This window comes from Paenibacillus tritici (assembly GCF_013204885.1).
Classification (GTDB): Bacteria; Bacillota; Bacilli; order Paenibacillales; family Paenibacillaceae; genus Paenibacillus_AQ; species Paenibacillus_AQ tritici.
The window spans coordinates 57672-115342 of sequence record NZ_JABMKX010000015.1 but is presented as its reverse complement, the minus strand read 5'-3'; the positions used below and the strand labels follow the sequence as shown (position 1 = coordinate 115342).

Genomic DNA, 57671 nt, shown 5'->3' with positions numbered 1-57671 from the left:
CGCCTGCTGCGCCGACACATCGCCCTCGATAATAATGTCGCTTTCCTTCCATTTGTCGCCCCAAGCCCCGGCCTGTTCAGTCAAAAGCGCCACAAATCCGGCTTCACGCGCACTCTGCAAGGCGGTCTTGGCGGCGTCCACCAGCTGTCCCAGCCCGTAATTCCGGGAGGTGACGTTCGCGGCATACTTATAAATAACCACCTGATCGCCGGATTTTACCGGAACCGTTACTTTGCTGCCCACATATTTCTCCTGCTCGACAGCCTCCGCTTCTGCGGCAACCGGCTCACCGTTCAGCAGAATATCGTATTCATAGGCCGAGGTTACGTGAAAATCAAGTTTTTTGGTCTTCAGGGTCAGATGCCCGCCCGCCGGTTCGGCTTTCTTCTCGACTTCGTTCCAGAATTTCTCGTCGTAGTTGGCATCCTTGTTCTTGATGTCGCCATCCAGATAAGGAGTCATGGTAATCTCACCGGAGAAATTAAGCGGCTGGATCGAGTAGCGGACCGCCCCGATCTCATGACGGACCATGCTGACGATGCGGATGCTCTCCACCTTGACTTCCTTGCCTTCAGCGGTGGTGGCTGTGAAGCTGCGGGAGAGTGTGCCTTCCTTCATATTAAGCACCCGGCGGAATTCACTGACCGTGCAGTTCGCCAGATCGAGCGGAGTACCGTCCAGCTCAATATTAATGCCGATCCAATTGGTGCTGTTCAGGACTTTGGCAAAATACTCCGGGTACCCGTTCTTCCACCAGCCGACCCGTGTCTTGTCAGGATAATAGACCCCGGCCATGTAGCTGCCTTGCAGGCTGTGCCCGCTGTATTGCTCCTCGAAGTTGGCCCGGCCGCCCATATAACCGTTCCCGATGCTAAATACGCTCTCGGAAATTTCCTGGGTCTGCGGATCAAAGGATTCTTCGATGATGGACCATTCATCAATTTTGAGGTATTGTTTCATTGTTTTGGCTCCTTTTAAGTGGGGGATGAGGATATAAAATGAACTATCAGTTCGGGCGTTATGCTACGTGCAGGCCGCTGCGAATGCGAAAGGATGTTACGATCGCTGTTGTCCCCGGATGCCCGAATTGAAGCTGCAAGGTAAGCATCCGGGGACAAAGGCGACCGCTGACGCTTCTTCACATTCCTTTCGCTTTCTCCGCTGATCACGTATCTTTCGCTTTTCACATATAGTTCTTTTATAAAGAGTAGGGCAGAAGAGAAGGACTCCTATTACACAGCAGATGTTAATATTCGTTAAACAACGGAAAAAGATTCCCGGAGCGCCGCAACGCTAATCTGCTGCAAAGAAGGGATGACGAGGGTTGCGGCACTCAGCGTCTCGGGCGAACCAATGCCGACGCTGCGCATACCGGCACGGGTAGCAGCAAGAATGCCGGCTGCGGCATCTTCGAAGACTACACACTGCTCAGGAGCGGTGCCCACTGCCTGTGCACCCAGCAGGAAGACCTCGGGATCTGGCTTGGCTGCGCTGGTGTGTGTGCCGTCGATGATGGCATCGAAATACGGGGTCAGGCCGGTATTGTTCAGAATGGTCATCGCATTCTTGCTGGCGGAGCCGAGGGCGACCTTGATGCCCTGTTCCCGGCATTCCTTCAGGAAGCCGAGCGCACCCGGCAGAATCTCTGAGCTGTCCATTTTGGCGATGTATTCGACATAGCGGTTATTCTTCTGCTCGGCGAGCCGGGCTTTCTCGGCTTCTCCAAGCTCAATGCCGCCGATCTCCAGCAGGATATTCAGGGACGCGGCCCGGCTGACGCCTTTGAGCCGTTCATTATCCTGCTCGGTGAAGACGAATCCGAGCTCTTCCGCGAGTTCTCTCCAGGCAATATAGTGATATCTCGCGGTATCGACGAGTACGCCGTCCAGATCGAACAGGCAGGCTTTGATTTCTGACATGTTGAACCTCCTTGAATGTATTGGCGGGCAAAATCCTCACCCAGAATAACAATCCGGCATTTAGCGCAAACGTTTGTACAAAGCTCCAAAAAAGAAATGAAGCGGTAAGCTTCATTCATTTCTTGTAACAAGTTACAGGCTTTATTTTCCCGGAGCATACATAGATGACTCCCGTACGATTAGACGGTGGGGAATGACAAAGCGGTTCGTATATCCGTCCTGATTACCCGGCTTCTGGATGCTCTGGATCAGTACCTGCGAGGCCGTATAGCCAAGATGATAAATTCCGATATCAATACTGCTGATCGGCGGACTGGACAGCTCGGAGAGCGGAATATTGTTGAAGCTGACAATCGCCAGATCCTCAGGGACCTTGTACTTCAGCTCATTCAATCCGCGGAGCACGCCGAAGGAGACCATATCATCCACCGCGACAAGCGCTGTCGGGCGGTTCGGAAGATTCATGAAGAAGGACATCGCCCGGTAGCCGCTATCCTGCAGGAACTCGCCTTCCACAATCCATTCATTCTTCATTTCCAGACCCTTGCTCTGCATAGCTGTGCGGTAACCCTCCAGCCGGTCGCGCGACACGATAAGATTCGGCGGGCCGCTGACGAAGCCGATGCGTTCGTGCCCCATAGAGATAAGATGGTTCGTCGCATCATAAGCAGCCATGATATTATCATTGTCCACTGACAAGATATCCTCGTAACGGTCGCTTCGTCCAACCAGGACAAACGGATAACCGCCAGACTGCAGAAAGTCAATCACCGCATCGTCTTTACGGGAATAGAGCAAAATAACACCGTCAACGCGGCGTCCTTTGAGCAGGCGGGAGACAGCTTCCAGCTCTTCCTTCTCGTTTGCCCCGGAGCTGATCAGCACATCATAGCCGGAACGGCTGGACTGAGTGACAATCCCGCGGATCAATTCCATAAAAAACAAATTGGAGAACAGCTCTTCTGCCGGTTTCGGAAGAATGATGCAGATACTGTTGGTGGTCTTGGAAACAAGACTTTTGGCCATCATATTCGGGGTGTAGCCCATTTCTTCCATAATCACTTTGACTTTACGGGAAGTTTCTAAGCTGATTCTGGGATGGCCTGACAACACCCGGGACACCGTGGAGGGAGAGACCCCCGCTTTCTTGGCTACGTCCTTAATGGTAACTGTCATAGAAACCTCCTTATGGAACCGTTTGCTTTACACAGTAATATTAATCGAAGTGTTGAGGATTGTAAATAGAGAAACCCTGTATCTGGCGTTGTCCGGGCAGGTTTGGGTGAGAAGAGCAGCCTTTTTCCCGGTAAAACAGCAGCACAACCCGGCTGAATATAGGGCCATCGTCCTACAATACAGAATTCGATCATCGCGAATGTGTGCAAACGATAATCATGAAGAGGGTTGATTCCAAATGACGCACTAAACGGAGTGCTCAGCATTCCTCTACGTTGCTCTGCATTTCTCTGCATTCCCTCCGGCTATCCTAAGCATTGAGCCATACTGGCAAGCTCCAGAATAAATACAGAATAAAAATAGGGTATTCCGTCAGCTTAAAGGCTGCTGTTGTGGAATACCCTGTGTGCAGCGTACGATCTGAAGCCGCTAACAGTGTGTAGCGCGGAATTTCAGCGGCTGCGCGTCCAGCTTGTTAAACAGCTCCCAGAGCGGACACCAGATTAGGACAAGCTGGCCTGAAGCACCGCGAAGCCATAGGCGGGCAGCTTGAACGACAGCTTGCCGCGTTCTGCACGGAGGGCTTCGCCGTTCCACAGGTTCACCCAGTTGCGTTCTTCAACATCAAGCCGGAAGGTCTGCGCCGTCTCCTCCGTATTGATCAGCACGATGATAAGATCATCGCCCAGGCTGCGTTCGTAAGCCAGCTTGCTGCCCCCGGGTCCGGCTTCCAGGAAGGTGAAGCGTCCTGTACGCAGAGCCGGATGGCTGCTGCGGATCTCAATCAGCTTGCGGTAAAAGCCCAGCAGGTCATGGTCCTGCCGCTGCGGGTCCCATTCCATACATTTGCGGCAGTCCGGGTCGCCTTCGCCGTCCATTCCGATCTCATCCCCGTAATAAATGCAGGGTGTGCCCATGAAGGTGAACTGGAACAGCGCGGCCAGCTTCATCCGGTTCTTGTCTCCTCCGGCCACGGTCAAGAGCCGCGCCGTGTCGTGGCTGTCAAGCAGGTTGAAGGCAACCTCGCTGGCCTGCAGCGGATATCGGGATAGCTGTCTGCCGATCGAATTGGCGAAGCCTTCGGCATCAAGCGTCCCTTTGACGAAGAAGTCCAGCACGGCATCCGTGAACGGATAGTTCATGACAGCATCGAATTTGTCGCCTTCCAGCCAGGGGGCCGATTCATGCCAGATCTCTCCGAGGATATAGGCCTCGGGATTCGTGCGCTTAACGACTTTGCGGAATTCACGCCAGAATTCGTGGTCCACCTCGTTGGCCACATCCAGACGCCAGCCGTCAATGCCCACCTCTTTGATCCAGTACTCGGCCACCTTCAGCAGATAGTCTTTGACCTCTTGATGCTCTGTATTCAGCTTGGGCATCAGCGGCTCGAAGGCGAAGGCATCGTAGGTAGGGATATTGTTCACCACCTGCAGCGGATATTCACGGATATGGAACCAGTGCTTGTACTCAGAGTCCTCGCCTTTCTCCAGCACATCTACGAACGGGGCGAAGGTGCGGCCCGCATGATTGAATACAGCGTCCAGCAGCACACGGATTCCGCGCTCATGGCAGGCCTTCACCAGCTTCTTCAGCGTGTCAACGTCACCGAAATGCGGATCAACCTGCATATAGTCCTCTGTGTCATATTTGTGATTGGTGGTGGCTGTGAAGATAGGCGTGAAATAGATGCCTGTAATGCCGAGCTCTGTAAGATGATCCAGATGGTCGATGACACCCTGCAGGTCTCCGCCGAAGAAATTATCAGGCTGGGGTGTTCCGCCCCAAGGCTGCACGTTCTCAGGGTTCAGAGTTGGATCACCATTCGCGAAGCGTTCGGGGAAAATCTGATAAAAGACAGCATCCTTCACCCAGGCAGGAGGCGTGAAGACATCCCCCCGGCTTATGTAGGGGAATTCGAACAGCCGGTTAGGGTTCGCGGGACGCTCCTTCTGGAAATCACTTTCTGTCATCCAGATACGTTCGTGGCCCTGCTGAAGCAGGAAGCCGTATTTCAGCCTGCGGTAGAGCGGAACCGACTCGCATTCCCAGTAATCGAACATCGCGTCGGAAGTGAACAGCGTCATCGGGATCAATTCTTTGGTAGTATCCCAGGCATATTTATCACCCGCCCAGGCGAAGACCTCCGTCAGATCGCCTTTTTTGGCCCGCAGACGCAGGTGGATCGTATTGTGGTCATAGGCATACGACCAGTTAAGACGGGGACGATGGTACACAGCTTCTAATAACATAATAATTCCTCCCAGATTAGATAGAGTAAGCATCCAATTCTGCACACAACAAAGAGGCACAACCAGCCGCAGGGTATACTACGCCGAGGTTGTACCTAGAAGGAACAGTGCCTTTAAATTATGTGAAGAATAGGGGCTTCATAATGGTTTGGATTATAGCATGGAATAAAAACAGGTTCAAGAGGTTTGTACAAACAGTTGCACAGATTTTTTATCTCGGGAAACCGATTTCCAAAGTCTGTAAAATGATAATATTTAGCAATTTTTCAACATGATTCGCCTTTATATTACAAAAAATTCAAAATCGGATTTTTGAATTGAAGTAATATCAAGTTATTTAAAGAAATCATGCGATAAAAAGAGTAAATACAGCATATATATATGTTAAAGGCGCAATATTGATGAATTTGGTATGTGCAAACGTTTTTACAAGTGTAAGTCTGCTGATGTATTATGAATTCATGAATGAAGCGCTTTCCAAACCGGGTGTAACGTATTAGGAAGAGGTAATCGGAGAAACGGGAATATTTTTTTGAATCTTCTGAAATCGTTTGCGCAAAAGTTGAAAGCACTGTTAGAAGCACTATGGTCAAATCAAGTGATAGACAAAAACGGGAGGGGTTAAACGGAATGAAGCTCAAAAAATGGATGGTTCTCACCGCAGCATGCTCTATGGCAATCTCAATTACGGCGTGCGGCTCAAACAACAATGGGGGAAATGCAGCAGCGACGAATGCTCCTGCGGATAATGCAGCGGCTACAGACAACGCTGGTGCCGGCGGCGCAAATACACCGGCAACCGATGAGATCGTTCCTGAAGAGGGCGCTTCACTGGTCATTTGGGAGAGTAAAGAAGAGAGACAGTTCGCCGAAGAGATCGCCAAGCAGTTCACTGCCAAGTATAACGTCCCTATCAAAATCGAAGAGGTGGCCCCGCCCGATCAAGTCGGCAAGCTTACCCAGGACGGTCCTTCGGGTCTGGCCGCTGACGTTGTCGTCATTCCTCATGATAATCTCGGCAAGGCGGCAAGCGCGAGTCTGGTGCTCCCTAATGATCTTTTCGCAGAGCAGACCAAGGCTGAGAACACGGAGGCTTCCATCGTAGGCTCCTCTTATGATGGTGAATTGTACGGGTATCCGAGAGCGGCAGAGACCTATGCACTGTTCTACAATAAATCTCTGCTGAAGGAAGCTCCTAAATCCTTCGACGACGTCATTGCCTTCAGCAAAACGTTCACGGATAAAGCCAAGAACAGATACGGCATTATGTGGGAAGTCGGCAACATGTACTTCAACTATCCGTTCATCGCCACCACCGGCGGCTACCTGTTCGGTAAAGACGGTACTGACAAGGACGATATTGGTCTGAACAATGAAGGCGCGATCAAAGGCCTGACGGAATTTGCCAAGCTGAAGGAAGTGCTGCCGATCAAGAGCGGTGATATTAATCCGGACATCAAGCGCAGCTTGTTCAACTCAGGCGATGTAGCTATGGACATTACAGGACCATGGGAGCTTGCCGGGTACAAAGAAGCGCTGGGCGACAACCTCGGTATTGCGCCGGTTCCTACCATTGACGGTAAAACAGCGATTACTTTCTCCGGAATCAAAATCTTTACAGTCAACGCGTATACGCAATATCCGAATGCCGCTAAACTGTACGCCCGCTTTGCTTCCGGTAAAGATTCACAGCTTACGCTCAATAAGCTGATCGGTTCTGTGCCGACGAACAATGAAGCTCTGCAGGATGCGCAAATTACTGGTGATCCTTTCGTATCCGCTTTTGCTGAGCAAGCCAAGAATTCACAGCCGATGCCTTCGATTCCTGAAATGGGGAACGTCTGGAGCCCGGTGAACGCAGCCCTTCCGGCAATCTGGGATAACAACACTGATCCTAAGACTGCGATGGACAAAGCTGTAGAACAAATCAAGGATCTGAACAACGGGGCCACTGCCCAGTAATTACACAACCATGAGCTTACAGTGGAATTCAAGCCGCCCGCCGCATAGCCTTGCAGCGGGCAGTTTCCTTGAATTCGGCACGGAGAGGAGAACGGAAGGGAAATGCAGCGACACAAAGCGAAAGCTGGGATACTGTCGGCCATTTTTATGGGACTGGGACAAATATATAACCGCCAATTCATTAAAGGGCTAATGTTCATAGCTGTAGAAGCTGTAGCACTTATCTATTTCATTAGCAATTTGGGAAGAGCCTTCTGGGGAATGACCACACTTGGTGAATCTCCAAGCCGTCTGGAGAAGGTAAAAGGGATTGCCAAAATGGTTCCCGGAGACCATTCCATTGTCATTCTGATTGAAAGCCTGATTACCCTGCTGTTCTTTGTGTTATTCCTGATCGTCTGGTACATGAATATTAGGGATGCCTATAAAATCGGAGCAGAACGCGAAAACGGCCGTCCATCGCATACATTTAAGCAATCCGTACGTTATATACTGGATTACAAATTCGCCCAGAGCTTCTTGCTGCTCCCGGGTATGGGCATTCTGTTCTTCACCATTATGCCGATCATATTTATGATCATGCTGGCTTTTACCAACTATGCCGCACCGAATCACATCCCTCCGGCCAAGCTGGTCGATTGGGTGGGCTTTGAGACCTTCCGCAACCTGCTGGTGCTAAAAACCTGGAGCCATACCTTTTACGGTGTACTTACCTGGACCATCATCTGGGCGGTTCTGTCAACCATAACTACTTATTTCGGCGGGATGCTGGTCGCCCTGCTGATCAACCAAAAAGGTATCCGCTTCAAGGGCATGTGGAGAATGCTCCTGATCATTCCTTATGCCATTCCGCAGATGATCTCCCTCCTCTTGATGCGCAACCTGTTCAACGGGCAGTTCGGCCCGATCAACCAGTATCTCGGATTTTTCGGACTGGATGGATTGCCTTGGCTGACCGATCCGTTCTGGGCCAAGGTTACAGTAATCGTGGTGAACATGTGGGTAGGTATTCCGGTGTCCATGCTGCTGATTATGGGGGTGCTGACCACGATTCCCCGCGATATGTATGAGGCTGCTGAAGTCGACGGGGCGACGAATTATCAGAAATTCCGGATTGTCACTCTGCCGATGATCCTGTTCTCTACCGCCCCTACTCTGATTATGCAATTCGCCGGCAATATCAATAACTTCAATGCCATCTTCCTGCTGACGGGAGGGAACCCGGTGAACGGGAACTATCAATACGCCGGTTCGACGGACCTGCTCGTCACCTGGCTTTATAAGCTGACGCTGGATCAGAACAAGAATAATATGGCGTCCGCGATAGGGATCATCCTATTCATAATTGTTGCCGGGTTCTCCCTGTACAACTACCGCCGGACCAAATCATTCCAAGAGGAGGACATGATTCAATGATCATCGGACGCAAAGCTGTCAACTTTATTCGTCTGGGCTTAAGCTACATTGTTCTGGTTGCACTGGCGATTGCTGCCATCTATCCGGCACTCTGGATTCTGCTTGCCTCCTTCCGGCCGGGTAAATCCTTGTACAGTAAGACGCTGATTCCTGAGCAGTTCACACTTGCGCACTACAAGGAGCTATTCACCTCACCGGTGTATATGTTTGGAACCTGGTATGCCAATACGCTCAAAATAGCGGTATTCTCGATGCTGATCGGCGTGGTGCTGACGCTTTTGACCAGCTATGCCTTATCCCGGTTCCGGTTCAAAAGCCGCAAGACAACGATGTCCACGCTGCTGATTCTCGGGATGTTCCCGGGCTTCATGAGCATGATTGCCATCTATCTGCTGCTGAAGGAGTTCAATCTGCTGGATACCCATCTGGCCCTGATTATCGTGTATGCGGCCGGAGCGCCGCTCGGAGGGACGCTGATCGCCAAAGGCTTCCTGGATACGATTCCGCGTTCACTGGATGAAGCGGCACGGATTGACGGGGCGAGCAACTTCGGGATTTTCACCCGGATTATCCTGCCGTTGTCCCGTCCGATGATCACGTATATAGCGCTGACCCTGTTTGTCGGCCCGTGGGTGGACTTTATCTTCGCCAAGCTGATCCTGCGGACCAAGGAGAACTGGACGGTCGCGGTGGGCATGTGGGATATGGTCAATACGATGCAGAATTCCAATTTCACACTGTTTGCGGCGGGTGCAGTGCTGATCTCTGTACCGATTATGATTCTGTTCGGGTTCCTGCAGCGCCTGCTGGTTGACGGTCTGACGGCAGGAGCCAGCAAGGGATAGGAAGTGTTTAAGTTTTGAGAATAGCAGGTGCGGCCTTTAAGCAGTTATGAAGGGCTGCGCCTGCTATTTATTTTGGACGGTTTGTTAAACCTACATAAATAAGGGGAGAGTGTCATGAAACGGCGGCGGAAATTAAATGTCAGGTCGGTTGGCTTCAAGCTATTTGTGATTTTATTCTGTACCATTGTGCTATTGTCCTCAGTTCTGGGCTTAACCTCCTATTATGCGGCAAAAAGGATCATCACAGACGAGGTCGCTGCGGCCTCCTCGCAGTCCATTGTGCAGGCGGCGGACAAGCTGGATTTCCTCTTCGCTGAGTACGAAGCGCTCTCCAGGCAATTTGCTGTAGACTCTGTGTTAAAAGCGGATATGGAAGCTGTCAACAATCCAGCCGCCGGTACAGTTGTTAAGGCAGCAGCGGAGGATAGAATCCGCCGTAAGCTGGATTCGGTCAGGGGGTCGGATGAGCGGCTGCTCGGGGTCCGGCTGGTCTCCAGAAGCATGGTGGATGCCGAATCCTATAAATCTACGGGAATTAGCGGTGTGCGGAGTGATGAAGGTATCCTTGCCCGGATGCAAGAGATTGATAACGGCAAAGGTGAGCCTGTCTGGTTCCCTGTACGTGCCAAGGGTTTTTTTGACGCGTACAGCGAGTCCTCTCTGACAATGGGCCGTCTGCTGCGGAATATTCAGAATCCGGCCGCCGAGTATTATATGCTGATTGAGGTGAAGGGAAGCGCGCTGACGGGTGTGTTGTCTAATCTGCATATCGGGCTTGCCGGGGAGATCCGCATCCTTGATCCTTCGGGCCGGGTGGCATACGGTGCTGACAACGCGCTGCTCGGGCAGCCTTCTTATATACATACCGCAGAGAGGAAGACCGGGGGACAGGAGCAATCGGGAAGGTTAAAGGATGAAAAGCGGCAGTCCGGTACGTCAAAGGCCGGGGGGCCGGTGCATTCTTTCACTACCGGGGATGAGCAGGGCAATCCTCAACTGGTGGTCTATCAGCCGCTGGCTACAGCGGACTGGACGCTGCTGGGATATGCGCCGGTGAGCGACTTCACCAAATCTGCCGACAGGCTGCTCTATATTACCTTCCTGGTAGTATTGGCAGCAGCGCTTATTGCTCTGGTCATCGGCTATGTTCTGGTCCGGCTCATCGGGCGTCCGCTCGGCAAGCTGGCCCGGCTGATGGAGGAGGGCGAGCAAGGCAACCTGCAGGTGCGGACGGACTTCAAGGGCCGGGATGAGATCGGACGGCTGGGCCACAGCTTCAACCGGATGATGGAGCAGATCTCCCTGCTGGCGGGCCGGAGCAGCAGCTCGGCTGCTGAAGTGCTGGCCACCTCGGAGCAGCTTGTCGCAGCTTCGGGAGCGATCAGCGGCCAGGCCAGCGAGGTAGCCGCTGCGACCGGCGAAATCGCAGGCGGAGCTGCCAGTCTGGCGGCTGAAGCGGAGAGCAGCAACGCCAAGGTGGAGCGAATGCGGGACAAGGCGAACGAAGTGGCCGGGACGAATGCGGTCATGGCCGCTTCGGCAGGGAAGGTTATGGAGGCCAGCGACCAGGGAGCGGAGCGGATGAAGAAGCTGGTTGCGCAAAGTGAGAGCGTCCTGAAGATGATGGACTTGATTCAGGAGAATTCAGCCATGCTGCGGGATAGCACAGTGCTGATCCGCAGCATCCTCTCCCCGATGATTGCCATGAACAAGCAGACGAATATCCTGGCACTGAATGCATCCATTGAAGCTGCACGGGCAGGAGCCGCCGGCAGAGGGTTCATTGTCATTGCCGATGAGATCCGGAGGCTGGCCAATCAATCCAGCCAGTCGATCGCATCCGTCTCCAGAATTACGGAGGAGATCAGCAGCCATATTGAGAACACAGTTCAAATTGTGGGTGAAGCTGCACCGCAATTCGGCAGCCAGATTGTCTCGGTCCGCGAAGCCTCGCTGATCTTCCAAAGCGTGCGAACAGAGATGGAGGTGTTCAGCGGTTATCTGAGCCAGTCTTCAACGGCTGTCGCCGAGCTGACCGAATATCAGCAGCAGCTGGGACAATCCATGGCAAGTGTGATCTCGGTCGTGCAGCAGACCAGCGCCTCCACGGAGGAGGTGGCCTCCATGTCCTCACAGCAGTTCCTGGTAAGCAGGGAGCTGGTGGCTCTCTCGGGCAAGCTGGAGACGCTGGCAGAGAATCTGAAGCAGTCGATGCGTTCTTTTGGGGGAGGAGAAGGTATGGGCAGCTAAGGGAGTTCGTATTGCCAGAGCTTGCGCTTATCTATAAGATGGATAAAGAATTAGAAGTTTATCTTGAACACTGAAGGTGATGTCATGGACAAGCATTTATTTCTGAACGGCGGAGGTCCGCCGTTTACTCATGGTATGGCACGGAGATTCGCTGGCTTGATGGCAGCAGGGCCCGTCGCTGTCTTGTTTGAAGAACGGGAGGACTGGCCGGATTATATGCCTGCTTATATGCAGCCGCTCGTTGACGCAGGGTTGTCTGAATTCTGTTATTTGCCGCTGAAGTCCACTGAGGTGAGTACTGCTATGCAGAGCCTCGGGGCCAGCGGCGGGATCATCATCGGAGGCGGAGACACGGATCTGTATGCTGACCTGATTGTGGACACCCCTATCGGTGAAGTAATCCGGCAGCGTTATGAGTCAGGAGTGCCGGTTGCCGGTTTCTCAGCAGGAGCCTTGATTAGCCCGGAGCGGTGCGTAATTTCCGCCAAGGATAATGAGAGCAGGCAATTCAAACACCGCAAGGGCCTCCATCTGATTCCTGAGCTGCTGCTTTCCGTTCATTTCACACAATGGGATGAGTAGGAGCATTTACGGACAGCGGTTCGTACCCTCGGTGAGCTTCCGAATTACGGAATAGACGAAGACACTGGCATCTACCTGCTGAATGGACAGCTCGAAGCGATAGAGGGCGGCGGGGTGTACAGTCTGGTGAATGGAATATTAACAAAGGTCCATTGAGGATGATGAACAAGAGCAGGGGGCGTGGGCCTTCGGCTCTTGTTTTCTGTGATCTCCGATAAGAATGCGAGCATCCGGGATCAACCTAGCAGTTGGATTTTCTCCACTTGCTGATGAATGAATAGACGCAGCGAGAACAGGAGGTGGATAAACAGCACTTAAATTATCGCATTCACCCAAAGTAGCTGAATCCTTCATTAGTAGATGCTGTTTATCCACTTGCTTACCCACAATCCGCCGAAATCGAGAAATTAAGCTACCTTTTTCCACTAGCTTGGTGCAGGAGGCGTCCCCTCTCAGGTCCCCTCAGGTCCCCTTCGGTAGATCATTCCCTCTCGACATCCCCTTTTGTTGCTGCCTGTGCCTTATAGTTAGGATTTGGTACCTTAACATCTGCTCACTTTTACATATAAGCTCCTTTTTCCTGGAAGTGAATGTACAGCAGTATTTTAATTGCACATCGTGCAATCAGCCGCCTGTTTCTTGTCCTGCTCAGCTTCAGCGGGTACACTTGTGCTATTGATACTTGGGTGAGAGGAGTGATGCGGAGTGCCGGAGTTGAACGGGAGTCTTTTTGAGCAGGCTTTGCTGGACGGGGATTATAGCCCGCATTTCCTGGCCTATTACTACAAGCAGTGGAGCAATTATACGATGGCCTATCATCACCATAACTCCACGGAAATTATGTATCTGATCTCAGGCACCTGTGTGGTGGATGTGCGGAACGAATCGGGCGGAGATACGCCCTTCCGGCTGAAGCGGGGCGAAATGATTCTGCTGGATGCAGGGGTCCCGCACCGGTTGATCGTCGAAGAGGGCTCCTCCTGCCGGATGCTGAATGTGGAATTTGCTTTTACAGAATACAGGGGTGTGGTTCCTTCCGTCGGCAGACTGGCCCGGGAAGAGGAGGCGCTTGCCGAGTTGCTGCGGCATCCGTTCGACAGTCTGGTACTCTCAGACCAGGAGGAGGTCTTCCATGTCCTGAAGGCACTGGTGCTGGAGCTGGATCAGCGGGGGAGGACGGGAAGCAGCATGGTGCATCTGCTTTTCTCGGAGCTGCTGCTGCGTCTGGCGAGACTGCGGAAGGAGTCGCTTCCGGCCAGCCAGCAGCCGTCACAGCTCTATGTCCGGCGGGCGATAGAATTCCTGCATCAGAATTATGACCGGAGCATACAGGTCAAGGAGATTGCACTCTCCGTGAATGTTCACCCCGGCTATCTGCACCGTATCTTCAGAACCCATACAGGGCAGACCTTGACCGATTATCTGAACAGGCTGCGCATGGAGAAGGCCCGGATGCTGCTGGGGCAAGGGGAGATTCCGGTAGCGGAGATCGCCGATTATGTGGGCATCAGCAGCAGGCAGTATTTTCATCTCCTGTTCAAAAAGTATGCCGGCTGCACACCAATCGAATACCGTAACTCTATTGAACGTCATTTCTGGAGTGAGGAATAGACGGAATCCGCGCGATTGGTATTCTGCACATTAAGTTAGGATTGTTGACACTATACCGGCAAAATGGTCATGATATTGGTTACGCTTCCGGCAGCCTCCTTGTTACAATGGACAGGAATCAACAATTCATTGCCGGAGGATGATAACGATGTCTTTTAAAGTAACCTTTATCGGGGCGGGCAGTATCGGATTCACGCGCGGATTGCTGCGCGATCTGCTGACTGTACCGGAATTCCGTAATATTGAAGTTTCCTTCATGGATATAAACAGTCATAATCTGGACATGGTCACCGAGCTGTGCCAGAGAGATATTAAGGAGAACGGTCTGGATATCGTAATCTCCCCCACTACGGACCGCAGAGAAGCGCTGAAGGATGCCAAGTACGTATTTTGTACTATTCGGATGGGGGGGCTGGAGGCCTTCGCTACCGATGTGGACATTCCGCTGAAGTATGGCGTGGACCAGTGCGTAGGCGATACGCTGTGTGCGGGGGGTATCATGTACGGACAGCGCGGGATTGCGGAGATGCTGGAGATCTGCCGCGATATCCGCGAGGTGGCCGCACAAGATGTGCTGCTGCTGAATTACTCGAATCCGATGGCTATGCTGACCTGGGCCTGCAATAAATACGGCGGTGTGCGGACGATCGGGCTCTGTCATGGCGTACAGCATGGACATCAGCAGATCGCCCAGGTCTTCGGGCTGGAGAAGTCGCAGGTGGATATTATCTGCGCCGGGATCAATCACCAGACCTGGTATATCTCCGCCAAGCATGAAGGCAGGGATCTGACGGCAGGTCTGCTGGAGGCCTTCGAGCAGCACCCGGAGTACAGCCGTACAGAGAAGGTGCGGATTGATATGCTCCGCCGCTTCGGCTATTACAGCACGGAATCGAACGGTCACCTGAGCGAATATGTACCTTGGTACCGCAAGCGCCCGAGCGAGATCATGGACTGGATTGATCTGGGCGTGTGGATCAACGGGGAGACGGGCGGATACCTGCGGGTCTGCACGGAAGGACGCAACTGGTTCGAGACCGACTTCCCGAACTGGATGAAGGACCCGGCCCTGGAGTATATCCCGGACAAGCGCGGCGAGGAGCATGGCTCGTATATCATCGAAGGCCTGGAGACAGGACGAGTGTACAGAGGCCACTTCAATATGGTGAATAACGGAGTCATCTCCAATCTGCCGGATGATGCGATTATCGAAGCACCGGGTTACGTGGACCGTAACGGCATCTCGATGCCGCTGGTCGGCGACCTGCCGCTCGGCCCGGCGGCTGTCTGCAACGTGAGTATTTCCGTGCAGCGTCTGGCTGTGGAAGCGGCTGTGCATGGCGACGATAAGCTGCTGCGTCAGGCCTTCATGATGGACCCGCTGGTCGGCGCGGTCTGCAATCCGAAGGAGATCTGGCAGATGGTCGATGAGATGCTGGTTGCCGGGGAACAATGGCTGCCGCAATACAGTGCAGCCATCGCTGAAGCGAAGGAGCGCCTGGCTTCCGGGAATCTGATTCCGACGAATGCCGGCAACGAGGGAGCGGCCCGGCTCAAGGTGAAGACGGTGGACGAAATGATGCAGGACCGCGAAGCCGCGAACAAGAATGCCGGAGAGTCTGATAAGGGTAAGGATCGTGAGAAGGTGCAGTAGGTTATACCACCAATGGTATTGTAACCATAAAGAGGGCGGGTTTTGAATCTCTGATTAAATAAAAGTGTTCTTTACGCTGGGTGAAACATCCGCGTAAGAGACACTTTTTTGTGTTTTTACAGGTGGGAAATTGTTATTTATACCAAGTAAAGGCTTGTTTATTACATGAGCAATACGAATGGGAATACAGATGTTAATTTAATTACATCTTTAGCGATCATGAGAAGGTGGTGTGAGACAGTGTACAACACCAGACAAGCTGTCATTATTGATACCGGAATTGATATGACCAATTGTAGCTTAGCTAAACATGTAATTAACGGGAATGGGTTTAAATATGTTGGCAATCGGATTATTGAAGAAGATCACTTCCAGGATGAGAACGGACACGGGACAACTTGTGCAGACACCATCTTACAGGTATTTAGTGAAGCACAGTTTTATGTTATTAAAATAGCCAATTCAGAAGGAAAGACAAGTACAGAGCTTTTGCAGAGGGCTTTAAAACAGTGTCTAACGCTAAATATTAAGTTTATTTGCGTAAGCTTAGCTCTGACTAAGGAATTGTATCAGCAGGATCTGTCAGAGATCATTCAATTATTGGAAAATCAGAATAAGCTTGTTTTTGTATCCGTTAGAAATGGCAGCAAAAGAAGCTATCCAGCCTGTCTGTCTGGCGTTATTGGTGTAGGAGGACTGCCGTATTGTTCAAAGAAAGCTTTCTCTTACTCGGCGCACCAGGAGATTCAAGGGGTCTTCGATGACTCGCCTATTTTTGTATATACGCTTGCAGGCAGATTTACTTTCTTCAAAGGTACCTCTAAGGCCAATGCCCTTTGTGTGGGAATGAGCATGAAGATACTCACAGAGAGCCTGAAGTGCAATGAAGAGCTGACTTTTTCGGAATTCAATGATTTGCTTGAACAATATGCCCGGCAACATGAAGTTGCAGAACTTACAGAAGTTATCCGCCCGGTAACAGAAAGCGATAAGAACGAATGTTCAGAACAGCTGCGTGTGCAAATTGAAAGGGTGATGTACAGAATTACCGGTAAAGAGCTGGAGCCTGACCTTCTGCTGAATGGCCCCTTTATATCTCAGACAACGGGGATAAACTTTAATAACTTCTATGATTTCTGGAAAGCTCTAGAAGAAGAGATTGGTTTTACTATACAGGATTATCATCAGATTCGGATATTGGATGCTTGTTCCTATTCAGCATTATTGTCATTTTTAGAGGGGGTGATGAACTGCCGTACGGCAATCATGAAGAACGTTTGAGGTAAAGAAGATATCATGGAAAATATCTATTTTCCCGGGAGGCTTGAGAAATGAATGTTTCTAAACAGATTACTAGAATAGTAATCTTGATTGCGGCATTGTTAGTATTTTCAGTGAATAACAGTCCGGTTATGAAAGCAGAAGATTTATCCAATTATACTTTGGACTTACCCGGAGTGGTAGAGGAAATTGCTTCTGGAGCTGACATTTTAATTACCGAAGATCCATCTGCTGCAAATATTACAGAAAAAGACAGTGATAATATGCATCTTAATTTCGTTAGCGGTGGTTCAAATCATACCCATCAATATATTATTGCCTCCGCTATCTCCATCTTAAATCATGATAAGGGAAATTCTGTGCTTAATACTTATGGAACATCCTTGTTATATTACACAGATTGGCCTGATGATCACGAGACGGATACGGGGACATTTGCCAGACATTTCTACGATCCGGATACGGGAAAGAACTGGCTGGGCCAATCTTCTCCTACTGCGAAGACAAGAGCTGTACAATATTATAATAATGCAGTAGAAGAATATCGAATGGGCAACATAGAAGAGGCCTTTATACACTTGGGAAAAGGGACACATTTTGTCTCTGATATTAACGTTCCTCATCACGCCTCGAATCTTACTGCTCTAAATAGTAATCATGTAGAATTTGAGAAGTATATTGATAAAAACAGGCTGAACTATAAGGTAGCCGGAAATACTCTTGCCGAAAAAACGTATCTGGAAGCCGTGAATACAGAAGTTGCTGATTTGATTCAAAACACAGCAGTATATGCTAAATCCTTAGCAAATTCTGCACAACAATCAAGTTACTATAATGAAGTCGGGAATAAAATAGTACCCAGGGCAATAACCAACAATGTTCAATATATTTATAAGTTTTGTAAAGAAGTCAGGATATTTTAGATAAGAATTACTGCTAATACTAAAGAGCATTCTTATCCGGTTGATACCGGCTGTAAGAATGGCTCTTTTTTGTGCTTTAATTACAATTTTCATCCTTTTATGACATATGTTATATGATATTATTCAGAATATGTTTAAAATTGGAAGTGAAAGCATCTAATTTTTCTTTAAGAAAGAAGGTCGTATTCGTTGTTAAATATCGCTCTATGCGACGATACTAAGCTGGAACTGAGTGTGGTCGAAAACTATGCACTACAATACCCTTACACCAAAGTTGAAATCGACACTTTTGGAAACGGTCCTAAGCTGCTTCAATATTTATCGAACAATAACATTGAATATAATATTTATCTGCTTGATATTGAAATGCCGGATATGGATGGAATTAGTTTGGCCAAAAAGATAAGGGAATTTGATAAAAAAGCCGCAATTATTTTTATCACGAGTTATAGCGAATACATGCAGGATGTGTTCAAAGTACAGACCTTTGATTACCTGATGAAGCCCGTAGATAAGGAAACTTTTTTTGAAGTTTTGCTAAGGGCTGATCTTTACTTACATAGCACCCATAGTTATTTTGAATTTAATTATGAACGGAACAAATATATTCTTAATGCAGATGAAATTATGTATTTTGAAAAGAGCGGAAGAACAGCCCATATTTATACGGAAACCAAAGCCTTTAAGTGCAATCAGACGATTGCCCAGATTCTGAAGCAGCTAGATTCGATGACTTTTGCCCAAATACATGCTTCTTATATTGTTAATTTGAAATATATAGCTGGTATGAAATGTGAAAACGTTGTACTGAAGAAATATATGAATAATGAACTTATGGATACATATCAGGAATTGCCAATCAGCAGGAAATATAAAAAAGATTTTAAAACAAAAATTATGAATTACGTAAGGAAGAGATTTTAAGAAGGTTTGATCTGATGAAGAAAAAATATATGCCAGGTTATTTAAAAAAGCTTCTGATATCAATATCTGTAACTACTATATTTATTTTTTGTATCCATATTGATTTGCTTCTGGAAATTGACGGCTGCCTCCAGCTATCCCGGTGTCTGTTATCTGTGGGTGGTATAGTACTTATTAATATCGCTGTTCTGCATACTTATGATCAAATATGCAATGTCTATAGGAGATTAATCCATCAGGAGATAGTGAATCTGAAGATAAAAACCGGGAATCACTATTATGATCATTTAGAAAATTCTCACAACGAAATCCGTAAACTGAATCATAATATGAAAAATGAATTATTGACTGTATTAGGACTGCTAAAAGCTCACAAGAACGGCGAGGCGGAGCGAATGCTTGAGAATTCTCTTTCCGCGATAAAAAGTACAGAAATACAAAAATATACTCCTAATCATGTGCTGAATTATTTGCTTACAGAGAAAATTAAAGAAGCAACTGAAAGCAATGTTTCTGTATGCGTTCATTGTCTGATTCCAGAACATTTTTCTCTAAACAATGATGTGATTGCAATTATTTTTGGGAATTTGCTGGACAATGCGATAGAAGCATGTGAAAAGATAACCGATGCAGAAAAGAAGATTGACATTAATATAAAGTATCATCAACATCAATTGTATATCCAAATTTCAAATAATATGAATCCGGATATTTTTGACTACCGTTTGCAGAGCACGAAGAAGGATGGGAAAAGTCACGGTTTTGGACTGGAAAGTGTAAAGCAAATCGTGAATGAATATTCAGGCATATTTAAGATACGGACCGAAGGAAACAGGTTTTATGTAAACATTATTTTGTGGGATATGGATTGCTAATGGTGTCATGACACCTGGTCTATTTATGGCACTAAAATTGCTTTTTCTAACATATAAAAGCACTAGGTGCATGTATGGTATAAAATAGAATTATAAGAGGAGGTGAGGAAATAATGGAAAAACTTGAAACTTTGGCACAAGCGGAGTTTGATATGGAAGTGCAACAAGTTTGTGACGGTTCTTGTAAAGGGGATTGTATCGAAAGCACTAATGTTTGCAGTTCACACTTTCTTACCCAGTGGTAGCTAGACCGTGCCTTGCTTAAATGAGCCCAGCCAGAACCTCTGGCTGGGCCATTCCCATGCAATGGCAGCGTGATGAGATCTCTATTCTGCTGAACGAAGCTGTTCCACAATACTTTTTCCACCGCTAAGGGAGTAAATAACGAGTGGAAGAACCACTCCGAGTACTGTAAGTATTGGAAGCACCGCGAACAGCGGCCAGATAATAAAATTATAGCTCATGAACCACATGAGATGACTCAAAGGTCTTGCAATGATAAGGGAGAACAGACTTCCTAACAGGATAGAACATACAATGGTCCCCGCTACAAAGTACAGCCCTTCATAAATAAGCATGGTCTTCAATTGTTTATTGGTCATACCGATGCTTTGCAGTGTAGCGAATTCCTGACGGCGGGTTAATATACTGGTGAGCATCGCATTGGCAAAATTAAGAATTCCTATTAAACCGAGAATCAGGCTGAGGGTTCCACCAATGACTACAACGGTAGTTTGCAGTCCTTTGAATTCATTCCTGACGATGAGTTTGGATTTGTAATGCATCATTGGTTCTGCTATTTCAGTGTATTGCTTCAAAAAGTTCTCCATGGAAGCTTCGTGATCGGCGGATACATTAAAGGCATAACTCATTACGACAGGCTGTTGTACAAGTGATTTATAGAGATCCGCCGGGAGATAGAAGGTGGCGTAGGCTGCAGCGGCAGTGCCGGAATTAGTAGCTTTTATACTAACATGACCAAGAACAGTGAATTCATTGCTGGCATATTTCTGGTCGAGCGGATCATGAATAGTCCCCATATAATTATGCAGGGTTATCTTCTCGCCAACATGAAATCTTGAGTATTCCATTTCCGGGTTGTTATTATCATCCACCGGTACTCCTTCAAGAATATACCTTTTTGAAGCAAGCTTGTTAAAATCAAGCTCACCATCAATTAACTGCAGCCGGTGAAGAGGCAAGTCCTCCAGTCCGAATGCTACTGCAGGCAGATTGCCGCGGGCATCTGCTTCATACCCCTCATTTGTGTTATTGGACTCAATAGTGAGTACATTACTACCACTGTATAACCGCCCGCCTTCTTCGAACCCGGGTTGCTCTTCTACGGCTTGAATGTAGCTTTCGGTTGTAGCGTTATCGGAGCCGGTGAAATCTTCCTGGAAATAGTCAGCATGAGCAATAAGAAAGTCAGTATCGTTAAAATGTGATAAGTACCTGTTCATATCCATACTCTGAGATAACGTAAATGCAGTATTCAGGAGTACCAGACTAAGAGAGAGACTAAACACTACGAGAGCCGTACGTTTCTTATTGCGGCTAAGATTGGCACGGGCCATGAGTGGCATTTTGCCCCCGTTAGCCGATTTTTTCATATGCCTGCCTAGACTTTTAACTCCTCCATCTGAGTACCTTACAGCTTCGATTGGAGAGACGTTGGAGGCAATTTTTCCAGGTCTATAAGTACTAATAATAACGGTAATTACAGCGAATAGACCAGAACAGATAAAAATCCATGGACTCGGTGATACATGTAGCTCAGCTTTTGCGTAGACCGAATTATTCATAAGGAAAGGCACCAGGGATTTACCGATAAAAAAACCTGTGAGGAGACCTAGAGGGACGCCCAACAAAGAGAGGAGCAGGGCCTGTCTGCGGATGATCCGACGGATTTGCCCGCTGCTTGTGCCAATGGTCTTTAGAAGGCCATAGAAACGAATGTCGCGCATTACTGATATTTGAAAGATATTGTATATGATTAAGTAGCCGGTAAACGTAACTAACAGGAGCGCAGCAACCAATGCAAGGACCGTTCCCGTATCCAGGATGAAATTGGTGGAAAGATAGGACCAGTTAACATTGCCGTCCAGATAGTCCGGTGAGGTTTTATCCAAGGAGTAACCACTTTCTGTTATTACTTTGTTCAGTTTTCCCTGCAGATCCAGGCTGTTGCCGAATAGGAGAATAGCACTAACTGTTCCAGTGGGGTCATAGTCCTGCTTATAGGTGCTGTTCAACTCATCGGCATAGGTATCTATATATGTTTTGGAAGCAAAAATTAGCCCTACATTAAATACGGGGTCGCTTTTCCACCAGCCGGAGAGGATAAAGTCACGTTGTACCTCCTTACCATCAATATCAAGCTTTAGGCTTAACTGTGCACCAACTTTTAAGGGGACGCCCAGTAGCTGCAAGGTTGTGGAATCAACAATAACCTCATTGTAAGCAGCGGGCTTATGACCGTCTTCAAGCTCAATAAATCCAAGGTTCATCCCTATATCGTCATAGTACCAAAACTCCGCGTGACGTTTTGAAAATTCCGGGTTGGTTACTTTTTTACATAGTATACGCTCATAAGCAATCTCCTTAATAAGCGGATGGCTCTTAATGTGCTCAAATTCTTCATCGGTTAAATACTTTAGGGTTGCATGCCCATCTCCCCCTGCCTGACGCATCGTTGCCCTCTGTAGGCTCTCCATGGTGCCCAAGCCCATTGTAAACAGGGTAGTGAATAGCAAGGCTGTTAGTGAGATAGCAATAATTGCTATAATATTGCGGGTCTTATTCATTTTCAAACTATTGATAGAAAGATTCTTAATCGCTTTGCTGCTTTTGATATGGATCATCGGTTTTCACCACTTACCATCTTACCATCCTCAATACGGATGATTCGGTCCGCCATTTGTGCGATTTCCTCGTTGTGGGTAATAATAACTATCGTTTGGCGGAACTGCTGACTGGACACCTTAATAAGTCCCATTACGTCCAGGCTTGTTTTGCTGTCGAGATTGCCGGTCGGTTCGTCAGCGAGAATAATGGCTGGTTTTGAGGCCAATGCTCTGGCAATTGCGACGCGTTGTTGCTGTCCTCCAGATAGATTGCTTGGCAGATCGTATAACTTATGATCAAGCCCCAGCGTGTTCACAATTCGGGACAGATAGGATTTATCGGGTTGCTTTCCGTCAAGTTCAATAGGCAGAACAATGTTCTCACATACATTTAAGACCGGTACGAGATTATAATTTTGAAATACAAAGCCCATTTTACGTCTGCGGAAAATAGTGAGTTCTTCATCTTTTAGCGAGGAAATATTTTTTCCATCGACGATAACCTCTCCGCTGCTTGGGCGGTCAAGCCCCCCTAGCATATGCAAAAGAGTGGACTTGCCGCTGCCTGAGGTGCCAATAATAGCGACGAATTCCCCATTCTCCACCTTCAGGTTGATTCCGTCTAACGCGTGAACAGCTGTTTCTCCACTGCCATAAATTTTTTTCAGATTCGTGGTTTCTAATATTTGCACCTTGCATCCCCCTATACAAAAAAATGTTTGTACCGCAGTAACTCTACAGTACAAACATTATCACAATAATCTTTCTACAATCTTTCTCAAATCTAACAGTGTTGAAAGAATTCATTGAATTCATTATTTAGCCGATACTGCAAAACCGTCCAGAATATAGTCGAGATTTTTTACCGTTGAATAGTGAATTTTTTGAGCCGTACAAAATATAGGGGAGGACATATAATAATTACCTGTCTGAATTTTATTAATAATTTTACACGTTTTACTCCGGCAGTTGCTATACATGGCACATGTAGAACAGGCGCCCTCATCTTTTTGGTTGATGGTGTCTAATTCCGCTAACTTTGCTTCATTTAGCCCGGTATGAACATTGCCCATTACAAAATCCCCATGGCCCACTGCCAGAATACAAGGGTATATAGATCCGTCGCTAGCAATATTATAACTGGTATGACAGCCGTCACAGGTACTTCTTCGTCTGAAATATTCATTTTTGAAATTGTGCAGACAGTACTGTGCATTGGTAAGGTCCCTGCTGATCATATAGGTGAAGATATTATAGAGATTCCTCTGGTAGATGTCCATAAGCTCTTTGTTCCAATCCGGATCACTCTCGTCCAGGGCAAAGGCGACAATCTTACAACCCTTCTCATATAGGTATATATAGTTATCAGCGAAATCGGATACGTTATTGGGTGTAATCGTCATTCTAACCCTGTAAAAATAGGATTTACTGTTTAAGTACTCTATCGTTTTCATGACACGCCGGAAACTGCCCTGCCCATTACCGTATACTCTGTTCCTGTCATGGCTCTCCTGGTTACCATCAACACTTACTGTTAATTCCACATGGCTGGCCAGGTAATCGAGGATCTCATTATTAGGAGTAGTGCCATTAGGAGTAGTGCCGTTTGTTGTCATGGTGAAGGCAGTGTTCCCGGGATATTTAGACTGGAATGCCTCAATAATATAACGGATCACCGGATAATTCAGCAGCGGTTCTCCACCATGCAGGCTTATACATAGCTTATCTTTCTGCCGGGCAGGGTTTGCCGCGAGTATTTTCTCAGTGAATTCTATGGCCCTGGCAGCAGTCTCCTGATCCATTGTTTTTGGGACTTTGTTAACATAGCAGTAGCTGCATTTTAAATTGCAATCCTCGGTCACCCAATAAGTAAAATTCATTTGTAATCGCTCCTTGTCCTTCTTATTCTTTCCATACCAGCTGTTGAAGCTGCTTTTTTTGTGTTTGACAAACTGATTCAAACAACGGCTGGTTAAGTTGAAGATAATGAATGTTGCTAATACAATGATGACAAAATAAATTGACATTGCACTCGCTGCAAGGTTCAACATTCCAAGGTCTTACCTGATCAATACGAGAATAATCGGCTCTTGTATTGGCGCTGGCTACCAGATCAATTAAATTATCATCAAATACAGTTCCTAATATAAAATCTCCTGAGTCCATTAATCCTCCGCACGGGTAGATATTTCCGTCCCCCCCGATAAACAACTCTCTTTTACCAGGTGAACATAACCGGCAGCTAAGCTCTTGGATGGCGCTGTCATCCTCAATAGGCTTTTCAGGAAAAATTTCTTTGCTGTTTTCTCCTGCTCTGCCCGCCGATGTCAAAACACGAACAATAGGCTCTACCTGTAATCGGGCACAAAGGTTATGGAAGCGTTCCCTTCCTTCGTCAATAGTGTAGCTAGTAATGGTCATAGACAAAGAGATTTTCTGAAATCCTTTACTCTGCAGTTGCTTAATACTTTTGATTACTCTGTTAAATACGCCTTTGCCCCTAATACTTGCACAAGATTCTTCATCGTACCCGTCTACACTGAAGGAGATGTTGTCCACATATTGTGGTAACTGTCCAGAGTTTTTATCGGTGATAAAAAGACCATTTGTTGAAAGCAGGATGGTCCCGTCAAACTTACTTCTCAAGTGAGCCAGTATATCCATAATGTCAGCATGCATCATGGGCTCCCCGCCAGTAACATTAATGGCTTGGGGCTTAAGCAAGACAAGCTGGTCAATAATTTCTTTTATTTTTTCTGTGGTCAAGACATCGGTGAAGTTTATATCTGCGGATGCACTGCAATGTTTACAGCGCAGATTGCATTTATTGGTTAACGCCAGATACACGACATCTAACGGTTCCTTATAAATATGGGCTAAATGATTTTCCGGCAAAATACATCCGATATTTAATAATTGGTGAAACAGTTTCGATAAATTTTGAATGATTTCGGCATGTGCCGTGCTTTCAGTCGGAATAAGGAATACCTCGGTTTCTTCGGCAATTACCATATCCTTAAGTACATGATAATAAGCTTTGGAGGTTTTTAGGAAATCGCCTGTTTTGGTATTTGCGACAATGACCTGATGATTGTGGAACAATTCCTGCAGGTAAGGATTAAAAACATATTTCATAGTCAGTTCTCCTCTCATGCATTTAACTGCAATAATACCAAGTACAACATTTATTCTTTTAGAAAAGGGTTTATATGTCATAATCTGAACGGTTGCTGACATAATTGGACAAAAATATCTGTCCTCTCTAATCAGTAAAGTGTTTTTTATGACAGGAAAAGGGTGTATGATGTCACGTTCAGGTGGAAAGCAGCGTTAAGTTGTAAAATTACTGGAGAACAATTTTCAATTGATGTATTGGGAGTGGCGTATGCGTATGATCAGAAAGTATAAATGGATCGTTACAGGGGTTAGGAGTTTTAACCTTTTTATAATTTTGATTCTGGCTTTTCAAGCCCTGGATACTGTGGTCAGCCTATTACTTCCGCAGTACATAAGCAGGATTATTGACGGGGGGTTGGACTCGGAGGATTCCTCTTTAATTGTACGGTTTATGATTATCTCTATCGGGCTGTACGTTTTATCCCATTTGTTTAGTTTATTTTCTGAGTTTATCTTTACGGAGCTGGGTAAGAGAATTTCTTACAATCTGAAACAAAAGCTGTTAAAGAAAATATTTACTTTGTCCGGCGAAAATATTAGCATGCACAATGATAAATTATTATCCTTATTTATGAGTGATATAGGGAGTATTGAACGTCTGGTATCGAATGGCATACCTATGTTTATCTCAAACCTGCTGTTTCTTGCAGTTATTTGTTCCGTGCTTCTGTGGTACAACTATCAATTATTTGTTGTGATTTTCTTGATTATAATAATTACATTAATGAGCCAAATGTATTTTAACAGGAAAATCACCCAAAAAAGCAAATTGGTTATGGAAGCTTATGACAGCTCTGTTTTTTACATCAGAGGCACTCTTCATTCTATTATTTATTCAATCGGAATGGGGTTGAGGGACTACGTGCTCGGCAAATATATGCCTCTGGAGGAGTGGGCGCTGGAGACAAACAGAAAAAGAGGGAATACGGTAAAAATAGCTGCCACGGTTTCTTCTGCGATTGTTACTGTCGGGAATGTTCTTCTACTCGGTTGCGGTGCGATGATGGTCGTGAGGGGGCAGACCAGTATTGGGATATTGACGGTTTTTGTGTATTATTCCAATCAGATCATAGGACCCATCAAAGGTGTAACCAGTTATGTGGCAGGCTGGAGGCAGGCTAAAGTATCCATTGATCGAGTAGAGCAGCTTATGAATGCTGAAGAGGTGGAGTGAAATTGAAAATAGAATTTAAGAACGTATGCTATAGTTACAACGGACTGGAAGAGATTTTATCCAACGTTTCCTTCTCTATTGACAGAAACGATATATTCTGTCTGTCAGGCCGGAATGGAGCCGGTAAGAGTACAGCGATAAAGTTATTAACAAAAATTATTTGTAATTATACAGGTGAGATTCTGCTGGGCGAAAAAGAACTGCGGCTCTGGAAGCGGGAAGAAGTCAACGATAAGATAGGCATTTGTTTTCAGGAACCTGTAATGTATATGGATACGCTAATGAATAATATCATTTTGGGACAACAAGGCATTTCAATGGATCGGTTAAATGATTATATTGAACTGTTGGACACCAAGAACTTTATACGTGAGCATGGGGAGGAGCATATTATCGGGAAAAACCTCTCCTTATCCGGCGGCCAAATGCAGATGATATCAATTTTGAGGAACTTTTACAGCAACAAGGAGATATTAATTTTTGACGAACCCACCTCTAACCTGGATGTTATTGTAAAAGAAAAGTTCATTCAGCTCTTGGATGAACTTAAAGAAAGGCACATCGTTATAATGATTACTCATGATAGCGGAGTAGGAGGGGGATATAATAAAATATGGATGAACAAGTGAAAAAATAGTTTATTCTGCGTTGCGAAGCTGTTCAACGATACTGAGCTTATTGTTCAAAGAATATACTACCAGTGGAATGAAAATTCCGGCGGCCAGCAAAACAGGCAAGATGTACAACACCGGCCATATTATAAAATGATAACTAAAAAACCACAGGTAACGGCAGAGAGGCTTTATTATAAGAACGGAAGACAGAATGGCTAACCATCCAGATACCAGGCCTGTACCTAATACATAATATATGCCTTCAAGAGCCAGCATACTATGCAATTGGAGTCGGGTCATTCCGATGCTTTGCAGCATAGCAATCTCCTGCCGCCGTGCTATAATACTGGCCAGAATCGTATTTATGAAATTTAATATACCGATGCAGCTAATGATGAGGCTGAGAGTAACTCCAATAGTTTCAACGGTTTGTTGCATTCCGGCCACTTCTTTTCTTACTGAAAGCTTGGATTGATAGTCCATCAGCGGTTCGGTTGTCCGGGTATAATGTGCCAGGAAACTCTCCATGGCGTTCTCTTTGCCAGAGGGCACGTTAAAGGCATAGCTCATCACTGTAGGCTGCTGTACTAATTCTTTGTAGATATTCGCTGGAATATAAAAGTTATAATTCATTGGCATCCGATCAGAATTGGAATTTTTCATGGCGACATGACCCAGCACAGTGAATGTATGTGTCGTATATTTTTTATTCAATTCCGTTGTGCTATTATCCGTATTGTTATGGAGCGTAACCGTATCCCCAACTTTATATTGAATTAACGGCCAATAAGGGGTACCGTTATCGTTCAGTGCAACGCCCTCCAGAATATACTTTCCAGAAGCCAGCCTGCCGTAATCGGGTTGTCCGTCGATCCATTGCAACTGGCGAAGGGGCAGCTCATCTAACCCGTACACCTGTGTATATGGGTTGCCAATGGCATCAACCCCGTCTGATTTCCCCTCGGTCTTACGACTTGAATTCTCAACCGTAAGGAGCTCCCGGTCACCGTATAAATACCCGCCTTCTTCAAAGCCCAGCTGAGCTTGAACCGCTTTAACAAAACTATCGGAAAGTGCATTTGCAGACCCTGTGAAGTCTTGATGGAACAAATCTGCATGTCCAATCAGAAAATCTGTATCGCTGAATCTTGAGGAAATGTACTTGTCTACGTCCATACTCTTGGACAGCGCAAACGTTATGTTCAAGAGTACTAAACTTAATGATAGACTAATAATTACCAGCAAGGTGCGTTTCTTGTTACGTCCAAGATTAAAGCGTGCAATCCTTGGCATGCTATGGTGTGAAGTATTCTTCTGATTCTTCTTGTTTTTATAATGCAGTTCTGCAATCCTTACAGCATCAACAGGCGATACACTTGCGGCCAATCGTGCCGGTTTGAGAGTGCTGATGAAAACTGTAATAAGTGTGAACAAAGCAGAGCCTATAAATATCCATGGATTCGGGTATATCGTGGCCGCTGTACCTTTTAATACAGTGTTGTCTATAATAAGGGGTACAAGGTATTTCCCGCACATAAAGCCTGCGGCCAGCCCAACAGGAATGCTCGGCACGGATAGAAATAAGGCTTGCCTGCGGATGATGCTGCGCACCTGTCCGGAGGTTGTTCCGATGGTCTTCAGCAGGCCATAAAAACGTATGTCTTTGAGCACTGAAATCTGAAAAATATTGTAGATAATAAGATAGCCAGTCAACACGATCAGCAGCAATCCCAACAGGAGGGAGAAGAGGAGTCCAGAGTTGTTACCCAGACGGGTGGAAAGGTAAGCCCAGTTCACATTGCTCTGGACAAAGTTTACGGCACTCTCATTAAGCGAATATCCGCTTTCCGTGATTACTTTATTCAGTTTTCCACGCAAATCCAGGCTATTATTGAACATGATATAGGGGTGAATGGTTCCTGTAGAGGAGTGATCTTTTTTATATGTATGCTGAATTTCCTCGGTATGAGCCACTAGATAGGCTTGGGAAGCATAGATTTGCCCGGTATGAAACATAGGATCGTTCTCCCACCAGCCGGACAGGATAAAGTTGCGTTCAACAGTTTTTTCACGTATATCAAGCTTAAGGTGTACAGGTGCATTAATCGTTAACGGAACACCTAACAGCTGTAGTGTATGCTTATCTGCTATCACTTCATTTGCCGCTGCGGGTTGATGACCTCCATCCAATTCCACGAATCCAAGATTTAATGCTTTGTTATCGTAATACCAGAATTCCGTAGGCCATTTTAAAAATTCCTTGTTTTGAACGCCGTCACTTAACAGCTGTCTATATGCTATTTCTTTGATCAGCGGGTGATCCTTAATTACTGTGAATTCTCCAGCGCTAATATATTTTAAAACAGCATGGGCATCTCCGCCGGCTTGTCGCATCATTGCCTGCTGCATGTGGCCGACAGCGCCTAGTCCCATTGTATACAGGGTTGTAAACAACAATGAAGTTAGGGCAATCGCTGTAATGGCGATAAGGTTTCGGGCTTTATTCGCTTTGAAGCTTTTGGCGGACAGATTGCGAAGGACTTTTGTATGAGTCAGCTTAATCATCCGTATTTCCCTCCTATTGCTGGAGTATCCGCAGCCTTCTACGATAAGAATATATCACAGCAATCTTTCCACAATCTTTCTGAAATCTAACAGAGTTGAAAGAATTAATGTTCCAGCGGAAGAAACAGCGAGAAGGTAGAACCTTTGTTAAGCTGTGAAGATACCTTGATATAGCCTCCTTCGGCTGCGATGATTTCTCTGGCCAAAAAAAGTCCGATGCCCACACCTTCCTCTGTGTTAACAGCAGGAGAGCGGTAAAAGCGTGAGAAGATTTTACTCTGCTCCTCTTCCTGAATGCCTATTCCGTTGTCGGTAATATCAATTCGGCAGAATAAATCAAATACGGTCACGCTAACGGAAACAGTTCCATTGTGTCTGGTATATTTCACAGCATTATCAAGGACATTGTAGATAGCTTCCGCAGTCCATTTTAGGTCAAACCACGCCAGGGCTGCGCTGCTCTCGGCTGTAACCGAAATCGCTTTGGCGTGTGCTTCCGGCATAATTTGCGCTAATGCAGTGTCCAACAACTTTTGGACAGCCTCTTGTTTGGCGTTTAGCTTGATAATCCCTGTCTCCAGGCGGGAGGTCTTCATCAAGGCATGAATGAGGAAATGGAGCTTCTCGGCTTGTGCAGACAGGGCCCTCACACAGGTGGAGCCATCCTCCGGCAATTTGAATTCACTGAGAAGTTGTGAATACAGCAGGATATTAGCGATAGGTGTTTTCGTTTGATGCGCAATGTCGGATATCAGTTCATTTATTTTATTTTTTTCTGCCAGCAAATTTGTTGAGGATGCTGAACAGAGCGCCAGAAATTGGGCGAGTTTTGCTTCTAGCGCTGAGATGAGGGATTCATCGAAAACACTTTCCGAAAAGTTTCCATTAATTGCAGTGTCAATCATGTATTCAAAGCTTTTAAATGTTTTGTCAATGTTTTTACGGTACAGAATGATTACAGCGGCGGCTGCAAGAAGTGCAGTAACGGCAATACCAATACATACATAGCTCAGGATATTCATTTTATAGCCCATATATAGCCGACCCCATAGACAGTTTTGATATACCTGGGAGCGGACGGGTTCTCTTCGAGTTTATCACGCAACCTTTTTATCGCTACAGATAAGGCATTCTCACCTACAAATTCTGCTCCATCAGTCCAGATGTTATCGACCAGACGATCGCGGGAAAGGGTGATTCCACGATTATTGATCAAGAGTCGAAGCAGTTTTTGCTCAGTTTTACTAAGTTCTACTGGATTGCCGTTGTTCAGAAACTCCATCTTGGCAAATGAGAAATGAAAGCCGTCGAGCTCAAAGGTGTCGGGGTACAGATGTCTGCTTTTCTTAAGTTGAACCTCTACCCGGGCCCTTAATACCATCAGACTAAAAGGCTTAGTGATATAGTCGTCTGCTCCCCGCTCAAAACCTGTGACGATATCCGTTTCCAGATCATGAACGGTTAGGACAATGACTGGAATTGTGGTTGATTTGCGTATGTCAGCTAAAAGATCCAGCCCGCTTCCATCCGGCAGATTCACATCCAGAATAATTAAATCAAAGGCAGAGGATTGCAATGTTTCTTTTGCAGATGCAATGTCATGCTTTTGTATTAGGTTCATTTCGGGTCCTTTAAGGGCAATTACAATCCCGTTACTTAAGGCGATATCATCCTCAATAATTAATATGTGATTCATACTATTCCTCCGATCTTTCTCTCTGCAATAGTTAAGAAATTTTTGTTAATATTTTGAATAAATTGCCGAAAAAACCGAAAATACAGTTAATTATAACAGCTGTCCTCCAAATTGTCCTTATTACTGTATTATTTTACTAGAAAAAGCTCTTGTGTATTTCTGCTAATAATTGCGAGAAGGGAGGTATAAAAAATGAAAGAGTTAAGTTTACTGGCGGCTGAAGAGTTTGATATGTCTATTCAGATTTGTGACCCCGATGATTGTCAGCATGATTGCAGTCCAAACGGTCCAAATCAATGCAGCGCTTTCTGGACTGGAGCATTCTGAGCAGTGTCTTTGTCTCTGAGAGTCAAATTAGTTTGGAGGGGAAAATGATTATAGCTGCAAAAAAATATCCTATTCTAAAAGTTTTATTTCTGTCTATTGTCTGTTTTATTAGCTTTTTTATTGCCAATGATATTAACTATGCTGCACCAAACGCTGCTGAAGTCACAATTGAAGAATATGAGAATAATGTAAAAGCTCTACCTGTGCTTAATGCCAGCCAGACCATGGACAAATTTAATTCAGGCGAAGGTTTTTATTTTTATATTGGCAGACCCACCTGCTATTATTGCCGTGAATTCTCTCCGGTGCTCAAGGAGTTCTCCCGGCAAATCTCACAACCAATATATTATTATAATGTGGACGGCGGGGACTGGGGAAGGGAAATAGGGCAATTTCTTGTTGACCGTATTGAATTTCAGGGAACACCCACTTTGGCCTATGTAAGAGACGGAAAAGCCGTTGTTCAACAGGTTGGTTCAGGTCCGACAATAAATGAGCTGTTGGAAATTTTTGCTGATTATCCACATTAAAATGGTATCCTGTATCAGGACTGCTGGTATCCCGGTGGTTTGAAGATGAGGCTGGCGGATATACAGACAGAACAGAAACAAGCTGCAAATGATCTAAAACGAAAAGCAGCAGTTCTCCAATAACGGAAGAACCGCTGCTTTTTTTGAATTTCAGCCTGGACTATACTTCCCTTGTGCAGAAAGTGTTGATGGCTCATTCCCTTATCAGCTTCTCATTCTTCAGCCGGATGATCTTGCGGCGGACCGGCAGGCTGAGCCACACGAAGAACAGGCCCAGAATGATTACAGGGACTCCCACGATGAGGTTGATTTTGTAGATGTTAGAAGAAGTATTCAGCATCATCAGCATGATATTAAAGGAGCCGATGATCAGTTCCAGCAGCGCGAGGGACAGATAGACGTTATGGATTCTCTGATAGTGTTTGATTTTGGAATCTGTATCGGAATAGATCTGGAAGGGGCCTTCCGAGGCCTTCCTTCTGAAGATCACCCAGCGCTGGTTGATCAATGTACGCTTGGCCTTTGCAGGGGCTCCGGCAGGCACACGCTCCGCTCCGGTCTCCTCCATAAATTGCAGATAGTCGGACTCCTCCTTCGGGTCCTTCTCCAGCAGCTCAAGCCGGTAAATGTACTCTCCCTTGGCACTCTCCTCGAACACATAACGGGCCCATGAATATTCAACGAGTGCGAGCCCCTTAGCCGACATCTCATTCAGCCAAGCCTCTTCCTTCTCGAAATCTATGAAATATTTGCGTACCACCTGACTCATTACGCTTCGCCTCCCAGTAGCTTTCTTCCATTTGTGAGCAGCTCGTCAAGTCTTGTCATTTCACTGCGGACTATAGATTTGCCAAGCTCTGTAATCTGATATTCCTTCTTACGGGAATCCTCTCCGCCTGCCAGCAGCTCGATCCAGCCCCGTTCCACAAGTGTGCTTAGCGCACCATAAAGTGTGCCTGCCCCAAGCTCCACGCGCTGATGGCTCAGCAGCTTCACATTCTGCATAATGCCGTAGCCGTGCATCGGGGTGAGCAGAGACAAGAGGATATAATAGACGCCTTCGGTCAGCGCCCCGTATTCATTGTTGCTAGACAATGCCATCACCTTCCTTATTGCATCTTTGTGTAACATTCCACAGACCTTGGAGTTCCAGTACCATCATTCGTCGTTATACCCATTGGCGTTATAACACTGAACGTTATAGCATTGGGCGATATATCGTCAACCGATACATTGAGTATATCGGCTGGCGATATAGTTGTCAACAGGCTTGTGTACCACAATCTGACCCCGCATACACAAAAATCCCCTGCCCGCCGTTCGCACGGTTTGCAGGGGATCATCCTCCCGGTATGAATCAGCGCGCAGTATCGCTTCACTGTCAGCCTGGAGAGCAAGCGCTCAGGCTTCTGTTGCCCTTTTGCCAAAAAACGTCTTCAGCGCCTGATACACTTCCTTCTTATCCTTGATCACATAATGCATGAACTGCTCCTGCTTCAGGTGGCGGTAGGCGGACATCAGGGTGCTGCTGCGGTTGTACTGGTTCACTTCGCCATAGCCGAACATATTGCTGCGCTTCAGGAGCTCGCCGATCAGCTTGACGCAGCGTTCATTGTCCGAGGTCAGGTTGTCGCCATCCGAGAAATGAAAGGGATAGATGTTGTATTTGGCCGGAGGGTAGCGGCTGTCGATAATCTCCAGCGCCTTCTGGTACGCCGAGGAACAGATGGTTCCCCCGCTCTCCCCGCGTGTGAAGAAGTCATGCTCGCTGACCTCTTTGGCTTCCGTATGATGGGCCAGGAACACAATATCCACCTTCTCATACTGGCGGCGCAGGAAGCGGGTCATCCAGAAGAAGAAGCTGCGGGCGCAGTATTTTTCAAAAGTGCCCATCGAGCCTGAGGTATCCATCATGGCAATAATCACGGCATTGGAGTGGGGGGTTGTGATATCATCCCAGGTTTTGTAACGCAGATCATCGGGGCTGATGCTGTGAATGCCGGGAGTGCCTCTGCTGGCATTACGCCGCAGATTCTCAAGTAAGGTACGTTTTTTGTCGATATTCGACATCATGCCTTTTTTGCGGATATCGTTGAAGACAATGGATTTAACCTCGATTTCTTCTTTATCCTTCGGCTTCAGATGGGGAAGCTCCATATCCTGGAACAGAATATCCTCCAGATCCTCGATATCGACTTCGGCCTCAACGGTATCCTGCCCGGGCTGATCTCCGGCTTTATCCCCTTTGCCCGGCTGGGCAGACTGTGAATCGCGGCCGAGTACGTCACCTACCTGACTCTCCCCGTCGCCCTGGCCGACATGCTTCTGCTTGCGGAAATTATAGATAATCCGGTATTCATCCAGACTGCGGATCGGCACCTTCACAATCTGCTTGCCGCCCGACAAAATAATGTTCTCTTCGGTAACCAGATCCGGCAGATTTCCCTTAATGGCTTCTCTGACCTTCTGCTGGTGACGCTCCTGATCCTGATGGCCTTTGCGGTGAAGGGACCAGTCTTCTTTGGATACGACAAAAGCGTATGGACCGGATGGCTGTGACAGGATGACCACCTCCCATGGACTGTGTTATTCGGTATTGTCAATATTGAGGCTGAGGATCATGCGGCAGGTTGTAACTAAAGTATATTCAGGGAGATGGGGGATATGTGAGCTGTATTATTCACTGATTTCTTCAATGAGCAGCCTGTAGCTGTTAGAACGGGCTTCACCGGAGTACCGGCGTCCGTCGATGGTGAATAAATACAGGGCGGCCGAATATCCTTGCAGATCCTTGCCCATGTAATCCGGGTTTATCCTGACAAAATAGGTGAGTGTGACGCTTTGCCCGGCCTGCAGCGTCCCCAGAGCAACCGTTCCGCTGAATGGAGTCCCGGGTACGGTTACGGCGCTGATGGTAACGATCTCCGGCTCCATGACGGTTCCTTGCGGCACAATCCGGATTACGGATATCTCTGCGGGATAATTCCCGCTGTTCGCTACGTAAATGTTGAATTCAGCAATGCTCCCGGGGTCGACAACCGGCGGCTCCCCTTGCATTTGAATAGAGATGACGGGCGATAACAGCAACGTGGTCACTGCGCCCGACCGGGCGAGCTGCCGGACATTACGTCCGTCGGGAAGGGAGAACGTATACTGGACAACTCCCTGATTCTGAATGGCCGGCGTCTGGCGGATATCGGTGGCACCCGGAATGGATACGAGAAAATCCACCACGGCTTCAGCGCCTGCCCGTAAGGTGCCAAGCGGAATTCCGTCCCCGGGGCGGACGCCCTTCTGCGGAACACCGTCGATACGGACGCTGTCCCAGACGAACAGTACGCCTGGCGGAATGGCATCCAGCAGCAGTGCCTCCACGGCCAGGTTCCCGTTGTTACGCACAGTGAACTCATACCGCAGGTTGTCGCCGGGAGCTGCGCTGTAGAGATCAACCTTCAGGCTGACGGTTACTCCCGGCTGGATCACGGTAATCAGAACGGTGTTGCTCCCGGTGGTATTCCGGCTGTCATTAGCCACATAGGAGACCTGGGCCTGCGCCTGCAATACCGAGTCTGGAGGGGTTGAGGTTACCCGGACACGGTAGGAGATCCCGGCAGCTGAGCCTGTACTGAGCGAACCCAGTCCAATGCCTGAAGCCGGATCAGCCTCAGGCTGATAGACCCCGCCTGCAACCACGCTTCCGGGGAGGAATACGGCCCCTTCCGGGATAGGCAGAGTAGCGATAATCCCGGTCAGCGGCCGGGAGCCTTCATTGCTAAGCTGAAGGGTATACGTGACGACATCCCCAATGAAGGTAGTAGGTGTGCTGGCAGAGAGCAGCGTGGACAACTGGTAGGACAGAAGGGAGACACTGACAGGATTGGAGCGGATGTCCGCGCTCACTGTTCTCCCTTCCGGAGTGGTGAAGGAATACGTGCCAACCGCTCTGTTGTCCAGGACAAGCGAAGGCGGGAGTGAGACTACAATGACCTGGAAAGCGATGGTGACCCCTGAATGCGGAACAAGAGTCCCCAACGGGATGCCGGAAGACGGAGTAACCCCCGGAAGGGGCACTCCGTCTCTAAGCACACTGTTGGCTATGAAGGATACTCCCGGGGGAAGAACGTCAACGATCGTGAGCAGTGCCGGTGTATTGCCGCTGTTCCTGGCGGTAACGGTATAGACCAGCGTATCTCCCAGGGAGGCGCTCAAGGGAGCCGCTTGTTTGAGCAGGGATAGAACCGGACCCACAACGGACGTATGGACGGTATTGGAATAGGCAATAGCGTCATTCCCTTCTGCGGAGCTGTACCGTACCATGGACTGATTGCTTACGACAGGCTGAAGCCGTGAGCCGTCTGTCATATAACAATGACCTGAACCTGGAAGGTTACCGTAGAAGAAGCTCCCGGAGCAATGGTTCCGATCACTACACCGGAGGCCGGGTTCGCACCAGGACGCGGAACACCGTCCACAGTCACACTGCCTGCAACGAATTGGCTGCCGGCCGGAATCGGGTCAACCAGCACCACATTGTTGACAGGAACAATACCGTTGTTCGTCACAACGATGGTATAGGTAATGATGTCGCCGACTATGGCATCAATGGCCGGAGTACTCTTGACGGCTGTTACATCCGGGGAAGAGACCGGAATGACCAGCGTATTGGACAGGGCAGAGCCTGAGAGCAGACGGCCATCCGGCGGAGAGTAGGTGAAGGTGGCGGCGGCCTGGTTCACGAGCTGCTGCGGTGAAGGCAGGGAAGCTACCGTAACCTGCAGAGTGACGGTCATCGTGACAGTGGCGCCTGCTGCTACTGTCCCCAGGTTGATACCGGTAGTCGGATCTGCACCCGGAACGGGCTGGCCATTGACCAGTACACTGTTCGGAATGAATACGGCTCCCGCCGGGATGGAGTCGGTTAAGGTGACGACGGCTGCAAGATTGCCTGTATTGGTCACGCTGAGGGAATAAGTGACGGTATCCCCGACCGTTGCATTGGCGGTATCTGCACTTTTCAAGATGCCGATAATCGGCTGGAAGACAGGAGTAACCAGCGCATTGGAGTAGGAGGCGCCGGAGAATGCACCGGAGGTGAAGCTCACCGAAGCCTGGTTGCTGAGCGTGGCCGGATTAGGCAGCGTGTTAACAACGATGCTGAAGGTGACCAGGACAGATGCGCCCGGGGCCACGGTGCCCAGAGCAATACCGTTGGCAGGATTCGCCCCCGGCAGCGGAGTGCCGTCGACGACTACGCTGCCGGGGACAAAGGAAGAGCCGGCCGGAATCGGGTCGCTCAGTACAACATTATTGATCGGCGCTATGCCGCTGTTGGTAACACTTATGCTGTATGGAACAGTATCTCCCACGACTGCATCGGTTACTGTAGAGCTTTTGACAACCAGTACATTGGGCGAGGATACGGTAATCTGATTGATGTTCGAGCTGGCCGACTGGTTGAAGGTCCGTCCGTCCGGCAGCGTGTAAGCAAAGGCGATGATCGCCTGGTTGCTGAGCTGCTGGCTGGCAGGAAGTGTATCTATGACAACAGAGAACACGATTTGCAGTGTGGCACCCGCAGCGACCGGGCCCAGCGGGACACCTGAGGCGGGATCAGCGCCCGGTGCCGGGAAGCCGCCAATCAGCACACTGTTCGGAACCAGCGTTGTACCGGCGGGGATGGTATCGGTCAGAGTGGCGGTTGCCGCATAGTTACCTGAATTGCTGACATTGACAGTATAAGTGATCGTATCCCCGACCGTTGCATTTACCGAGCTGGAGCTCTTGGCGGCAGCGATAATCGGCTGGAAGACCGGAGTGGTCACAATGTTCGAGAAGGCCACGCTGGACAAGGCCCCGGAAGTGAAGCTGGCCGAAGATTGATTGTTAAGCACTTCTGATCCCGGCAGGGACGTAACGGTTACGTTGAAGGCTACAGTGACAGAAGCGCCCGGAGCGATACTGCCAATCGTCACCCCGGTAGCTGGCGAAGCTGCCGGACGGGGAACACCGTCTACCAGCACACTGCCCGGAACAAAGGCGGTACCGGCAGGCAGAGCATCCGTGAACACCACATTGTTAACGGTAGTGATGCCGTTATTGGTCATCGTTACTGTATACGTAATGGTATCGCCAACATGGGTTGCGGTGGTCGCGGTGGTTTTGACAACCGCCAGGTTCGGGTTCGAGACGGGGATGGTCAGGGTGTTGGTGGGCACCGAACCTCCCAGGGTTCTTCCGTCAGGCAAGGTAAAGCTGTAGGCAACGGTTCCCTGATTCACCAGCGTTTGCGGTGAAGGCAGTGAAGTGATGATTACGGAGAACGATACAGCAACACTTGCACCCGGGGCGATGGTTCCGGCCGCAATTCCGGCGGCGGGACTCGCCTGTGGCAGAGGCAGCCCGTTAATCAGCACACTGTTCTCTTCAAAGGTAGTCCCGGCAGGAATATTGTCCGTTAAGGTCAGAATTGCTGCGTAGTTGCCTGTATTGCTGACCGTTATCGTGTAAGTTACGGTATCGCCGACTGTTGCATTGGCGGTATTGGCCGTTTTGACCGCAGCGATATTGGGCTGGAAGACAGGCACCGCCACGGGATTGGAGAAGGTGGAGCCTGTAAAGACACCGGAGGTATAGGTTACAGTAGCCTGATTATCTATCGAGGTGTCTGCCGGTACCGAAGTTACCGTAACGCTGTAGGAGACTACGGCGGAAGCGCCGGATGCCAGTGTGCCAATGGCGATCCCTGTTGAAGGATGGGCATTGGGGAACGGCACGCCATTTACAGATACGCTGCCCGGCACGAAGGCTGCCCCATCCGGTGTTGGATCACTGAGCACTACATTATTAACCGGGTCTATTCCGTTGTTGGTGATGTTAACGGAATAGGCAATGGTATCGCCGAGTGCCACTGAGGTGGAAGACGTACTCTTCACGACCTCCAGATTGGGGGCGGAGACAGCGATCGTTACGGTATTGGAGACGGCGCTTCCGCTCAGCAGCCGCCCGTCCGGCGGTGTGAAGGTGTAGGTAGCAGCCGCTTGATTCACAAGCTGCTGCGGGGAAGGCAGGGACACAATGAACACGGTGAAGCTTACGGACACACTGGCGCCGGGAGCGACAACGCCGACGGTGATTCCAGTATCCGGTGCAGCGCCCGGCTGAGGGAAGCCGCCGACAATGACGCTGTTGGGATCAAAGGCGGTACCAGCCGGAATATTGTCTGTCAAGGTAACATTGGCCGCAACGTTGCCGGAATTACTGACGAGCACGGTATAGATGACCGTATCGCCAACTGTGGCGTTCAGGTCATTGGCGCTTTTGACAAGCGTGATCTGCGGCTGCGTGACCGGTGTGGTAGTGACGTTGGAAGAGGAAGAGCCGGAGAAGACCCCGGAGGTGAAACTGACGGTGGACTGGTTATTGACCTGTGAAGGAATCGGCATTGTTATCCTCACCTCGAATGTTACGGCAACGGAGGCCCCAGGCCCCAGGCTGCCGATTGGGATACCGGCGGACGGAATTGACAGCGGCTGGGATACGCCGCCAACAATTACGGTTCCGGGAATGAATGCTGCATTCTCAGGCAGGGGATCGCTGAGAATGATGTTGCTGACAGAGGTAATGCTGTTATTCGTCAGCACGGAGGTGAACGTAAGAATGTCGCCGGTCACAGCATCAATGACATTGACGCTTTTGACGACACTGACATTGGGTGCCGAGACGGGAACGGTCAGTGTGTCCGACACTGCATTTCCGCCGAGCTGCCGTCCATCCGGCAGGGTGAAGGTGAAGGAAGCCGCTGCCGAATTAAGCAGCTGCTGGTTCGGAGGCAGCGCAGTAACCGTAACAAGGAAGCTGACTATGACGCTGTCTCCGGGAGCAAGCGGGCCCACCGGAATTCCGGTCAGGGGGCTGTACCCGGGCAGCGGTGTTCCGCCGATGCTGACACTGTTGGTCTCGAATACCGTCTGCGGCGGCAGGCTATCGGTCAGATTCAGCAGGGCGGCAATATTGCCGGTGTTGCTGGCCAGGATGGAGAAGGAGAGCAGACTGCCGACAGAGGCTTGGGCCGGGCTTGAGCTTTTGACCAGTCCGATGACCGGGATGAAGACTGGAGTAAGCACCGTGTTGGACAGGGCTGTTCCGCTGAACATGCCTGCTGTAAATGACGCGCTGGCCCGGTTGCTCAGTTGAGCCGGACTTGGAACGGAAGTGGCATTGACCTGGAAGACTACGATGCTTGTGGTCCCGGCGGCGAGGGTACCCAGAGCAATTCCGGCATTCGGATTGGCAGAGGGCACGGCAGTCCCGTTGACGGTGACGGTTCCCGCAACAAAGGCGCTGCCTGCCGGAGCCGGATCGGACAGCACTACATTGTTAACCGCTACCCCGCTTGGATTGGATACCGAGACCGTGTAGGTGAGATATTCCCCTACCGCGATTGCGGTGAGATTGGCATTTTTGAGAATCGTGAGGTTGGGGGCGGATACCGGAATAGTGACCGTATTCGAGACACTTCCGCCGGACAGGGAGCGTCCGCTGGGCAACTGGTACGTGTAGCTGCTGCTTCCTTGGTCGGTCAAGGTGGCCGGAGACGGCAGTGACTGAACAGAGGTCAGGAAGGTCACCGTGAAGGCTGCTCCGGGAGCCGCTGGCCCAAGCGGGATTCCGCTAACCGGAGAGGCGGCAGGAAGTGCCGCTCCATTCACGGTTACACTGCCGGCGACGAAGGCGGACCCGGCTGGAATCGTGTCGGTCAAGGTCACCGTTGCAGCGAGATTGCCGGTGTTCTGGACCTGTAGCGTGTATTGCACATTCCCTCCAACCGTGGCGCTGCCGGGGCTTGCGCTTTTGACGATGCCGATTACCGGCTGATATACAGGAGTCAGGGTGGTATTGGACTGCGTAAGGGCATTGAATGTCCCCGAGCTGTACGACGCCGATGACTGGTTGGCGAGCTGGCCGCTTCCCGGCACAGAGGTTATTGACACCTGAAAGGTTACTGTCACACTGGCCCCCGCAGCAAGGGTACCCGCGGTAATCCCCGAAGCCGGATCAGCGGAAGGCCTGGCACTGCCGGCCACCACGACACTTCCCGGCACGAAAGTGCTGCCGGCGGGAATCGGATCGGAGAGCACGACATTCGTCACGGCTTCAATTCCATTATTGGTGATCACTGACGAATACAGCAGGGTGTCGCCTACGGCGACATCCGGGAAGCTGGCGCTTTTGACGATGGAGACGTTGGGCAGTCTGACCGGTATGCTCAGCGTATTGGAGGCTGCGGTACCGGTGACGGTCCTGCCGTCAGGAACCACGAAGGTATAGGCTGCCGTAGCCTGATCAACCAGTTGTGGAGGGGCGGGCAGACTGTTAACCAGCACGCGGAACTGGACGGTAGAGCTTCCTCCGGCCGCGATAGTACCGATAGCGATACCTGTGGCAGGATTGCCGGCCACGGGAGTGCCGTTTACCGTAAAGCTTCCCGGAACATAGGTGCTGCCCGCAGGAATGTTATCCGTGAGTGTAGTGGTGGCACCGATATTGCCGGTGTTGGCTATCTGTAGCGTGTAGATAATCTGATTGCCGACGGTTGCGTTGGTTGTATTCGCGCTTTTGACAATGCCAAGAACCGGAGAATATACCGGCAGTGATTGTGTATTGGAGGGAATCACTCCGCTCACAATCGGGCCGCCGGCCACACTCTGGAAGGTGAAGGCGGCGGTAGCTGTATTAGGGACGATTTGCGGATTGGGCAAGGAAGTAACCCTGGCTTGGTATGTAATGGTTATGGAAGTGCCAAGAGTTAGCGATCCGAGCGGAATACCGGATGTTATATCATAAGACGGTCTGGCAACCCCGGCTACCACTACGCTTCCTGCGACGAAGGTAAGACCTGCCGGGAAGGTATCCGACAATACAACGCTGGCTGCACTTGCTGTACCGGTATTGCTTACCGTTACTGTATACGTCACGGTATCACCAACAATCGTACCGGCGGCATTGGCGGATTTGGTTAAGGAGATTTTGGGTGCGTTGATATCAATCTGCAGGGCATTGGCATTCACGACATAAGCATCGCCCGAAGTAGTCAAGGTAAGCAGGGCGGAAGACTGATTGTTGACGAGGCGGGCGGAGACATCCACGTTCGTGATATCCCAGCCCTGCCTGCCGCCGACAATGTTGGAGCCCGGACTGCCGTTAATCTGGTTGCGGGTTCCGAAGGTTCCGGTGGTATTCAGGCTGCCGGCATCATTGTTAATCTGCGAGGCGAAGAAGTTATTGGCGAAGTTGTTAGGCCCGGACAGGGCGACCTGGGTGGAGGAGGTAGGACCGAAAAGCGCCTGGTCTCCTGAGCGGTTGGCATCACCTTCCTGGGCGCTGAACAGGGTGCGTCCCCCGAGCGCGCCAGTGACAGGGGTAGCGAATCCGGTAATGGTTGTAACTACCGGAGCCGAGGAAGCTTGGACAAGGACAGCCCCTGCGCGCAGTGACATGTTGCGGAAGGGAAGGGACGGATTCTGATAGATGGCGGCGAGTGTCCAGCCGGCATGGTTGGCAGTAGAATCGCCGGGAATTACGATAGTCCCGACTACACCGCCGGTGACATAGGTTCCGGCGCCGGAAGCTTGAATGGTACTGGTCACATTAGCGGAACGGACATACGCGAGTGCCCCGCCTCCCAGATCTACGGAATTGGCCGTGGCTGGATCGGGCGATACGCTGACCGTGTTTCCTAGAGGGGTAGTGAAGGAGACAGGGTTATTGATCGCTGCGGTAAGGTTGACTGAGCCGTTGACATAGGTACCCCCCCAGATTAATTCCGCATACAGAATCGTGCTTCCGGCGGGAAGGCTCAGAATGGCTGCTGAGCTGTTATTCTGATATAGACTGGTAGTACCGGCGGGGTAAGTGCCGAATACAGAAGCGGTGTTTATAGTAGTAAAGCCTCCGATGCTATCCTGGGTACCCGGTACGCCAGCTACCTCTGAACGGCTCAGCCCCAGTGTATTGCCGGTGAAGGTAATGGCACCTGTTGCATTTACCGTAGACCGAACGACTAGAGGAATGTTTATCACCTCCTTTGGAATGAATGCGCATAGAGAGGCAGACAGCATAAAAAAGCAGACCGGCTCCTGCGGGAAGCCGGTGTGCCCTCTTTCTTGTGTTGATATAGCCTATGTGAAGTTCTGTGTAATATTGTATGTCCATCAGGAAATTTATAACATATATTTCCTGTTCTGCAGCCGAAGCCGGCGTTTGAGCAGCGCCCGTGGTTCGGGATAGACTTTTCTGCTCATAGCTTCCAGTTCTTCACGGGTGATCTCCTGCTTAATTACAGCGAAGTGATACATGATTTCATGAATAACGTTAGACTGCAGCGTCTTCAGGACCTCCAGCTCCTCCGTATCGTAGAGATCGTCGTCAAAAGGATATTGGTAGAACAGCTCCATCCGCAGCAGTCTGAAATCAAACGGAGGCACAGGTACGGGATAATCCAGTATCTCCGGGCAGAGCGGGCTTTGATAAGGCTGATAAAAGCAGCCGGTCAGATAACGGGGGGTATATTCATCGAACTTTTGTTTAAACATAGGATTGGATACATGCGGGAAACTATGGGCATAGGGTGAGAGAATGCATACAACAGCCTGATGGGTACTTATTCTATAAATCTCTGACATCGCTGCAAATAGGTCGTTCACATAAGGCATGACCCGGCTGGCCATTACAAATTCGGCCGTATTGTCCGGCAGGGGGATTCCTTCGCCAATATCGCAGACGATATCAACTCCGGGGTACAGTGTGCGGTCAATTCCCAGATAACCCGATTCTTTGTCCGGGCCGCAGCCGATATCGATTCTCAGGGGAAACCACCACTCCTTCAAGGTGCTGAATAAGGCTCTTCACTATTGTATTAGTCCAGTGCTTCCGTGTGTACGGCGGATGCCCACCTTATAACGCCAAGTTTACACAACCGGGCTTACGGGGTAATCCTTAATAAGGTAGGCAAGCTTCAGGCTCTGGCCCTACCGCAAGATACAGAGGAGGTACACAGCATGAGACCACAACGAACATTACCCGCTATGGCAGCAATCGCTGTATTACTATTCACCTTAACGGCTTGCGGCGGGAATAGCCCGGCTGAAGCACCTGGAGAATCGTCTGCGGGCCAAGCACCGGCCCCTGTCCAGACAGAAGCGGTCCCTATTGCCAGCTCAGTGCTTAAGCCAAGTCCTTCCGCCGCCGGAGAGGCACAGCTCATTCAGGGATCAGGTATTTATGTCGGACAGATTGATAACCATTCGGTAGAGATTGAGACGGAAGAAGGGCCGACGGCCTTTGAACTGGGAACAGGCGTTGAGGATGCGCCGGAGCTGCTTGAGATGGATGATCCCGTGGTTTTTGCCTATGTGGAAAAAGTAGTCGGAACTGACCCTGTCGTGATTCAGCGGATACTGTCCAGTCTGGCCAAGGCAGACAGTGAAGAGACGCCGCCGTCACAGGCCGGGGTGCTCCCGGATACCCGTACCTTCAAGCTGACGCTGGAAGGTATGGAAGAGGAGAAGACGGCAGCGCTGGCCGCCGGTGACGGATTCTCGTTGTACGTATTCGATATCTTCACCTTTGATGCGGCAAGCGGCAGACTGGCGATGAAGGTGGACCCCGGGTATTATGCCGAAATTACGAAGCTGCCTCCGGATTACAATCTGGATAGGCTGGAACAAGAGAGCCGTGCAGAGCTTGCCTCTACAGGCAAGGTTACAGCGCTCGGCGAGAAAGAACGTGACCGGCGGATGTCTGATGTCCGCCTGTATCTTACGGCTATGGGCTCTGGCCTGACCCGTCAGGTGGCCGTGAAGGAGACGGACGGACAAGGTTATCTGATCCGGTTGAACATTCCGCAGCGGGAGGCCTCGGAGGGGTTCGGACCGCATGTATATGCTTCGCTGGATTCACTGGTCAATCAGGAATAAGACCGGGCTGCGCACCTTGACATTGCAGCTTGCCCGGAACCGGGACGGCAATGGAGACACCCCTGTGCGGGGTTCCTCTCGTTGCCGTCTTTTGCTGCCTTTGGGTCCGGTCCCAAAGGTTATTTTGTTGTAACCGGGGTAGCAGAGAAACTTTTCCCGCCTAGCTTGCGTCAAAGAGAGAGTGAAAATGAGAATAGTTTCCTATCCGGGAGGGTGAGCTTGTGAAAAAGTTATGGATTTCTATGGTTGCAGGATTATTGGTATTGCCGATGTTGTTCCAGGCTCCGGCCCAGGCAGCAGCTAAACCCATCAGAGTTATTATTGATGGAGTGACATTGACCACAGATCAGCCGCCGGTCATGGTGAAGGGACGGACGATGGTACCGCTGCGGGCAATCTTTGAAGCCTTCAATGCCGATATCAAGTGGAATCAGAAGACACAGACCGTAACAGCTTACAAGGATGATACAACGGTTGTACTCAAGATCGGCTCCAAGATCGCCACGATCAACAACAAGGCGGTCAGCCTTGATGTGCCGGGTCAGAATCTGAAGGGCCGGACCATGGTTCCGACACGGTTCGTAAGTGAAGCGCTGGGCCGGGAAGTGGGCTGGAATAAGGAAGCCCAGCTTGTGACGATCACCACTCCGGTTCCGGCCGGTGGGAATGCGGCCCCGGTATCCGGAGTCGCTGCCCAGGATATCGGTGATTACGGCGACGGACGGGATTTGCAGGTCAGCTTCAACCGGGCGGCCGATGAGTCGCTGGTGGATCACTATCGTGTGCTGATCGTCAAGACAGGTACTGCGCTGGATCTGTCATCCGCACTGGCAGTGGGCTCCTATAATTATTCCGTGGTTCTGGTAACAGGGGCGAACCCGGTGGTGAAGCTGAACGCTGCTACCAGAACCCTGGACGGTGATCTGATTAAGAATAATCAGGGATACACCGCTTATGTTGTGACCGTCGGCAAAGGAAACAATACCAGTGCCCTCTCCGGTGGAGCGGCCCCGGTAACCCTCACTAACAAGGCGGTTCCGGCACTCGGCACCGTGCAGGTTAAGGATACCAGTGATTACGGGGACGGAAGGGATATCTCCGTCAGCTTCAGCAAGCTGGCAGATGAGACTAAGGTAAGCTCTTACCGGATATTTGTAGTCAAAGCCTCGAATACCTCTGTTTTTGATCTGGGCAGAGCGAATGCGGTGGCAAGTGCCAATTACACACAGACTAACAAGACAGGGAACAATATCAGTTTGAATCTCCTTTCCGGTTCCCGGGATACAGATGGAGCGCTTATTAAGACAGGAGTCGGCTACCGGGTCTTTGCACTGGCGGTGGACAGCAGCAATGCAGCGAATAATGTGCTGTCTCAAGCTTCTGCGGTTCTTACGCTTTCCAATGTGGGGATTTCGAGCCTGAGTGTGACTGATGTGAATGATTATAACGACGGCCGCGATTTGAAGGTCTCATTCAACCATGCTTCAGATGAAACCTATATCAGCCAGTACCGGATTATGGTAGTTCCTACGTCATACTACAGCAGCTTCAGCTTGAATGATGCGAATAATGTACAGAGTGCCAATTACACGGCTGTCAACACATCGGGATCTGCTACCGAACAGATTCTGAATTCCTCCAGCCGAGATGTGCGCGGCGCACTGATCAAGAATGGAACCAGCTACAAAGTATATGTATTGTCTGCCGGTAACGGAAACAATCCAGGCTCGAATGTACTATCGGCTGCATCTTCGGCCATTACACTTCTGAATACCTCCGGCCTCAGCGCAATATCCGGTCTGAACGTGAGTGATGTCAGTGATTATGGGGATGGCCGTGATCTGAAGGTATCGTTCACTCATGCCGGAGATGAATCTTACATTAGTCATTACCGGATTCTGGTTGTACCTACGAACTACTACAGCAGCTTCAGCCTGTCCGACGCGAATAATGCAGCCAACTATATCACGGCCAGCACCTCCGGGAACAGCACCAGTCAGGTATTGGATGCCTCATCCAGAGATGTGCGCGGTGCCGTGATCAAGCCGGGAACCAGCTATAGGGTGTATGTATTAACCGTCAGAAACGGCAGCTATCAGGGTGCTAACCTGTTGTCGGATGGATCGGCAGCGATTACCTTATCAGCCAAAGAAAAGCTTCCGGTCACCTCCGTGACCAATGTGACCTACGGAATGGATAACGGCGGAATAGTGGTTAAATTCACCAAGTCCTCCCGTGAATCGAATCTCTCGGAATACCGGGTATTCGTCGTTCCGTCCAAGCAGAGCTTCGGTTCCGCAGAGGCCCTCGGAGTGCAGGGCTCTTATTATAGAGCAGTAGCCCCTAACGGAAGCAACCAGTCTGTTGCGGCTGCAGGCAGGGATATTAACGGTAACTCTATAGTCAAAGGAACCAAATATAAGGTGTATGTGCTTGCAGTAGCCAATAGTTCAGGAATACAGAATGGCGGACTGTCTGATTCGAGCGAAGAGTTTGAGTTGTAAACGGCATTCTAGACGCTTATAGCTATTAAAAAACACAGCATGTCCCGGACAAAGGGGATGTGCTGTGTTTGCTGTGGAGGCGGTTGTCAGGAAGCTCCGGCATTCACCAGAACAGTGGATAACAGAAGCATGAACAGGAGCAGGAGAACAGCGTTAATGATCGTACCGGTGATAGCGAATACCTTGCGGCGTCTGCGTAGAGTAAGTCCGATAATGCCGGTAACCGCCCCGATCACATTAACCGCTACAAGAATAAGTACAGTTAAGCCGAGATACATGATCGTTTCTGCCGAATCGGCAATGAGCTTATTATTCTCATTCATGAGTGATGCGGCTTGTGCTCCTACGTAGACAAAGGTAATGGCGTAGCATACCAAAGTAAACAGAGCGATAACGAATGAAGCGATACCGGGCCCGGAGTGCTTATAATCGCGTTTATTCTCTTCGTACGCATTTTCGGGTTCGGGAGATGAATGATAGTCCATGGGCTGCGCTCCTTGAGATGAAATAGGGTTACTACCACTTTTCCATAAGCTGGCTCCAAATGCAAGTCTACTGGCCAAATACCTGTAAGAACCAGTGGCTGGCAATAGGCGGCGCAGATACGTTAAGATAGGAGGAGTTCAAGACACAAAGGAGCTGTGGAACCATGCAACGAAGATTGATAGGCTGGGGAGCTGTGCTTGGGATGCTGTCTGTGGCAATCGGCGCGTTCGGATCGCATATTCTGAAGCCTGTAATCAGTGCAGACTATCTGAAAGTGTACGAGACCGGCGTCCAATATCATATGTTTCATGCGCTGGCCTTGATTCTTATCGGCTTGACCGCAGGCCAGTGGGGGGAGAGTAACCGTCTGCGCTGGTCAGGACGGCTGATCGGCGCCGGAATTATCCTGTTCTCAGGCAGTCTGTACGTCCTCAGTATTTCCGGTATCAAAATTCTCGGAGCGATCACACCCCTCGGAGGCGTATGCTTCATCGCAGGCTGGATCTGCTTTGCCCTGGAAGCCTTCAAGCGTAAGAATTGAACAAAAGCACCCGTTCCGGAGTCCCGGGCGGGTGCTTTGTTGTCCTACAGAAATTCATCAATCTCATTGAGCTTGAAGGTGTAGACCTGCTTCTCGTCCACATGGTATACGCTTAACGAATTGGCCCCTTCGTCAAAGTTCAGAATACGGCAGGGCATGGATACCTGCTTGCCGTGCCGGTTCGCTCTCAGCCGGACCAGCTGGTTATTCTGAATGTACTGCCGGATCTTGCCGAATACATCGGCTGGAGTCTCTGCAGGTGCGGCAGGCGGCTTCTTGGCTGCGGGCTGTTCGGCAGGCTTGTCCGCCGGAAGGTCCGCTGGCTTCTCTGGCAATTTCACTGACATCGGAGCCGGTGTGAAGGAGTCGTTCTTCAGAGCCATTTTTGCAGATTTCAGCAGGTGATCAATGGTTCTTCCAAGCTCCAGACCGGAGTTGATGTTGAAGTCAGTGATTTTGTCACTGCTATTCAACATTTCAAGCATAAATTGCAGTGCAAGCGGGTTAGTGCGGGCATTAATCAGGATGTCGACATTGAACAGATAATTGCCGTCGGTGTGTTGTAGTTTCTTATCCATTAATCCCCCAGCTTCATCGTTTGGCACGATTTATCGTTTATTAATAAAGTATATAAACTATACCATTAAACAGGCAAAAATTATATACCCTCGTGTATAGAAGTAAGGACTTACGGCCCTCTTATTTATCCGGGAACTAGGACCATCGTCCACACGCGGCCAGAACCGGACGCATAACCTACAACGTAAATGCGAAAAAGGGAGGTGCTGCAAAAATGGTAACGTTAGAGCCTGTACAGGTGGGCGATCATGTTCTGGTAGGTGTGGAGGTCAAGCTGCCCAAAACTACGCTGCTCAGCATCAGCACAAGCAAGGGTTACATCATGTGCGGAGCGCTGGATATAGGGCTGCTGAATGAGGTGCTGAGTGACCGGCAGATTATTGCTGCAAGAGCTGTAGGAGTGCGCACGATTCCTCAACTGCTGGCCGCGCCGCTTGAATCTGTAACTATAGAAGCGGAAAAGCTGGGAATTGTGCCAGGTATGACTGGTGCAGAGGCCCTGCTTCTCATGATGTAGGGTGCATGTCCATGAGAGGTCAGCCCGGGAGCTTCCCGCCCTTTGGCTGACCCCATTTTGCCTTTGAAAAGTGAATTTTAGCATAACCAGCCCAAGCTTAGCTCATCCTACGGGGTAGGGCGGAAAGAGGCTTGTCCGGAGTCATCTTTGTTTCGCCCTGTAGCCAAAAGGGTAAATGGAGAATAGACAACTGCAAGGCCGGACAATGGACAAGCAGCCGGCTAAATTCATGGATAAGGAAGGGATCAACTCATGGCTAAAGCATCAAACAAAGTAAACACAAGCTCATTGGAACAAGTACTTAACCGTCAGGTGGCCAACCTGAACGTATTGTATGTGAAAGTGCATAACTATCACTGGTATGTGAAAGGCGAGCAGTTCTTTGCCCTTCATGTCAAGTTTGAAGAGCTGTATGATGATATTACCCTCAAAATGGATGAGGTTGCAGAACGCCTGCTGAGCATCAAAGGCAGCCCGGCAGCGACTATGAAAGAATATCTGGAAATTGCTACGATTCAGGAAGCCACAGGCAAAGAAGATGCCCGGGGCATGGTTCAGGCCCTGATCGAAGATTTCGCTACAGTAGCGGAAGAATTGACTGAAGGCATCGAATTGGCTGAAGAGAACAGCGACCAGCCGACAGCGGACCTGTTCATCAAGATTCGTGCCGACCTGGAGAAGAACCAGTGGATGCTGCGCTCTTTCCTGGGCTGATTGCCGGATAAATTAGCAGAATAATTTCAACTATAGGAATAAAGTCTCCCTGGAGGGAGACTTTATTTATTTTCGAATGATAAGGATGTCATTGAAACGAATGCCGTCCTTTAAAAGGACAGCGTAGCCGTTTCTACTCGAAGTCACTAAGAGTTAGGTGGAGCGTTGTATTCTCATCAATCATCATTTGAATGAATTTCAGTGAAGCCTGCATCTCCGGTTCCGAGAATTCACTCATTTTCTCGATGAACTTCTGCTCCAGGTTCTCGTGCATCCGGGCGTGGAGTTCAAAGAGCTGTCTGCCTTTCGGAGTAAGGCTGAAGTAGATTTCTTTCTTGTTGTCATTCATCCGGCTCCGCTTAATGCAGCCATCCTGGAGAAGCTTGGCGCTGATCTTAGTGATGCTTGCCTTGGACAATTTCATGGCCTCCGCAATGGTAGTGCTGTTCACAGGCTCGTGCTTGCCGATACAGTCGATGACATGAATACTGGTCAAGCTGGTTGAAGTGAGAGTAATTCCGTGCTTCCGTGTGAGATCCGTAAATGCATCCATTTCGGTTGCAAAGGTCTCTTCAACTAAATGGGAGAGGTGGAGAAACCGGTCATACAGCAGCCGCTTAAGTCCTTCAGAAGAATGCATAGGGCTCAGCATCTCCTTTCTGTAGAAGTATCTTTATTCTAACTCGAAATGATTAACGTGTAAACTAACTTCACAGACAAGTTATTTATAATAGAACAATGGTTTTAAATTAAATGAAACCATTTGACATCGTATTTCATTCAAAATATAGTTAACTGGTAAACAATATTAATTATTGGACACCAAACGATATTTTGGGGGGATGAAGATGAAGGATGTGTTCACTACCGTTAGAGAACGGCGGACTATTAGGAGATTCAGCGCTGCACCGGTTGAACAAGAACGGATTGTTGCCCTGCTGAACGAAGCAGCTGGCTTATACGAGGCCGAAGGAACGCCGCACTGGCGCTGTCTTTACTTTGGCACTCCCGATTCCCGTGAAAAGCTGGCTGAATCCATGATCGCGAAGGTGACAGGCAGCCGTCTCGGGAAGCTCCTTCCTGCCCCAATGACAGATCTTCTAAAAAAGCAAATCACGGGGACTCCCGCTCATGTGATCTTCATTGCCGAGTCCGCCGGCACAGAGCGGGAACGGGACGAGAATTACGCCGCGGTCTGCAGTATCATGCAGACTGTTCAGCTTCTGGGCTGGGAACAAGGACTGGGTATGCTGTGGTACTCAGATCCCATGATTCTGAGCGAATCGTTCTATAAGCTCATCGGTTGGCGTGAAGGAGAGAGGTTTGCCGGGATTTTGGAAATAGGCTACTTCGACAAAGCACCGCGAGGACGAAAAAGAACACCGGCAGAACGGAGCTGGACTACCATCGGTGAAGGCGGCAGCATACATACCGTGGCCGCCCCCTTCTCTGAACAAAATATCCAGAAGCTGCTGAACGAGGCGGTCTGGGCGCCGAATGACGGGATGCGGGAGCCTTGGCGGTTCATCTATGTGACGGGGGATAAGACAGAGGCCGCAGGCAAACTGCTGTTCTCTGAAGAGGCACCTTCCCCGCCATTCCTTCTGGTCGTAGCCAGAGAAGAGGCAGACCCGCACAAGCAGGACGAGGATTATGCGGCGGTGTGCAGCTTGATCCAGAATTTTCAACTGCTGGCCCAGTCCGAAGGGTGGCACTTACGCCGCAGGATTCCGGAATGGGTCTATGACCGGAAGCGGTGCGAGTCCTTCGGGCTTCGTCCGCTGGAACGGATCGTCGCAGTGCTTGAAGCAGGGGAACATCAGCGGTATTCAAATTCCGGTTTTCCTCCGCACGCAGTGAAGATAACCATTAATTAATTTGATTAAAAAGGGCCGATGTAATAAAATTAGTGAGAATCATTGATAATCATCCTGATTCAATTTATAATAATTATAATGTGATATAAAATCTAATTGCTTGTAATCAGGGTTAACCTGTGACAATACAACTTTCTGATTTCGCAAATCGATCAATGGAGGGAATAATAATTATGGCAGCAGATTTTGTCATTGAGGGACTGAAAGCGACGATTGAAGGAAAAGAAATTCTGAAGGGGATCAACCTTCAGATGAAGGGCGGGGAAATCCACGCCGTGATGGGACCGAACGGTACTGGTAAAAGTACGCTGGCCTCAGCTCTGATGGGTCATCCCAAGTATGTGGTTACAGAAGGTACAGCTACGCTTGAAGGTGAAGATCTGCTGGAGATGGCAGTGGATGAGCGCGCCCGCGCCGGTCTGTTCCTCGGCATGCAGTATCCAAGTGAAATCAGCGGAGTGACGAACTCCGACTTCCTGCGCAGTGCGATCAACTCGCGCCGTGAAGAGGGCAGCGAGATCTCACTGATCCGCTTCATCCGCCAGATGGAAGCCAAAATGAAAGAACTGGATATGAACCCTGAATTCCTGCACCGTTATCTGAATGAAGGCTTCTCCGGCGGGGAGAAGAAACGTAACGAAATTCTGCAAATGATGATGCTGGACCCTAAGATCGTCATTCTTGACGAAATTGACTCCGGCCTTGATATCGACGCACTCAAAATTGTTGCCGATGGTGTGAACACCATGCGCAGTCCGGAACGCGGATTCCTGATTATTACCCACTATCAGCGTTTGCTTAATTACATCAAGCCTGATTATGTGCATGTCATGATGCAGGGACGGATTGTCAAATCCGGCGGCCCTGAGCTGGCTCACAGACTGGAAGCGGATGGTTATGAATGGATTAAGGAAGAACTCGGCATCGAAGACGAAACTGTAGGACAAGAAGCTTAGAAACGCTGGAAGGAGGAAACCACTTATGACGACGCAAACCATTCTTCCCGTGGATGCACAGCAGCTCAGCGTATGGTCGCAGAGCAGCAGCGAACCGGGCTGGCTGAAGGACAGCCGCTTGAAGGCTCTGGAGCTTGCCGCAGGGCTTGACCTGCCGAAGCTGGAGAAGACACGGATTGACCGCTGGAATATCAACAACTACGGGGAATTTAAGACAAGTGCGGCTTTTGCCTCACTTAGCGAAGCTCCGGCCTCCATTGCCGGACTGATCGAGGGGCAAGAAGAAGGCAGCCTGATTATTCAACGGAACTCAGGGGCAGTGTATGCCCGTCTGGCTCCGGAGCTGGCTGCGCAAGGCGTGATTTTCACCGATTTGCAGACTGCAGTCAGAGAGCATGGAGACCTGGTTCAGCGTTATTTGCATAAGGCAGTATTGCCTGAAGAACACTCTATCGCAGCACTGCATGCAGCCTTATGGAACGGCGGGGTATTCCTCTATGTTCCGAAGAATGTCATCATCGAGACTCCGCTGCAGGCGGTCCTGCTCACGGATGACGCGGAAGCTGCCTTTGTACCGCATATTCTGATTGTTGCCGATACTAACAGTTCGTTGACCTACGTGGATAACTACGTATCAGATAAGACTGAAGCGGGTCTGCATAACGGCGCCGTTGAAGTATTCGTAGGTGCAGGTGCCACTGTAAGATACGCTACTGTACATCAGATGGGGCAGGATACTACGGATGTGACGTACCGCCGCGCCGTTGTGGAGAATGACGGCACCATTGAATGGATTATCGGTGAGATGAACTACGGTGATACAGCCAGCGACACCAAGTCGATCCTGAAGGGCAACGGATCGAGTTCGGATGCGAAGGTAATCGCTGTAGGCTCCGGTTCGCAGAAGCTGAGCTATACTACACAAGCCCAGCACTTCGGCAGAAATACACCAAGTGACATGATTACCCGTGCTGTGATGCGGGATTCGGCGACTTCGATCATTAACGGAATCACCAAGATCGAGAAAGGCGCCACCAGAGCTGACGGACAGCAGACAGAGAAGGTTCTGATGCTAAGCCCTAAGGCACGCGGTGACGCTAACCCGATCCTCCTTATAGATGAAGATGATGTAACCGCAGGCCATGCCGCTTCCGTAGGACAGGTCAATTACGAGCAAGTCTATTACCTGATGTCCCGGGGAATATCGCGGCATGACGCAGAAACACTGATCATTTACGGCTTCCTTGCTCCTGTAGTGTCGCAAATTCCACTGGAGGGACTGCGCAATCAGCTCCAATCTCTTGTGGAAAGGAAGTTAGGCCAATGATTAGCAGTATAATCCGGGAGCAGTTTCCCATACTGAACCAGGAGATTAACGGCCATCCGCTGGTCTACCTGGACAGTGCGGCAACTTCCCAGAAGCCGCGTCAAGTCATTGACGCGGTCAAGTCTTATTATGAATGGGATAATGCGAACGTGCACCGCGGGGTTCATACCCTGGGAAGCCGGGCAACCGATGCTTATGAAGGCGCCCGGGAGAAGCTGAAGAATTTCATCAATGCCCGCAGCACCAAGGAGATTATCTTCACACGCGGCACAACGACCGCACTGAATATTGTAGCTTCCTCTTACGGCCCTTCCGTCCTGCGGGAAGGCGATGAGATTGTGATTACCCAAATGGAGCATCACAGCAATTTCATTCCCTGGCAGCAGCTGGCCAAGAAGACCGGGGCAACCCTGAAATTCCTGCCGCTGCAGAAGGACGGGACCATCACACTGGAGGATGCTGAGAAGACGATCACGGCTCAGACGAAGATCGTGGCCATAGCTTATGTGTCCAATGTCATGGGCGTTACCCATCCTGTCAAAGAGCTTGCAGCGATTGCTCACCGCCACGGCGCGGTAATCGTTGTGGATGGGGCCCAGAGTACACCGCATATGAAGGTAGACATGCAGGAGCTGGACTGCGATTTCTACGCGCTGTCCGGTCACAAGATGCTTGCGCCTACCGGGATCGGCGCTCTATATGGCAAGAAGGCCCTGCTGGAAGCCATGGAGCCGGTTGAATTCGGCGGTGAGATGATTGATGATGTTGGGCTGTATGAGTCCACCTGGAAAGAGCTGCCCTGGAAGTTCGAAGGCGGGACGCCGATTATTGCTGGCGCCGTCGGCTTGGGGGCAGCGATTGATTTCCTCCAGGAGGTTGGAATGGATCATATTCACCGCCATGAAATGCAGCTTGCCGCCTATGCGGAGCAGCGGCTGTCGGAGATCAGCGATCTGACGATCTACGGCCCCCGTAACCGTCAGGTGGGGGTAGTTACCTTCAACCTTGGGGATGTCCATCCGCATGATGTAGCCACAGTCCTGGATGCCGAAGGCGTTGCTGTACGTGCGGGACATCACTGCTGCCAGCCGCTCATGCGCTGGCTGGAGGTTAGTTCCACTGCCCGGGCCAGCTTCTACCTGTACAATACAGAACAGGATGTAGATTTGCTGGTTCAAGCTTTAATCAAGGCAAAGGAGTACTTCAGCTATGAACTTGGATGACTTGTATAGACGCGTAATTATGGATCATTACAAAAATCCCCGGAACCGTGGTTCATTTGAAGATGACGCTCTGAAGATTGAGCTGAACAACCCTACCTGCGGCGACCGCATTACGCTTCAGCTTAAGGTGGAGGACGGCGTCGTCCAGGATGCCCGTTTCAGCGGCGAAGGCTGTTCCATCAGCATGTCGTCGGCTTCGATGATGACGGAAGCGGTCAAAGGCCAGACGATAGCGCATGCGCTTGAGATGGCGGACAGCTTCTCCTCTCTGATGAAGGGTGAAGAAGCGGATTTCGGAGACTACGAAGATATTGAAGCCTTGTCCGGTGTGAACAAATTCCCTGCGCGGATCAAGTGTGCCACTCTGGCCTGGAACGCGCTTCGCAAAGGTATAGATACGAAAGAAGCTCAGCAATAACATTACAAACGAGGAGGCTTACACCATGGCTAAGAAAGCGCCTGATATGGAGGAATACCAGTATGGGTTCCGTGACGAGCACAAGTCGATATTTCAGTCTGGTAAAGGACTCACGGAAGAAATCGTCCGGGAAATTTCTGCAATCAAAAACGAGCCGGAATGGATGCTGGAGTTCCGTCTGAAGTCCCTGGAGCAGTTCCGCAAGATGCCAATGCCTAAGTGGGGCGGCAATCTGGACGATCTGGATTTCGAGGACATTCAATATTATGTAAGACCTTCCGAGAAACAAGGTAAGACCTGGGAGGAAGTTCCATCCGAGATTAAGGAGACCTTCGATAAGCTGGGGATTCCGGAAGCGGAGCAGAAGTTCCTGGCCGGCGTCTCTGCACAGTATGAATCTGAGGTTGTATATCACAGTATGCAGAAGAACCTTGAAGACCAGGGTGTAATCTTTACGGATACGGATTCTGCACTGCGTGATCATCCCGAGCTGTTCAAAAAGTTCTTCGGTACGATCATTCCTCCAGCCGACAACAAGTTCGCAGCGCTTAACAGTGCAGTTTGGTCCGGGGGCAGCTTCATTTATGTTCCGAAGGGCGTGAAATGTGAAGTGCCTTTGCAGGCTTACTTCCGGATCAACTCCGAGAACATGGGGCAGTTCGAGCGCACTCTGATTCTCGCAGATGAAGACAGCTTCGTGCACTATGTAGAAGGATGTACCGCACCTATCTACAGCACGAACTCTCTGCATAGCGCAGTGGTTGAGATTCTCTGCATGAAGAATGCCCGTGTCCGTTATACCACGATTCAGAACTGGGCACCGAATATCTACAACCTTGTAACCAAACGTGCGGTTGCCGAAGAGAATGCCACCATGGAATGGGTAGACGGCAACATCGGCTCCAAGCTGACGATGAAATATCCGGCGGTTGTTCTTAAAGGCCGCGGCGCTAAAG

At 49.4% G+C, this 57671-nt stretch carries 47 protein-coding genes (2 of these 47 cut by a window edge); 27 read left to right on the top strand and 20 right to left on the bottom strand.

Annotation, left to right across the window (positions count from 1 at the left end; all coding sequences use genetic code 11):
* The 4 genes from HQN87_RS24525 to HQN87_RS24510 all read right to left on the bottom strand — a co-directional run.
* Positions 1-960 carry the 5' end (the start) of a glycoside hydrolase family 65 protein gene (locus tag HQN87_RS24525; protein WP_173138675.1) on the bottom strand. 1359 nt of this gene lie to the left of the window's left edge, so only the first 960 of its 2319 coding nucleotides appear in the window; its start codon is at positions 958-960; the stop codon falls past the left edge of the window.
* Between the two features lie 296 nt (positions 961-1256).
* Positions 1257-1919: a beta-phosphoglucomutase gene (gene pgmB, locus HQN87_RS24520; RefSeq protein WP_173138673.1), complete on the bottom strand. Its 663-nt coding sequence runs from the start codon at positions 1917-1919 to the stop codon at positions 1257-1259.
* 141 nt (positions 1920-2060) lie between these two features.
* Positions 2061-3095 carry a LacI family DNA-binding transcriptional regulator gene (locus HQN87_RS24515; RefSeq protein ID WP_173138671.1) on the bottom strand — a complete coding sequence of 345 codons (1035 nt, stop codon included), beginning with the start codon at positions 3093-3095 and terminating at the stop codon, positions 2061-2063.
* 503 nt (positions 3096-3598) lie between these two features.
* A complete protein-coding gene (locus tag HQN87_RS24510) occupies positions 3599-5347 on the bottom strand; it encodes an alpha-glycosidase (protein WP_173138669.1) in 1749 nt (582 codons plus the stop codon).
* Positions 5348-5977: 630 nt separating this feature from the next.
* On the opposite strand from HQN87_RS24510, the gene HQN87_RS24505 reads away from it, so the two are divergent.
* From HQN87_RS24505 to HQN87_RS32825, 12 genes are all read left to right on the top strand, one after another.
* The gene (locus HQN87_RS24505) at positions 5978-7309 is read left to right on the top strand and encodes a sugar ABC transporter substrate-binding protein (RefSeq protein WP_173138667.1); all 1332 of its coding nucleotides are present in this window, start codon (positions 5978-5980) and stop codon (positions 7307-7309) included.
* A 102-nt stretch (positions 7310-7411) separates the two neighbouring features.
* Positions 7412-8725 (top strand): sugar ABC transporter permease, encoded by a 1314-nt coding sequence (locus HQN87_RS24500; RefSeq protein WP_173138665.1) that lies wholly within the window; start codon positions 7412-7414, stop codon positions 8723-8725.
* Positions 8722-9570, top strand: a complete 849-nt coding sequence (locus HQN87_RS24495; protein ID WP_173138663.1) for a sugar ABC transporter permease — start codon at positions 8722-8724, stop codon at positions 9568-9570. Before HQN87_RS24500 ends, HQN87_RS24495 begins: the two co-directional genes overlap by 4 nt.
* Positions 9571-9684: 114 nt before the next feature.
* Positions 9685-11820, top strand: a complete 2136-nt coding sequence (locus HQN87_RS24490; protein ID WP_173138661.1) for a methyl-accepting chemotaxis protein — start codon at positions 9685-9687, stop codon at positions 11818-11820.
* 84 nt (positions 11821-11904) lie between these two features.
* Positions 11905-12402, top strand: a complete 498-nt coding sequence (locus tag HQN87_RS24485) for a Type 1 glutamine amidotransferase-like domain-containing protein (protein WP_173138659.1) — start codon at positions 11905-11907, stop codon at positions 12400-12402.
* 714 nt (positions 12403-13116) lie between these two features.
* The gene (locus HQN87_RS24480) at positions 13117-14013 is read left to right on the top strand and encodes an AraC family transcriptional regulator (RefSeq protein ID WP_173138731.1); all 897 of its coding nucleotides are present in this window, start codon (positions 13117-13119) and stop codon (positions 14011-14013) included.
* Between the two features lie 148 nt (positions 14014-14161).
* Complete coding sequence (locus tag HQN87_RS24475) at positions 14162-15667, top strand: alpha-glucosidase/alpha-galactosidase (protein WP_173138657.1); 1506 nt, start codon at positions 14162-14164, stop codon at positions 15665-15667.
* 165 nt (positions 15668-15832) lie between these two features.
* Positions 15833-16948: a S8 family serine peptidase gene (locus HQN87_RS24470; RefSeq protein WP_254075645.1), complete on the top strand. Its 1116-nt coding sequence runs from the start codon at positions 15833-15835 to the stop codon at positions 16946-16948.
* Between the two features lie 50 nt (positions 16949-16998).
* The gene (locus HQN87_RS24465; RefSeq protein WP_173138655.1) at positions 16999-17871 is read left to right on the top strand and encodes a zinc dependent phospholipase C family protein; all 873 of its coding nucleotides are present in this window, start codon (positions 16999-17001) and stop codon (positions 17869-17871) included.
* 189 nt (positions 17872-18060) lie between these two features.
* Positions 18061-18795: a LytR/AlgR family response regulator transcription factor gene (locus tag HQN87_RS24460; RefSeq protein ID WP_173138653.1), complete on the top strand. Its 735-nt coding sequence runs from the start codon at positions 18061-18063 to the stop codon at positions 18793-18795.
* Positions 18796-18809: 14 nt separating this feature from the next.
* Positions 18810-19670: a sensor histidine kinase gene (locus HQN87_RS24455; protein ID WP_173138651.1), complete on the top strand. Its 861-nt coding sequence runs from the start codon at positions 18810-18812 to the stop codon at positions 19668-19670.
* Between the two features lie 113 nt (positions 19671-19783).
* Positions 19784-19915: a hypothetical protein gene (locus tag HQN87_RS32825; RefSeq protein WP_301953221.1), complete on the top strand. Its 132-nt coding sequence runs from the start codon at positions 19784-19786 to the stop codon at positions 19913-19915.
* A gap of 81 nt (positions 19916-19996) precedes the next feature.
* On the opposite strand, the gene HQN87_RS24450 is transcribed toward HQN87_RS32825, so the two are convergent.
* From HQN87_RS24450 to HQN87_RS24435, 4 genes are all read right to left on the bottom strand, one after another.
* Positions 19997-22534 (bottom strand): ABC transporter permease, encoded by a 2538-nt coding sequence (locus tag HQN87_RS24450; protein ID WP_173138649.1) that lies wholly within the window; start codon positions 22532-22534, stop codon positions 19997-19999.
* On the bottom strand, positions 22531-23208 hold the full coding sequence (locus HQN87_RS24445; protein ID WP_173138647.1) for an ABC transporter ATP-binding protein: 678 nt from the start codon (positions 23206-23208) through the stop codon (positions 22531-22533). Before HQN87_RS24445 ends, HQN87_RS24450 begins: the two co-directional genes overlap by 4 nt.
* A gap of 123 nt (positions 23209-23331) precedes the next feature.
* Entirely contained in the window at positions 23332-24396 is a 1065-nt protein-coding gene (locus HQN87_RS24440) for a radical SAM/SPASM domain-containing protein (protein WP_173138645.1), read from the bottom strand.
* Positions 24397-24418: 22 nt separating this feature from the next.
* Positions 24419-25753, bottom strand: coding sequence for a radical SAM/SPASM domain-containing protein (locus tag HQN87_RS24435; RefSeq protein ID WP_254075644.1), 1335 nt, complete (start codon positions 25751-25753; stop codon positions 24419-24421).
* 154 nt (positions 25754-25907) lie between these two features.
* Here HQN87_RS24435 and HQN87_RS24430 point away from each other — a divergent pair, with 154 nt between their 5' ends.
* The gene (locus HQN87_RS24430) at positions 25908-26867 is read left to right on the top strand and encodes an ABC transporter transmembrane domain-containing protein (protein ID WP_173138642.1); all 960 of its coding nucleotides are present in this window, start codon (positions 25908-25910) and stop codon (positions 26865-26867) included.
* Positions 26868-26869: 2 nt separating this feature from the next.
* Positions 26870-27496 (top strand): ABC transporter ATP-binding protein, encoded by a 627-nt coding sequence (locus HQN87_RS24425; RefSeq protein ID WP_173138640.1) that lies wholly within the window; start codon positions 26870-26872, stop codon positions 27494-27496.
* A gap of 9 nt (positions 27497-27505) precedes the next feature.
* On the opposite strand, the gene HQN87_RS24420 is transcribed toward HQN87_RS24425, so the two are convergent.
* The 3 genes from HQN87_RS24420 to HQN87_RS24410 all read right to left on the bottom strand — a co-directional run bounded on the left by HQN87_RS24420 (position 27506) and on the right by HQN87_RS24410 (position 31742).
* Positions 27506-30046, bottom strand: a complete 2541-nt coding sequence (locus HQN87_RS24420) for an ABC transporter permease (protein WP_173138630.1) — start codon at positions 30044-30046, stop codon at positions 27506-27508.
* A 104-nt stretch (positions 30047-30150) separates the two neighbouring features.
* Positions 30151-31068, bottom strand: coding sequence for a sensor histidine kinase (locus tag HQN87_RS24415; RefSeq protein WP_173138727.1), 918 nt, complete (start codon positions 31066-31068; stop codon positions 30151-30153).
* Positions 31065-31742, bottom strand: coding sequence for a response regulator transcription factor (locus tag HQN87_RS24410; RefSeq protein WP_173138628.1), 678 nt, complete (start codon positions 31740-31742; stop codon positions 31065-31067). The genes HQN87_RS24415 and HQN87_RS24410 overlap by 4 nt, the downstream gene beginning before the upstream one ends.
* Positions 31743-31934: 192 nt before the next feature.
* On the opposite strand from HQN87_RS24410, the gene HQN87_RS32820 reads away from it, so the two are divergent.
* Both HQN87_RS32820 and HQN87_RS24405 read left to right on the top strand, forming a co-directional pair.
* Positions 31935-32069: a hypothetical protein gene (locus HQN87_RS32820; protein ID WP_301953220.1), complete on the top strand. Its 135-nt coding sequence runs from the start codon at positions 31935-31937 to the stop codon at positions 32067-32069.
* Between the two features lie 44 nt (positions 32070-32113).
* The gene (locus HQN87_RS24405) at positions 32114-32599 is read left to right on the top strand and encodes a DUF6568 family protein (RefSeq protein WP_173138626.1); all 486 of its coding nucleotides are present in this window, start codon (positions 32114-32116) and stop codon (positions 32597-32599) included.
* A gap of 193 nt (positions 32600-32792) precedes the next feature.
* Here the strand turns inward: HQN87_RS24405 and HQN87_RS24400 are convergent, their stop codons facing one another.
* The 6 genes from HQN87_RS24400 to HQN87_RS24375 form a co-directional block, all read right to left on the bottom strand.
* The gene (locus HQN87_RS24400) at positions 32793-33368 is read right to left on the bottom strand and encodes a DUF2812 domain-containing protein (protein WP_173138624.1); all 576 of its coding nucleotides are present in this window, start codon (positions 33366-33368) and stop codon (positions 32793-32795) included.
* Positions 33368-33700 carry a PadR family transcriptional regulator gene (locus tag HQN87_RS24395; RefSeq protein ID WP_173138726.1) on the bottom strand — a complete coding sequence of 111 codons (333 nt, stop codon included), beginning with the start codon at positions 33698-33700 and terminating at the stop codon, positions 33368-33370. The genes HQN87_RS24400 and HQN87_RS24395 overlap by 1 nt, the downstream gene beginning before the upstream one ends.
* Before the next feature lie 300 nt (positions 33701-34000).
* Positions 34001-35161, bottom strand: a complete 1161-nt coding sequence (gene yhbH / locus HQN87_RS24390) for a sporulation protein YhbH (protein ID WP_173138725.1) — start codon at positions 35159-35161, stop codon at positions 34001-34003.
* Positions 35162-35275: 114 nt separating this feature from the next.
* Positions 35276-36961 carry a COG1361 family protein gene (locus HQN87_RS24385; protein ID WP_173138622.1) on the bottom strand — a complete coding sequence of 562 codons (1686 nt, stop codon included), beginning with the start codon at positions 36959-36961 and terminating at the stop codon, positions 35276-35278.
* Positions 36958-43677: a CLIPPER-2 domain-containing protein gene (locus tag HQN87_RS24380; RefSeq protein WP_173138724.1), complete on the bottom strand. Its 6720-nt coding sequence runs from the start codon at positions 43675-43677 to the stop codon at positions 36958-36960. Before HQN87_RS24380 ends, HQN87_RS24385 begins: the two co-directional genes overlap by 4 nt.
* A 141-nt stretch (positions 43678-43818) precedes the next feature.
* On the bottom strand, positions 43819-44484 hold the full coding sequence (locus tag HQN87_RS24375) for a class I SAM-dependent methyltransferase (RefSeq protein ID WP_254075642.1): 666 nt from the start codon (positions 44482-44484) through the stop codon (positions 43819-43821).
* Between the two features lie 171 nt (positions 44485-44655).
* Between HQN87_RS24375 and HQN87_RS24370 the strand changes: the two genes are divergently transcribed.
* Positions 44656-45573 (top strand): DUF8580 domain-containing lipoprotein, encoded by a 918-nt coding sequence (locus tag HQN87_RS24370; protein WP_173138621.1) that lies wholly within the window; start codon positions 44656-44658, stop codon positions 45571-45573.
* A 221-nt stretch (positions 45574-45794) separates the two neighbouring features.
* Positions 45795-48077, top strand: coding sequence for a copper amine oxidase N-terminal domain-containing protein (locus HQN87_RS24365; protein WP_173138619.1), 2283 nt, complete (start codon positions 45795-45797; stop codon positions 48075-48077).
* A gap of 86 nt (positions 48078-48163) precedes the next feature.
* On the opposite strand, the gene HQN87_RS24360 is transcribed toward HQN87_RS24365, so the two are convergent.
* Positions 48164-48562: a hypothetical protein gene (locus HQN87_RS24360; protein ID WP_173138617.1), complete on the bottom strand. Its 399-nt coding sequence runs from the start codon at positions 48560-48562 to the stop codon at positions 48164-48166.
* Positions 48563-48726: 164 nt separating this feature from the next.
* On the opposite strand from HQN87_RS24360, the gene HQN87_RS24355 reads away from it, so the two are divergent.
* Positions 48727-49104: a DUF423 domain-containing protein gene (locus HQN87_RS24355; RefSeq protein ID WP_173138614.1), complete on the top strand. Its 378-nt coding sequence runs from the start codon at positions 48727-48729 to the stop codon at positions 49102-49104.
* Between the two features lie 44 nt (positions 49105-49148).
* Here HQN87_RS24355 and HQN87_RS24350 read toward each other — a convergent pair whose 3' ends face one another.
* Positions 49149-49682: a hypothetical protein gene (locus HQN87_RS24350; protein WP_173138613.1), complete on the bottom strand. Its 534-nt coding sequence runs from the start codon at positions 49680-49682 to the stop codon at positions 49149-49151.
* A gap of 215 nt (positions 49683-49897) precedes the next feature.
* Here HQN87_RS24350 and HQN87_RS24345 point away from each other — a divergent pair, with 215 nt between their 5' ends.
* Positions 49898-50200: a YunC family protein gene (locus tag HQN87_RS24345; protein WP_173138611.1), complete on the top strand. Its 303-nt coding sequence runs from the start codon at positions 49898-49900 to the stop codon at positions 50198-50200.
* A gap of 252 nt (positions 50201-50452) precedes the next feature.
* On the top strand, positions 50453-50914 hold the full coding sequence (locus HQN87_RS24340; protein ID WP_173138609.1) for a Dps family protein: 462 nt from the start codon (positions 50453-50455) through the stop codon (positions 50912-50914).
* 133 nt (positions 50915-51047) lie between these two features.
* On the opposite strand, the gene HQN87_RS24335 is transcribed toward HQN87_RS24340, so the two are convergent.
* The gene (locus HQN87_RS24335; protein WP_173138607.1) at positions 51048-51554 is read right to left on the bottom strand and encodes a MarR family transcriptional regulator; all 507 of its coding nucleotides are present in this window, start codon (positions 51552-51554) and stop codon (positions 51048-51050) included.
* 208 nt (positions 51555-51762) lie between these two features.
* Here HQN87_RS24335 and HQN87_RS24330 point away from each other — a divergent pair, with 208 nt between their 5' ends.
* The 6 genes from HQN87_RS24330 to sufB form a co-directional block, all read left to right on the top strand.
* Positions 51763-52791: a nitroreductase family protein gene (locus HQN87_RS24330; protein WP_173138605.1), complete on the top strand. Its 1029-nt coding sequence runs from the start codon at positions 51763-51765 to the stop codon at positions 52789-52791.
* Between the two features lie 173 nt (positions 52792-52964).
* Positions 52965-53747 (top strand): Fe-S cluster assembly ATPase SufC, encoded by a 783-nt coding sequence (gene sufC, locus HQN87_RS24325; protein ID WP_173138603.1) that lies wholly within the window; start codon positions 52965-52967, stop codon positions 53745-53747.
* 25 nt (positions 53748-53772) lie between these two features.
* A complete protein-coding gene (gene sufD / locus HQN87_RS24320; protein ID WP_173138601.1) occupies positions 53773-55074 on the top strand; it encodes a Fe-S cluster assembly protein SufD in 1302 nt (433 codons plus the stop codon).
* A complete protein-coding gene (locus HQN87_RS24315; RefSeq protein WP_173138599.1) occupies positions 55071-56297 on the top strand; it encodes a cysteine desulfurase in 1227 nt (408 codons plus the stop codon). The genes sufD and HQN87_RS24315 overlap by 4 nt, the downstream gene beginning before the upstream one ends.
* Positions 56284-56715 (top strand): Fe-S cluster assembly sulfur transfer protein SufU, encoded by a 432-nt coding sequence (gene sufU, locus HQN87_RS24310; RefSeq protein WP_173138597.1) that lies wholly within the window; start codon positions 56284-56286, stop codon positions 56713-56715. The genes HQN87_RS24315 and sufU overlap by 14 nt, the downstream gene beginning before the upstream one ends.
* Before the next feature lie 25 nt (positions 56716-56740).
* Positions 56741-57671: the 5' portion of a Fe-S cluster assembly protein SufB gene (gene sufB, locus HQN87_RS24305; protein ID WP_173138595.1), read on the top strand. Its footprint extends 467 nt past the window's final position; only the first 931 of its 1398 coding nucleotides appear in the window; its start codon is at positions 56741-56743; its stop codon lies off the right edge, out of view.

Excerpts from the sequence above, each read along its gene's own strand:
- HQN87_RS24340 (WP_173138609.1), top strand. The coding sequence starts at position 50,453 with ATGGCTAAAGCATCAAACAAAGTAAACACAAGCTCATTGGAACAAGTA.
- HQN87_RS24315 (WP_173138599.1), top strand. The coding sequence starts at position 55,071 with ATGATTAGCAGTATAATCCGGGAGCAGTTTCCCATACTGAACCAGGAG.
- sufC (WP_173138603.1), top strand. The coding sequence starts at position 52,965 with ATGGCAGCAGATTTTGTCATTGAGGGACTGAAAGCGACGATTGAAGGA.
- HQN87_RS24440 (WP_173138645.1), bottom strand. The coding sequence starts at position 24,396 with ATGAATTTTACTTATTGGGTGACCGAGGATTGCAATTTAAAATGCAGC.
- HQN87_RS24465 (WP_173138655.1), top strand. The coding sequence starts at position 16,999 with ATGAATGTTTCTAAACAGATTACTAGAATAGTAATCTTGATTGCGGCA.
- HQN87_RS24505 (WP_173138667.1), top strand. The coding sequence starts at position 5,978 with ATGAAGCTCAAAAAATGGATGGTTCTCACCGCAGCATGCTCTATGGCA.
- HQN87_RS24420 (WP_173138630.1), bottom strand. The coding sequence starts at position 30,046 with ATGATTAAGCTGACTCATACAAAAGTCCTTCGCAATCTGTCCGCCAAA.
- HQN87_RS24370 (WP_173138621.1), top strand. The coding sequence starts at position 44,656 with ATGAGACCACAACGAACATTACCCGCTATGGCAGCAATCGCTGTATTA.
- HQN87_RS24395 (WP_173138726.1), bottom strand. The coding sequence starts at position 33,700 with ATGGCATTGTCTAGCAACAATGAATACGGGGCGCTGACCGAAGGCGTC.
- HQN87_RS24355 (WP_173138614.1), top strand. The coding sequence starts at position 48,727 with ATGCAACGAAGATTGATAGGCTGGGGAGCTGTGCTTGGGATGCTGTCT.
- HQN87_RS24495 (WP_173138663.1), top strand. The coding sequence starts at position 8,722 with ATGATCATCGGACGCAAAGCTGTCAACTTTATTCGTCTGGGCTTAAGC.
- HQN87_RS24475 (WP_173138657.1), top strand. The coding sequence starts at position 14,162 with ATGTCTTTTAAAGTAACCTTTATCGGGGCGGGCAGTATCGGATTCACG.
- HQN87_RS24450 (WP_173138649.1), bottom strand. The coding sequence starts at position 22,534 with ATGATCCATATCAAAAGCAGCAAAGCGATTAAGAATCTTTCTATCAAT.
- HQN87_RS24345 (WP_173138611.1), top strand. The coding sequence starts at position 49,898 with ATGGTAACGTTAGAGCCTGTACAGGTGGGCGATCATGTTCTGGTAGGT.
- HQN87_RS32820 (WP_301953220.1), top strand. The coding sequence starts at position 31,935 with ATGAAAGAGTTAAGTTTACTGGCGGCTGAAGAGTTTGATATGTCTATT.
- HQN87_RS24515 (WP_173138671.1), bottom strand. The coding sequence starts at position 3,095 with ATGACAGTTACCATTAAGGACGTAGCCAAGAAAGCGGGGGTCTCTCCC.
- sufD (WP_173138601.1), top strand. The coding sequence starts at position 53,773 with ATGACGACGCAAACCATTCTTCCCGTGGATGCACAGCAGCTCAGCGTA.
- HQN87_RS24485 (WP_173138659.1), top strand. The coding sequence starts at position 11,905 with ATGGACAAGCATTTATTTCTGAACGGCGGAGGTCCGCCGTTTACTCAT.
- HQN87_RS24500 (WP_173138665.1), top strand. The coding sequence starts at position 7,412 with ATGCAGCGACACAAAGCGAAAGCTGGGATACTGTCGGCCATTTTTATG.
- HQN87_RS24405 (WP_173138626.1), top strand. The coding sequence starts at position 32,114 with ATGATTATAGCTGCAAAAAAATATCCTATTCTAAAAGTTTTATTTCTG.
- HQN87_RS24360 (WP_173138617.1), bottom strand. The coding sequence starts at position 48,562 with ATGGACTATCATTCATCTCCCGAACCCGAAAATGCGTACGAAGAGAAT.
- HQN87_RS24455 (WP_173138651.1), top strand. The coding sequence starts at position 18,810 with ATGAAGAAAAAATATATGCCAGGTTATTTAAAAAAGCTTCTGATATCA.
- HQN87_RS24330 (WP_173138605.1), top strand. The coding sequence starts at position 51,763 with ATGAAGGATGTGTTCACTACCGTTAGAGAACGGCGGACTATTAGGAGA.
- HQN87_RS24470 (WP_254075645.1), top strand. The coding sequence starts at position 15,833 with ATGAGCAATACGAATGGGAATACAGATGTTAATTTAATTACATCTTTA.
- pgmB (WP_173138673.1), bottom strand. The coding sequence starts at position 1,919 with ATGTCAGAAATCAAAGCCTGCCTGTTCGATCTGGACGGCGTACTCGTC.
- HQN87_RS24400 (WP_173138624.1), bottom strand. The coding sequence starts at position 33,368 with ATGAGTCAGGTGGTACGCAAATATTTCATAGATTTCGAGAAGGAAGAG.
- HQN87_RS24385 (WP_173138622.1), bottom strand. The coding sequence starts at position 36,961 with ATGACAGACGGCTCACGGCTTCAGCCTGTCGTAAGCAATCAGTCCATG.
- HQN87_RS24435 (WP_254075644.1), bottom strand. The coding sequence starts at position 25,753 with ATGTCAGCAACCGTTCAGATTATGACATATAAACCCTTTTCTAAAAGA.
- HQN87_RS32825 (WP_301953221.1), top strand. The coding sequence starts at position 19,784 with ATGGAAAAACTTGAAACTTTGGCACAAGCGGAGTTTGATATGGAAGTG.
- HQN87_RS24335 (WP_173138607.1), bottom strand. The coding sequence starts at position 51,554 with ATGCATTCTTCTGAAGGACTTAAGCGGCTGCTGTATGACCGGTTTCTC.
- HQN87_RS24510 (WP_173138669.1), bottom strand. The coding sequence starts at position 5,347 with ATGTTATTAGAAGCTGTGTACCATCGTCCCCGTCTTAACTGGTCGTAT.
- sufU (WP_173138597.1), top strand. The coding sequence starts at position 56,284 with ATGAACTTGGATGACTTGTATAGACGCGTAATTATGGATCATTACAAA.
- HQN87_RS24430 (WP_173138642.1), top strand. The coding sequence starts at position 25,908 with ATGATCAGAAAGTATAAATGGATCGTTACAGGGGTTAGGAGTTTTAAC.
- HQN87_RS24490 (WP_173138661.1), top strand. The coding sequence starts at position 9,685 with ATGAAACGGCGGCGGAAATTAAATGTCAGGTCGGTTGGCTTCAAGCTA.
- HQN87_RS24415 (WP_173138727.1), bottom strand. The coding sequence starts at position 31,068 with ATGAATATCCTGAGCTATGTATGTATTGGTATTGCCGTTACTGCACTT.
- HQN87_RS24410 (WP_173138628.1), bottom strand. The coding sequence starts at position 31,742 with ATGAATCACATATTAATTATTGAGGATGATATCGCCTTAAGTAACGGG.
- HQN87_RS24350 (WP_173138613.1), bottom strand. The coding sequence starts at position 49,682 with ATGGATAAGAAACTACAACACACCGACGGCAATTATCTGTTCAATGTC.